The sequence below is a fragment of the Roseospira marina genome (assembly GCF_014197855.1).
Lineage (GTDB): Bacteria > Pseudomonadota > Alphaproteobacteria > Rhodospirillales > Rhodospirillaceae > Rhodospira > Rhodospira marina.
In genome coordinates this window covers 57,460-115,130 of the sequence record NZ_JACIGJ010000003.1, presented here as the reverse complement: position 1 = coordinate 115,130, position 57,671 = coordinate 57,460, and the positions used below count along the sequence as shown (strand labels likewise).

Below are 57,671 nucleotides of genomic sequence, written 5' to 3'. Positions count from 1 at the left end.
CTACCGTCGCGACCGGGAGCATATGCCGGCGCACGATTTCGAGGCGCAGGAGGCGCTCGACGAGGGCGTGGAAATCCACTGGCTGCGCGCGATCAAGAGCCTCGATGAAACCGCCATGACCGTCGAGATCATGGAACTCGACGACCGGGGCCGTCCCCGTCCCACTGGCGAGACGGAAACGATCCTGGCGGACGACTTGATCCTGGCGCTGGGCCAGGATACCGACACCAGCTTTCTGCGCTCCGTGCCGGGTCTGAGCTTCGACCGGGACGGAACGGTGCGGGTCGACGAGCGCATGATGACCGGCGCGCCCGGGGTGTTCGCCGGGGGCGACATGGTGCCGTCGGAGCGGTCGGTGACCATCGCCGTCGGCCACGGCAAGCAGGCGGCCCGCTGCATCGACACGTGGCTGCGCGGGGGCTTGTACCAGCCCAAGGCGCGCAACCCGGGGGTCAGCTTCGCGGACCTGAAGGTGCCGTATTACGTGGAGGCGGACCCACGGGCGCAGCCTCATGTGACGGTCGACGAGGCGACCTCGGGGTTTGATGAGGTGGTGGGCGGCCTGACCGGGCCGGAGGCGCACTACGAATCCCGTCGCTGCCTGTCGTGCGGCAACTGCTATGAGTGCGATGGCTGCCACGGGGCCTGCCCCGAGAACGCCATTCAGAAGCTCGGGCGCGGCAAGGGCTACCGGGTCGACCTGGAACGCTGCACCGGCTGCGGCGTGTGCCACGACCAATGCCCCTGCCACGCGATCGAAATGATCCCGGAACCGAATCACTGAGGGTCCGGGCCGCGCGTGTCGCGCGCCGGCCGTTCAGGCCGCGTGCGCCGGCCGGCGCGTCCCTGGTCATGGAGGACGGCTGACCATGCCCGATACCACTGCGCCTTCGCACCCGACGGCCCCACTGGCCAAGGGTCGCGCCGATGTTACGCGCGTCATGATCGACGGCAACGAAGCGTGCGCGCATATCGCCTACCGCGTCAACGAGGTGTGCGCGATCTATCCCATCACGCCCTCCTCGCCGATGGCGGAGTTCGCCGACCAATGGTCCAGCGAACGGCGCACGAACATCTGGGGCACCATCCCGGATGTCATGGAGATGCAGAGCGAGGGCGGAGCCGCCGGCGCGCTGCACGGCGCGCTTCAGGCCGGTTCGCTGGCGACGACCTTCACGGCGTCGCAGGGCCTGATGCTCATGCTGCCCAACATGTACAAGATCGCCGGCGAGTTGACCGCCTGCGTGGTGCATGTGGCGGCGCGCGCGCTGGCGACCAGCGCTCTGTCGATCTTCGGCGACCATCAGGATGTGATGGCCGCGCGCACCACGGGCTTCGCCATGCTGGCGTCGTCCTCGGTGCAGGAGGCGCACGACAACGCCCTGGTCTCCCAGATCGCCACCCTGGAAGGGCGGGTGCCGATCGTGCACTTCTTCGACGGGTTCCGGACGTCGCACGAGGTCAACAAGATCGACCTGATCCCGGACGACGTGATCCGCGACCTGATCGATGACGATCTTGTGCGGGCGCACCGGCTGCGGGCGCTGAGCCCGGAGCGACCGTTCGTGCGCGGCACCGCGATGAACCCGGATGTGTACTTCCAGGCGCGCGAGGCCGCGAATCCGTATTACGACCGCATGCCGGACGTGGTCGAGCGCGCCATGGAGCGTGTGTCCGCCGCGACCGGTCGGCCGCTGGCGCCGTTCACCTACCACGGCGCCCCCGATGCCGAGCGCGTCATCATCGTCATGGGCTCCGGGGTGGAGACCGCGGCCACCACGGCCGCGCATATGAACGAGAGCGGCGCGGGTGTGGGTGTGCTTCAGGTGCGGCTGTTCCGGCCGTGGTCCGAGTCCCGCTTTCTCGACGCGCTGCCGCCCACCACGCGCGCCATCGCCGTGCTGGACCGCACCAAGGAAAGCGGCGTCCTCGGCGAGCCCCTGTTCATGGACGTGCTGGCCACCTTGGCCGAGGCGGCCGCGTCGGGCACGCTGCCGATGGCGGCCATGCCGCGTGTCATCGGTGGACGCTATGGGTTGTCGTCCAAGGAGTTCACGCCGGGCATGGCCAAGGCGGTGTTCGACGAACTCGCCCGGCCGGAGCCGAAAAAGCGCTTCACCGTGGGCATCACCGACGACGTGACCCACCTGAGCCTGCCCTACGAAGCGGACTATTCGACCGAGTCTGACGATACCGTCCGCGCTATTTTCCACGGGCTCGGCTCAGATGGGACGGTCGGCGCCAACAAGAACAGCATCAAGATCATCGGGTCGGACCCCGACCGGTTCGCCCAGGCGTACTTCGTCTACGACTCCAAGAAGTCAGGCTCCCGCACGGTGTCCCACCTGCGCTTCGGCCCACGTCCGATCACGGCGCCGTATCTGGTGGAGCACGCCAACTTCATCGCCTGCCACCAATTCAACTTCGTGACCTCCATCGACATCGTGGACCGCGCCGCTCCGGGCGCCGACGTGCTGCTGAACAGCCCGTATTCGCCCGAGGAAACCTGGAGGCATCTGCCGGCGGAGATGCGCCGGACGATCCGCGAGAAGAACCTGAAGCTGCACACCATCGACGCCGTCAGCGTCGCCCGCGAGGCTGGTCTGGGGCGGCGGGTCAACACCATCATGCAGACCTGCTTCTTCGCGCTGTCCAACGTGCTGCCGCCGCATATCGCCATTGAGCGAATCAAGGCCGCCATCGCCAAGACCTACAAGCGTCAGGGCGAGGAGGTCATCCGCAAGAACCACGCCGGCGTCGACATGGCGATCGCCCATCTGAAGGAGGTGCCGATCCCGCCCTTGGCGGCCGATGTGGACGCGCCGCCCATGCGGGCCCTGATCCCGGACACCGCGCCGGACTTCCTGCGGTTCGTGACCGGTGTGATGCTGGCCGGGCGCGGTGACTCCCTGCCGGTCAGTGCGCTGCCGGCGGACGGCACCTTCCCCAGCGGCACCACGCAGTACGAAAAGCGCGATATCGCCACGCAGATCCCGAGGTGGGATCCGGATCTGTGCATCCAGTGCGGCAACTGTTCGATGGTGTGTCCGCACGCCGTGATCCGCACCAAGTTCTACAACGAGGGCCGGCTGGACGGCGCGCCCGCCGGCTTCCCGTCGGCGACGGTCGATGCCCGCGGCTTCCCCGATACGCGGTTCACGCTCCAGGTCATGGCGGCGGACTGCACCGGCTGCGCGCTGTGCGTCAGTGTCTGCCCGGTGCGCGACCCGTCCAGCGGCGACCGCCGCGCCATCAACATGGTCGACAAGCTCAGCATCGCGGATGAGGTCAGCCTGCATCAGGGCTTCTTCGAGGCGCTGCCGGTCAACGACCGCGCCCGGGTGGACTTTTCGACCGTGCGCGGCGCCCAGTTCCTCCGGCCGCTGTTCGAGTTCTCCGGGGCCTGCGCCGGTTGCGGCGAGACGCCCTACGTTCGGCTCTTGTCGCAGCTCTTCGGCGACCGGCTTCAGGTCGCCAACGCCACCGGTTGTTCGTCGATCTACGGCGGCAACCTGCCCACCACACCCTGGGCGGTGGACGACACCGGGCGCGGTCCGGCGTGGTCCAACAGCCTGTTCGAGGACAACGCGGAGTTTGGCCTGGGCTTCCGCCTGTCCGCCGACAACCACGTCCGGCTGGCCCGAGACCTGCTGGCGCGGCTGGCGCCCGTGGTCGGCCGGTCGCTCGCGGCATCGATCCTGGAGGCGCCGCAGCGCACGGAATCGGAGCTTGTCGCGCAGCGCGCCCGGGTGGAGACGCTGCGCGCGCTGCTGGAGTCGCTGGAGGACGACGACGCCCGCCATCTGCTGTCGGTGGTCGATCATCTGGTGCGTCGCTCGATCTGGATCGTGGGCGGCGACGGCTGGGCCTATGACATCGGGTCGGGCGGCCTCGATCATGTCCTGGGCAGTGGGCGCGACGTCAACATCCTGGTCATGGATACGGAGGTGTACTCCAACACCGGCGGCCAGATGTCCAAGGCGACTCCGGTCGGCGCGGTCGCCAAGTTCGCCGCCGCCGGCAAGCGCGTCGGCAAGAAGGACCTGGCGCTTCAGGCCATCAGCTACGGCAACGTCTATGTCGCCCGCGTGGCCATGGGCGCCAACCCGCAGCATGTGCTGAACGCCTTCCGCGAGGCGGAGCAGTACCCCGGCCCGTCGCTCATCCTGGCCTACAGCCACTGCATCGCCCACGGCATCGCCATGGACCGGGGCATGGAGCAGCAGGACCTGGCGGTCAAGAGCGGCTACTGGCCGTTGCTGCGCTACAACCCTGCCGTTCGCGAGGCGGAGGAGAATCCCTTCATCCTGGACAGCCCGCGCCCCCGCGTGCCGCTGTCCGCCTACACCCAGAACGAACTGCGCTATCGTGCCCTGGCGGTCAGCGATCCGGACACGGCGCGGCGCCTGATGGCGCAGGCGCAGGAGCAGGTTCTGGCCAAGTACCACCTGTACGAGGAGATGGCGCGCGAGGGACCGCGCGGGCAAATGTAAGCGGACGGAAAGGCGACACCCCGGTTTGCGGCCCCCGCGGGCGGCGAGCCGGGGCGGGGAGCGTGCGGACAAAATACCAAGACAAATTGACCCCGGCCGTTCGGTATGGCGATAAACGGGGCAGGGTAGGGACTCGGGTCTGAGGGAGAGACCATCCATGGATATGACGACGCGCTATCTGGGGCTAACGCTGGACCATCCCATCGTGGCCTCGGCCTCGCCGCTGTCCGGAACGTTGGACGGGATAAGGCGGCTGGAGGATGCGGGGGCGGCCGCGGTGATTCTGCCCTCGCTGTTCGAGGAGCGGATCCAGCGGGAACGGGAGGCCATGCACGGGCTCTCGGAGGTGGGCGCGGAGAGCCATGCGGAGGTCTCGGGCGGGTACTTCCCCGCCGCGTCGATGGATGATGTGGGTATCGGTGGGGACGAGACGCTCGATCTGATCCGCCGGGCGCGGGAGAGCTGCGCCATCCCGGTGATTCCCAGCCTGAACGGGGTCAGCCCCCGGGGCTGGACCCAGTATGCCCGCATGATGGAGGAGGCCGGCGCGCCGGCCCTCGAACTCAACGTCTATTACGTCGCCGCGGATCTGGACGAGTCCGGGGCGGCGGTCGAGGCGCGGGTGGAGAGCATTCTTCAGTCCGTCCGCCAGGAGGTCTCGATCCCGGTGGCCGTCAAGCTGGGGCCGTACTTCAGTGCGCCGGGGCACATGGCCCGCCGTCTGGTGGCAGCCGGGGCCAGCGGCCTCGTTCTGTTCAACCGCTTCTATCAGCCGGAAATCGATCTTCAGGCCATGCGGGCGCTGCCGACGCTGGATCTGTCGACCTCCGCCGAGGCGCGGCTGCCGTTGCGTTGGATCGGGATTCTGTACGGCCATCTCGACGGCGCCAGCATCGCTGCGACGACCGGCGTGCAGGGGGCTGAGGATGCGATGAAATTCATCCTCGTCGGCGCCGATGTCGTGATGACGGCGTCGGCCCTGCTGCGTTACGGGCCGGCGCATATGAAGACCCTGGTCTCCGGCCTGCGCGCGTTCCTGGAAGTCGGCGGCTACGACAGCATCGACCAGGCCCGGGGCGCGCTCAGCCATCGGGCCGTGGCCGATACGGCCGCGTATGAGCGGGCCAATTACCTCCAGGTGCTGGACTCGTTCCGGCCGTCCGATTACGCGCCCTGACAGCCCGGGCTTCGGACGCTCGCCATTGCCGATGACGCGCCGGGCTTTCGGGGCCGGCGCGTGTCATTGTGCGTCCCTCCCGCGAGGCTGACCGGTCGCGGCCCAATCTCCATTTTTTCCGAAGGCAGGACGCACGCGTCCGCTTGACAGTCCGCCCGGGCCGCCCTATCTCGTTGGCACTCGCCGAGCAAGACTGCTAACAGCGTCTCTAAGCCCTGCGAAATCAACATGTTGGCCGTCCTCCTCAAGGGCGGCCTTCGCACGAGTTCAACCGATCACTCACGACCGATTAACGGCGTCGATCGACGGAGGAAGAGAATGAAGCTGCGTCCGCTGCACGACCGCGTGCTGGTGAAGCGTGTCGAATCTGAAGAGAAGACCACTGGCGGCATCATCATCCCGGACACCGCCAAGGAAAAGCCGATGCAGGGCGAGGTTCTGGCCGTCGGCGCCGGCTCGCGCGGCGAGGACGGCAAGGTGACCGCGCTGGACGTCAAGGTGGGTGACCGCGTCCTGTTCGGCAAGTGGTCCGGCACCGAGGTCAAGATCGACGGCGATGAGCTGCTGATCATGAAGGAAGCCGACATCATGGGTGTTCTGGAGTAGGCCCTCTGCCTTCCAACGGACCCATAGACCGACTCCCCTAGACCGGATCAAGAGGATCTAAAGACATGACCGCCAAGGATGTTCGTTTCGGCATCGAAGCCCGCAATCGGATGATGAAGGGCGTCGATATCCTGGCCGACGCCGTGAAGGTGACCCTGGGCCCTAAGGGCCGCAACGTGGTGATCGAGAAGTCGTTCGGCGCGCCGCGCATCACCAAGGACGGCGTTTCCGTCGCCAAGGAAATCGAGCTGTCCGACAAGTTCGAGAACATGGGCGCCCAGATGGTCAAGGAAGTCGCTTCCAAGACCGCCGATCTGGCCGGTGACGGCACCACCACCGCGACCGTGCTGGCCCAGTCCATCGTGCGCGAGGGCGCCAAGTCCGTGGCCGCCGGCATGAACCCGATGGACCTGAAGCGCGGCATCGACGTGGCCGTGAACGCCGTCATTGAGGACGTCAAGAAGCGCTCCACCAAGCTGAAGGACAGCCAGGAAGTCGCGCAGGTCGGCACCATCTCCGCCAACGGCGAAGTCGAAATCGGCAAGATCATCGCCGAGGCGATGGAGAAGGTCGGCAACGAGGGCGTCATCACGGTTGAGGAGGCCAAGGGCCTGGAGACCGAGCTGGACGTCGTCGAGGGCATGCAGTTCGACCGTGGGTACCTCTCGCCGTACTTCGTGACCAACACGGAGAAGATGCTGTGCGAGCTGGAAAACCCCTACATCCTCATCAATGAGGGCAAGCTCTCCAGCCTGCAGCCGCTGCTGCCGGTCCTTGAGGCCGTCGTTCAGTCCAGCCGTCCGCTGCTGATCATCGCCGAGGACGTCGAGGGCGAGGCCCTGGCCACCCTCGTGGTCAACAAGCTGCGCGGCGGCCTGAAGGTCTCCGCCGTGAAGGCCCCGGGCTTCGGCGATCGCCGCAAGGCCATGCTGCAGGACATCGCCATCCTGACCGGCGGCCAGGTCGTCTCCGAAGAGGTCGGCATCAAGCTCGAGAACGTCACCATCGACATGCTCGGCACCGCCAAGACCGTCACCCTGACGAAGGAAGAGACCACCATCGTCGACGGTGCCGGTGAGAAGGCCGACATCGAAGCCCGCTGCAACGTCATCCGCAGCCAGATCGAAGAGACCACCAGCGACTACGACCGTGAGAAGCTCCAGGAGCGTCTCGCCAAGCTCGCCGGCGGTGTCGCGGTCATTAAGGTCGGTGGCGCCACTGAGGTCGAGGTGAAGGAGCGCAAGGATCGCGTCGATGACGCCCTGCACGCCACCCGCGCCGCGGTCGAGGAAGGCATCGTCCCGGGCGGCGGCGTGGCCCTGCTGTACGGCTCGCGTGCTCTGGAAGACCTGAAGGGCGCCAACTCCGACCAGCAGGCCGGCATCGACATTGTGCGCCGTGCCCTGCAGACCCCGGTCCGTCAGATCGCCGAGAACGCCGGTGCCGATGGCGCCGTCGTGGCCGGCAAGCTGATGGAGCAGACCGACCCGAACCTGGGCTTCGACGCGCAGAACGGCGTCTACACCGACATGCTGAAGGCCGGCATCATCGACCCGACCAAGGTCGTGCGCGCCGCCCTGCAGGATGCGGCGTCCATCGCGGGCCTGCTCGTCACCACCGAGTGCATGGTGGCCGATGCGCCCGAGAAGAAGGACGGTGGCGCCGGTGCCGGCGGCGGCATGGGTGACATGGGCGGCATGGGCGGCATGGGCGGCATGGGCTTCTAAGTCCACCCCGGCCATCGCGCCTCATACCGGCCGACGGGAAGGGCCGCGTCCGAAAGGGCGCGGCCTTTTTCGCATGCGGCCAGGGCCCCGCGCGGGTTGGTTTTTCGGTCGCCGGGCGCTGGATCGTTGTCAGGCCGCCGACTCTCGCGTCAGGCGGCCCGTATCGGGCGCGCGCGGGGTGCTGTGGCGGCCAAAGCGGGTATCCGACGGGTCGGGCGTGCTGGTTCTGCGCAAACGCATCGTGCATATATCGAAATGCATATATGTGACCGTGCCGGCCCAGATTTTCAGCGGATCTACAACATTATAGGGCGGGTCTATGCAGGGGCTCTGCAAGGGTGGATTCCACGCCCCTATCCTTCGACATAACGGGAGCTGTCTGCGACCCCACGTTTGTTGCGCGGCTGATCGGTCCGGAACGAATGTGGTTTTACGGCGTTGAGCGGGGTGATAACAGATAACGCTGCCGCCCCATGATGGTGGCCCGACGCTCTCCCCCAACTGGAAAAGCCATGGCCCATCGCGGCTGTGCATGCCTGCATGAGGGGCCGTCGCCTGTCCCCCACGGCTTTGGTGCATGGCTTAGATGTTGTCTTTCCGTGACGAAGAGCGCAGCATCACGACTCAACCCGAGGCAGTCGTCGACGGTCCATCCATGGCAAAAGCGCTATCATTCGATGATGAAGAGCTGTTTGCTTTCAGTGATGACGGCGAAGAGACTCCGACAGCATCCATGAGTGTCTGGAATGTGCTTGTCGTAGACGACGAGCCGGATGTTCATGAGGCAACAACACTCGCCTTACGCGATCTTACTATTGAAGGGCGGGCACTCCGTTTGCTGCACGCCTCAAGCGCGGACCAAGCCTTCGCCGTCCTGGCCAATGAGCACGATATCGCGGTTGTGCTCCTAGATGTCGTCATGGAAACCGACGATGCGGGTCTGCGTCTCGTGCGCCGGGTGCGCGAGGACCTGGGCAACCACGCGGTCCGGATCATCCTGCGGACGGGCCAGCCGGGGTATGCGCCCGAGCTCGAGACGATCCGCACCTACGACATCAACGATTACAAGGCCAAGTCCGAACTGACCCGGACCCGCCTGTTCACCACGCTGGCGGTGGCGATCCGGTCCTATCGGCAGGTTCATCAGCTTGAAATGAGCCGCAATGGCCTGGAACTCATCATTTCCGCCTGCACGGATCTGGGCAAGCTGCGGGCCTTGCGGTTGTACGCGGAAGGCGTTGTGACGCAACTCTGCGCGTTGCTTGGGCTCCCGCCGGAGGGGCTTGTGTGCGCGGGCAAAACCCTGGACGATGTCCAACCCCGTGTGATCGCTGCGGCCGGGCGGTACCGGTCGTTGATGCAGGAACCGGTGGATACTCTGACGGACGCGACGCTGCGTCGTGTGCTGGAGGACTGCCTGAGCCGTCGGGCGCATGTTCTGGGGCCGGGCCTCTGCCTCTACTTTGAGGTGAGCGAGACCACCGGCATCGCCGCGTATGTGGAGGTCGCCGAGGGCCTGGATCCCGTAAATCTCGAACTGCTCGAAGTGTTCTGTGCGAGTGTCACGGTGGGTTTTGAAAACGTCCTGCTGCAACAGCGGCTGTACGACAATGCCTACATGGATCAATTCCTGAATCTGCCCAATCGCAGGGGGTTCATGGAAGAGGTCAGCCGTGGGGATCGGCGCGAGGACATGACCGTCGCGCTCGTGGACCTGGACGATTTTGCGGAAATGAATACGGTGCTGGACCATCAGTTCGGCGACCGCGTTCTGGAGGCCGTGGCGGGGCGTCTGGCCGCCGCCCTCATGCCCGGAACGCTGCTGGCCCGCGTCGGCGGTGACACCTTCGGGATCTATGGTCCGTCCGATCAGGTCACACCGCTGTGCATCGAGCGGGTCTTCAGCGCGCCCTTTGATCTCGACGGCGAGGTGTTGCGGGTGTCGGCCACCGCCAGCCTGATCCAGGTCAACGCGCACGCCAACACCAGCGCGGATGTGCTCAAGAACGCCAGCATTGCGTTGAAGCAGGCCAAGATGCTGCAGCGGGGACGCGCGACCCTGTTCGACGAGGATCTCAGCGCCTCGGCCCGGGTGCGCATCAATCTGCTGACGCGGCTGCGCGCGGCGTTTTGCGCCGAGCAATTGTTTCTCGCCTATCAGCCGCAGGTGGACCTGGTGACCGGCCGGGTGCTGGGCGCGGAGGCGCTGTTGCGCTGGGAGACCGAGGACGGCACCATGGTGCCGCCGGACGAGTTCATCCCGCTGGCTGAGCAGTCGGGTCTGACGGTCCCGATTGGCGAGTGGGTCCTGCGGACGGCGTGCCGGCAGCTGAAACGCCTGACGGACCGAGGCCACACGGGCTTTCGGATGGCCATAAACGTGTCGCACACGCAGTTCCGTGAACCGGGGTTCGTGGCCGTCCTCGGGCAAGCGCTGCAGGACTGTCAGGTGAACCCGAAGCAACTGGAGCTGGAACTGACCGAGTCGGTCGCCATCGGCCACATCGACTCCACGGTCGAGAAAATCCAGGCGATCCGGGCCATGGGCATCACCGTGGCCATGGACGACTTCGGGACCGGGTACTCCTCGCTCAGTGTTCTGAAGCAGCTCAACGTCGATCGGCTCAAGATCGACCGGAGCTTTGTCCAGGAAGTCCAAGAGAATGCCGACACCAGCGGTATTGCGGAACTGGTCATCGCGCTTGGCCGGCAGCTGGGCCTTGTCACCATCGCCGAAGGCGTGGAGGACGAGGGGCAGCGGCGCCAACTCCTGGAAATGGGCTGCCAGGAGGGGCAAGGCTATCTGTTCGGCCACCCGATGCCGGGTCCGGCATTTGAAGCGTGGATGGCCACGGTCGCCTGATGGTCGCCTGATGGTCGCCTGACGATCGTCTCCCATCCGCGGTGTCCCCTTCGGGATCCGCCCGCGGCGGGGGCCGTCTGGCGGTGTCCGGAGGATTGTGGGCAGGAGAGGAGCGCCCCGTGGACATGGCACCACCGACAGGGGACGAGGATACCCTCCTGTACTGGATCCATGCCGATGGGCGGATCCTCGACGTCAGCCGTGCCGCATGCGATGCCCTGGCGTTCACCCGCGATGAGCTCCGCCGGATGGCCGTATGGGACATTGATCCGGCCGTAGACCCGGTGACGTGGGCCGAACGCTGGGCAGTCGTCGAGCGCGCGGGGGCTCTCCGGTTTCAAGCGGCGCTGCGAACGCGCGACGGCCGGCCGTTCGATGTGGATATGTTTGTCCAGTACCTCACGTTCGGCGACCAAGCCTTCCTGTGCGCCGTGGTGTCTCCTCGGTCCGGGGCCCTTCGGACATCGGGTGTTCTGGGGGACGCCGAACCCGATGTGTCTCTTCCGACGGGCGCCTCGGGCTACGCCCTGTTCGAACTGGACCTGACGACAGGAGAGTTCGTCAGCAACAGTGCGCACATGGCGCTCCTTGGCCGTGGGTTTTCGGATCGGGTGATCGCGGCCGAGGCCGCTTACTCCTGGCTCCATCCGGACGACCGCGACCGGGTCGCGGCGGCGTTCGAGGCCTGCCGTCGTGGTGTGCAGGCCGAGGTCAATGTCGAGATGCGCGTGCAGCATGGGGCCGGCCACTGGATTTGGCTCCGGTCCTTGGCGCGCGTCATGGACTGGGACGAGGGCGGGCGCCCGATCCGCATGCTCGGTATGCAGGTCGATATCACGGACAGAAAGCGTGCCGAGGAGGCGCTGCGGCTGACGCAGTTGTCTGTTGATCGTGCGTCCGTCAGCGTCTTTTGGTTCAACCCGTCGGGCCGCGTGGCCTTCGTGAACGAGCGGGCGTGCGAGACCCTTGGCTACAGCCGTGAAGAGCTGATTGGGGCGCCGGTCTCGCTGTTCGATCCAGAGGCCTCGGATGACGACGTGCGTGGGGTGTGGGACCGCGCCGCCGAGACGGATCAAACGGTGTTCGAACGGACACATCGGCGCAAGGATGGTTCCACCTTTCCCGTGGAGGTCACGGTCACGCGCGCGGCGGTCGGCGAGGCCGTGTACTATTTCGCCTTCGTGCGGGACATCTCCGGCCGGAAAATCACGGCGGACGCGGTGCGCGCCTCCAAGGCGTTCGTCGACAGCATCATCACGCAAAGCCCGTTGCCCATGCTGATCCTCAACGGCAACGGGGCCGTGGTCCGCAGCAATCCGGCGGCCCTCAGCCTGTTCCGGGTGCATGCGGGGCAGGTCTCTCTGCTCGACCACAACGTGTTCACCGATTCCCGGTTCCAGGACGCGGCGCCGGTCGCCGAGGTTCAGCGCGTGCTGTCGGATGGCGAGAGCGTTCGATTTACGTGCCGGTTTGACTCGGGGGGCGCGGATGCGGGCACCGCGGTGCAACTCGACACGACGGTCTTCCCGATCCGCAACGTGGTGGGCGAGATCACGCACGTCGGGATCACCTGCCTGGATGTCACCGACCTGAAGGCCGCCGAGCGCAAGCTTCGGCGTCATTTGGAATCGGAGCAGCTTCTCGCCGACATTTCCGCCCTGATGATCAAGCCGGGGTGGGACGACCTTGAAGCCCGGATGGACTGGACCCTGGAGCGCGTTGGTCAACTCGCCCAGGCGGATCGCGCGGTCCTGTTCGCGGTCAGCCCCGACGGTCGCCTCGCCAGCAATACGCACGAATGGTGTGCACCGGGCGTGTCATCGAAGAAAGAGGCCTCGCAAAACATCGCCGTCGCGGACTATGCACCGTTTTATGCGCGCATGGCGACGGGCGCTCCGGTCGTAATACAGGCGGGGACGCCCGACGTCGGCCTTCGTTTCCGTCCCACGGACGGCGATCCCGCCACGCATTCGCTGATCTGCGTGCCGGTGACCGGTGGGGAGCGGCTTCTGGGGGTTCTGGCCCTGGACGCCCAGGAGGGGCATCGCGTGTGGTCGGAGGTCGACGTCCGGTTCCTGCGCCTGGTGGCGGAGATCATCGCGCACGCCCTGCAACATCTCGCCGCCTATCGAGACCTGCGGGCGCACTCCCAGGCCCTGGAGCACGTGGACCGGATTTCGCGGGTCCTCAACCGATCCGAACGCGACGCGGCGTTCCTGAAGAAGTTGGCCGCCGAGGTTCAGGATATTTTCCAGGCTGACCGGGCCTATTTCATGCATCCCTGCGATCCTTCGGCGACCACCGTCTGCGTGACCGCCGAGGTGCCGCGCGCCGGCTTGGCACCCTTGGGCGAAGAAGGGCGTGAGTTTGCCATCGATGACGAACTCAGTCGCGTGTTCCAGGCGGCCTTGACCTGCGGTGGTCCCGCCGTGACCGGCTACGACCCGACGACCCGTGCCTTCCGGGAGACGGGTGTGCGCAGCCGGATGGTGACCGCCCTTCGGCCACAGTCCAGCGTGCCGTGGCTCATCGGTCTGCATCAGGTCTCGCACGAACGCGCGTGGACTGAAGCGGAGCAACGCCTGTTCCAGAGCATTTCCGAGCGGATCGAGGAGGCGCTGTCCGGCTTCCTGCTTCTTCAGCGGTTGAGAGCCAGCGAGAGCCGCTATCGCGCGGTCTTCGACAACGCGCTGGACGCCATCATCATGCACGACGCCGAGGGGCGGATCCTGGCGGTCAACGCGGCCATGACGACGATGTACGGTTTGGAGGCGGGCGAGGCCGAGGGGCGTTCCGCCCTGGACTTGTGTGACGCCGGGTTTTCACTGGACGAGGCCCGCTCGATCTGGGCGCGGGTCATGGCCGGGGAGACGATCCGGTTCGAATGGATGGGGCGGCGGCCGAAGGACGGCGCCGTGTTTCCGGCGGAGGTCATGCTTCGGTGCATGACGTTCGGGAATCGGTCCATTGTCCTGGCCAACGTCCGCGACATCACCGAGCGCAAGCGTGCGGAGACCACGCTGCGCCAGAGTGAGGAGCGATTCGCCAAGGCGTTCCAGTCTAACCCGGCCGCCATGCTGATCTCGACCATCGACGAAGGCCGCATTCTCGACGCCAACGATCGGTGGCTGACCCTGTTCCGGACATCGCACGCCGCGCTGGTCGGTCGCACCACCGTGGAGGTGGGCCTCTGGCGGCACGCCGCGGATCGCGACGCGCTGCTGGAGTCGATCCGGGAGACCGGGACGTTGAGCGAGGTCCCGGTCGTTTTCTACGCCGCCGACGGAACCCCGATCGATGTGCTGTGGTCCGCCGAGGTCATCGGTCTGAAGGACGAACAGGTCCTCCTGACCCTGGTCATCGACCTGACGGAACAGATGCGGGCGGAGCGTGCGCGGCGGGAAAGCGAGGTCCGGTTGCTGGCGGCCGTCGAGAGCATTCCGTTCGACTTCTTCATCCTGGATGCGGACGGCGACTATGTTTTGCAGAACTCCGCGTCCAAGGCGGAGTGGGGCGATGTTTCGGAAAGAAATCCGTCTGATGTTACAGTGCACAGTCAATATACGGATCGTTGGGGAGCCAAAAGAGACGCGGTCCTCTCGGGCCAGATCATCGATGAAGAGCTTCGCTTTGTAACAAAAATTGGCGATCGGTATTTTCGAAACGTTCTCGCGCCGGTGCGTGATGGCGACGACGTCCGTGGCATGGTCGAACTGAACATGGACGTGACGGAGCGCAAACGGTCGGAACGCGAACTTCAAACCTATCGTGCGCACCTGGAGGATCTGGTCTCGGCCCGGACCCGGGCCCTTCAGCAGGCCATGACCAAGCTGCTCCAGGCCGAGAAGCTGGCGGCCCTCGGCAATCTGGTCGCCGGACTGGCGCATGAGATGAACACGCCATTGGGCAACGCGCGCCTGGTCGCCAGTACCCTTGACGAGCAGTTCAAGGCCATGGAGACGGCCCTGGCGGGTGGCGCCTTGCGGCGCGCGGATCTCGCCGACTTCCTGCGGCATGGCCAGGAAGCCGTGGACTTGCTGGAGCGCAACACCGTCCGAGCCGCTGATCTCATCGGTCAGGTCAAGGAGGTGGCGACCGATCAGACGAGCATGCGCCGCCGCGTGTTCCGGGTCTTGAGCATCACCGAGGACGTCGTCTCCACCATGCGGCCGACGCTGAAACGCACGGAGCACCGCGTGGACCTGGATATCCCGCCGGGTTTGGAGATGGACAGCTATCCCGGCCCGCTGGAGCAGATTCTCACCAACCTGATCGGCAACTCGGTGACCCATGGGTTTGCGGATATGGAGGCCGGGTGCATCCGGGTCACCGCCGGAGCGGAGGGCTCCGATGCCCTCCGGATCGTCTATTCCGACACCGGGGCCGGCATTCCGGCCGAGATTCTGCAACGGGTCTTCGACCCGTTCTTCACAACCCGGTTGGGGCAGGGCGGCAGCGGGCTGGGGCTGTATATCGTCTACAATTTGGTTACAGCGGTTCTGGGGGGAACCATCGAGGTGGACTCTCCGTCGGCCGACGGAGACGGCGGCACGGTCTTCACGATGGTCCTGCCTCGGAGCGCGCCGGAGCGTGCGCGCCCGGACGTCTACCTTGATGCCGATGCGACCATCGGCGCGGACACCCACGGGGCCTAATCGCTGCGCCCGGCGGAGTCCGGACACACATCGAGCCGACCTATGGCGCGGCCGGGGCGAGGCCCATGGACGCGCGGTAGTGGGCGCGCTGGGCGGCCCGTCCGTGCCGGTCCGTTATGGCCTCCCACCGGGCGGCCGCAGCGTCCAGACCCTCTTGCACCGGGACCTCGCCGGCCAGAATGCGGGTCAGTTCCGTCTCGAAACTGTCCATGTACGCCTGGAAGCCGGGCAGGCGCAGGTCGAGGGCGGCGTGCGGCGAGTCCAGGCTGGACCGAATGACCCGTATGTAGTCGGCCGCGGCCCGGGGCGGCAGCACCCGCATCCAGGCGTCGACTTCCACGAAATGGCTGTATCGGTACGGGTTGACGCCGGTTCGCCCGTCCAGCACATCCGCCATACTGTTGCGGACGTTGGAGAACCACAGAATATAGTCCCACGCGGCGTCGGGATTCGGCGCGTTGCGGGGAACCGCCGCGACCCAGCCGCCGAAGGCCAGGAACGGGACGCGGCGCCCGTTGGGAATCGGCTGCCACGCGTCGGTGTCCGCGTTCCAGACCTCGTCGGATCCCGGGAGCACGAAATAACCCACACAGCCCGCCACGCGGGAGTGCTTGGGGTTTTCGGCCATGGTTCCGGTGTCGCCCCAGTCCAGCGCCATGGCGGTGTGGCCGTCGAGGAAGGCCCGCCGGCTTTCGGTGATGCCGTTGCGCAGGGCGTCCGGCGGTGAGAAAGCCGCAATGTCCCGATACTCCCGCACGGCCCGAACCCAGCCGGGGGTGTTGATCCGAGGGGTCATGGTGTCGGGGTCGAAAAACTGGGCTCCGGCCACCCCGGGCGGGTTGGTGTAGGCGGCGGCGCGCGCGAACACGGTCCACACCTCCTGGCCCCCCCTGGCAAAGGGCTCCGAGGTGCCGTACACCGGCTGCCCGTCGGGTCCGGTTCGGCCGGTGAAGAAGGCCGCGATGGTCCGGTATTGCGCCCAGGTGGTCGGTGGCATCAGTGGGCGGCCATACCGTCGCGCGAACGCGCGGCGGTTGATCGGGTCCTCGAACAGGTCGCGACGGTAATAGCCGCTGAACACGTCGCCATCGACCGTCACCGATACCCAGCGGCCGTCCCACCGCATCAAGCGGTCCCGGAACACGGGATGGATGTCGTCGAACGATTCGTCCTCCGCGATCCGGGCCGGCATCTCGCGCAGGTAGGGGGCGAAATCGGCAGCCCATCCGGGCGCATGAAAGATGACATCGAACGGGGCGTCTGTGCCCGTCAATCCGGCCATGAGCCGATCATAGAGGTGCTCGAAGGGAATCCGCACGACCTCCACCCGGCCGCCATGTGCGTGCGTCCAGGTGCGGCCGTGGGTTTCCGCCGGAAGGCTGATCGCGGGGGCCGCCTGGACACCCACTCGCAGGACCGTGCCCTGAACGTTCTCCGCCGGCTTCGTTCCGGCCATGCGGTCGGTGCTTGCGGCGTCCCGGGCCAGCAGGCTTGCGGCGATCAGGACAGCGAACCCCAGCGCCGCCGCGCGGCCGTGTCGCTGTCCGGTGGTCATGGCAAACCCTTCCCACGCATTTAAAGATTCGGAGGTTTCTGCTGCACAATGGCTTTTCGGGGATATACACTCCATGTTAGCCTTGAGCAATAAATCCGAGTACATGATCACGCGAATATCCTGTCTCCCAATGCACACATATAAGTAAAGCCTTAGCTACAACTCTTGATCTATCTCGTTATAATTGTTCTGAATTTTGGTTGATAGACGGCCGGGTATGAAGACGCTTTTGACCTTTGCCCTTTCTGTTGTCATTGCGTTCGCTGTGCGTCCAGCGGGGGGGGGGGCCGAGATAGGGGGGCGGAAGGGGCCGGTGGATCGGCTTTTCGCGTGGAACCATAGGTAGTAATTGGTGGATTCCCTTCAGTAAGGATGTGCGGGCGGAGGCGGCCCGGCACGAGGATCCTACCCTGATGATGGCGAACGCGAACGATGACGTGGCCCAGCAGGTCGCGGACATGCGGACGTTCATCGAACAGGACATGGATGCCATTTTGATCTCGCCCAAGGAACCGGCCGGGCTGACACCGGTCGCCGTCCAGGCGGCGGAGACCGGCATGCCGGTGTTCGTGCTCGACCGCAACGTCGAAACCGACCGGATGACGCACTTCATGGGCGGGGACAACCTGGCCATCGGTCGCGCCGCTGGCTCCTACGCCATGGATCTGTTGGGCGCCCGGGGGATGTCTCGGTGAGGGTCAGGGGTAAGCCCATCATCGGTCTTCGGCTTATGGCGCACCGGTTCCGGAAGGCCAGACGGCGGCGGCTGACTCGCTGGTCCGCGGCCGGGCAGCGGTCCGGCACATGGGCCGCGCTGGCCATCGGCGGCTCGGCCCTCCTGTCGGTTGGCGCCACCGTGATCGCCGTGGCGACCTTTGAGAACCTGGGCGCGGCGATCACTATCACCACCGAGGAAACGGTGCCGGCGTTCGGCGCGACTTTGCGCCTTCAGCAAACAAGCGCCGCCCTGGCGGCCACCGCGCCGCTCTTGGTCGCCTCGCGGTCGCGCGACGAGTTGCGGACCGAGGCGCGGCGCCTGAACGCGGTACTGAAGGAGGGGGCCGGCGACCTCAACGCCCTGCGACGGATTGGGCGGGCTGCGGCGGCGGACCGGGTGGAAGGGTTGGGCGAAGAGTTGGCCCACTCTCTGGAGAACCTGGAGGCGGCGACGGCGCGCTCGATCGAACTGGCGGACGACCGGGCGGCCGCTTTGGACGCGATCGCGGCGGCGCAGGAGTCCCTGCTGCGGATGGTCGGGCCGATGATCTACGGCGCGCGCGCCGAGTTAGGCCTGATGGCGCAGCGGGCGGTGCGGAGCAACCGGCGCAACCTGCGCTGGGTTCTGAACGGCCACGCGCGCTCGGTGGGTGTCGTCCGGGACGTTCTGCAGGCGGACCTCGCCATGGCGTGGCCTGGGTTCGCCTCCAAGGACGCCGACCGCGCGGGCGCTGCCGCGACCGACCTCAAAGGCGGGTTCGAGACGATGCCTCCGGCGGTTGCGATGCGGGCGGCGCTGGATGCGGCGGCGGATCACTTCGGTGACGACGGACTGCGGCCGCCGTTGGGCCCGTCGGGCGCGCGGGAGGATCTGTTGGCCTGGGTGGACGCCCGACTGGCGCGGGAGGCGGACAGCCTGGGGGCGCTTCCCAAGCAACTGGCCGCCGATCTGGAAACCACCATTTCCGACCTCATGGCCGGTGCGGTGGCCGACGTGACGTACATCGTGGACATCAAGGCCGAGGGCAACCTGATCATCGGCCTTCTGAACGCGGCAACCAACGCCGAGAGTGAGGCTGCGATCCATTCCCTCCGGGCGCGGGTCGCCCAATCGCTGTCGGTCTTCCAGGATGCGGTCGAGGTGTTCCGGCGCAGTGGCCTGGCGCAGCGCAATCCCGTGCTGCTGGAGGGTGTGCTGCGCAGTCGTGAGACACTGTCGCGTCTGGCTCAGGGGCGCAACAGTATCTTCGCGCTGCGTCTGCAGGAGTTAGAGGCGCTCGCGGACAGAGAGCGTAAGCTGGCAATGACCCAGGCCTTGTCGCGCGATCTGGGCGATGTTGTGCACGGCCTCGTCGTGTCGATGGAGGCCGAGGTCAATCAGCGCCGCCACGGGCTTGGCCAGTCGGTGCTGTCGAGCAAGGCGCTGCTGCTGGTGCTGTGCGCCGGCACGCTGTTGTTGGCGTCCGTCATTGCCGTGGTGACCCAGCGGGCGCTGGCCCGGAACGAACGGGCGCAGCGCGAGGCCCGGGACGCGGCCGAAGTGGCGAATCAGGCCAAATCTGGCTTCCTGGCCACCATGAGCCACGAAATCCGCACGCCGATGAACGCGGTCATCGGCTTTGCCCATCTCGCCCTGAAGACCGACCTGAACCCGCGCCAGCGAGACTATCTGGAGAATATCCGCAACGCCTCGCAAAACCTCCTGGCGATTCTTAACGACATCCTCGACTTTTCCAAGGTCGAGGCCGGCAAGATGACCCTCGAAGAGGTGCCGTTCAACCTGACCGAGGTCTTGGACGCGATGGTGACGGTCATGCGACCGCGCCTGCGCAGCAAGAACCTGGGGTTCGACCTTGTGGTCGGCGCGGATGTGCCGGCCGTTCTTATGGGCGACCCGGTGCGCCTCAATCAGGTGCTGATCAACCTGGTCGGCAACGCGGTCAAGTTCACCGAGAGCGGCGGCGTGACCGTGACGGTCGAGAGCGAGGCCGGCGCGGACACCGGCGCGCACACCGACACGGATACGCCGACCTCCACACCCACGCCGACACTGATCCTGGCCATTCGGGATACGGGCATCGGTATGAGCGCGGATGAGCAGGCGCGGCTTTTCGAGGCATTCAGCCAGGGAGACAGCTCGACCACCCGTCGGTTCGGCGGCACGGGCCTCGGGCTCACCATCGCGCGGCGTCTGGTGACCCTCATGGGCGGGACCATCGTGCTGGACAGCACGCTCGACCAGGGCAGCACGTTCACGGTTCGTTTGCCGCTGGTCCTGCCGCCCGAGAACGCGCGGCCGCGACCGCTGCCGGACATGCTCATGGGGGCTCCCGTGGTGCTGGCGTGCGACGGTGCGGATCGGCGTGGGGCGTTGACCCTGATGGCGCAGCGGCTGGGGCTCCAGGTCCGCGTCGCCGCGGTCTCGGCGGAGGCCATCGCGGAGGCCTGCCAGGATGATAACGGTGAGCGGGGGGCGCCGTGCGTCGTGATCGTGGACGGCGACGCGACGGACGCGCGGGGACGGCGCGTTACGCAGAGTCTGTTTGCCAGCCCGAGCCTGCCGCCGCTGATCGTCGCGGGTGGGGACACCGTGCCCTGGACCCTTGAGGGGGTGGTGCACCTGGAGACGCCGTTCACGGAGTGGCGGTTGCGCGACGGGATTCTGCGTCTGACCGGGCATCGGCGGGATGATCCCCGGGACCCCGGGTCCGAAGTGGCCGCCACGCTGGCCGGCACCCGGATTCTTCTGGTTGAGGACAACCCGATCAACCGTCAGGTGGCGCGCGATCTGCTGATGGCGGCCGATGTCATCGTGACCGTCGCGGAAAGCGGCTATCGTGCGCTGGACCTGCTGGCCCGGCAGACGTTCGATCTGGTTCTCATGGATGTTCAGATGCCGGGGCTGGACGGCCACGAAACGACCCGTCGCTTGCGGGAACGGGATGATCTCGCCGATCTTCCCGTGATCGCCATGACCGCCCATGCGATGGCGGCCGATCGGGAGCGCAGTCTCGCCAGCGGCATGAACGACCACCTGACGAAGCCCATCGATCCGTCGGCCCTGTTCTCGACGCTTGCACACTGGCTCCGGCGGGACCCCGCCTTGGCCAGGGGCCCCGGGTCGGACCCACAGCGCGCGGTCGCCTTGCCGGACAACCTGGGGCCGGCGCTGCTGGCGGTCCTGGACCCGCATCTCGCGCTGCGCTCCACCTCGGGCAACATCGGTTTTCTGCGCCAGCTTCTCAGAGACTTTGGTCAGCGGTACGCCACTCTGGCGCCGGCGTTGCGGGCAGCCCAGGAGTCCGGGCGGTTGGACGCAATGCGACGCATGGTGCACGCGCTGAAGGGCGCGGCGGCGACGCTGGGGGCCATCGAGGTGTCCGACCGCGCCGCGTCCGTGGATGCGCTGCTGGCGTCGGCACGGATGCCGCCGGACGGCCTTCTGACCGCGCTGGAGAATGCCCTGACCGCGCTTCTGGACGGGATCGCCGCTCTGCCCGAGGACGCGCCATGGGCGGAAGGGGCGCCCGCGGACGCCGCTGTGCGGCAGGATCTGGGGGCGCTTGTCGCCGCGCTGCGCGCGGCCCTGACGGTGGGGGATCCAGACGCCCTCCCGCTGGCCAACGCCCTGTTGCAGCGGGCACCAGAGGCCCTGCGTCCCCACGCCCGCAGCGTTCAGGCGGCGGCGGACGGGTTCGATTTCGACGATGCCCTGTTGGCTCTGACGGCCGTTGAGGTGGCTCTCGGCGTTGGCATGAGCCGTCTGTAACACCCGCCAAGGAAAGACCAGGCCACCGTTGCCGGCGGTTTCACTGCGGATGGGCGTCCGGGATCGTGCCCTGCAGGAAAATCGCGATGGCCATCGACAGCCGTTGGTCGGTGTGTTCCGTGTCTGGATATGTCGCGTCGGGATTCAGCAGGCGGTCGAGCGGGCTCTGGTAGACCATGTCCACCAGGATCGTGGCGGCGGTGTCCGCATCGCCGATCATAATATCGCCGGCCTGGGCGGCCAAGCGCAGTTCGTCGGCGACGATCCCCCGCACCGCCAGGAAACCCTCGCGGCAGAACGCCCGGGCCAGATCGGGGTGGCCGGGGGCTTCGGCGATCATGGCGCGCAGAACGGCGAGCCGTCGGTCGGACAGGCAATGCCGGGCCTCGTGCCAGAGCAGGACGCGCAGGCGCTCGGCCAGGGGCAGGGTGCGCGCTTCCGCCGGCAGGGGGCGGACAAAAGAGGCCCGCACCCGGCGGACCCAGGCCTCAAACAGCGCATCGCGCCCAACATATAGAGTATACAAGGTGCGTTTCGACATCCCGGCGGCACGCGCGATTCGGGACATCGTGGTCATGCGCAGGCCGTCCTCCGACACGACTTGCTCCAGCGCGTCGAAGATCCGGGCCTCGCGCGTCTCGGGATCCAGTGGAGGCCGGCCTCGTCGGCCAGACGGCGCTGTGGTGGCCCCCTCGCCATTGGTCATATCCGTTCGCTCCACCATCCGGCTTGAAACCGCGAAGCGTAAGGCGTATTTACGAAACCATCAAGTTTCCAAATTGGGCGGTTTGCCGAGACACGGCCCGCATCCGGAGAATCTCATGACACAGTTCAGACACAGCCCGATCGCTGTGGCGATCCTGCTCTTGTTTGTCACCGTCACGGGTGCGCGCGCTCAGGCCCCGCAAGGGGAACAGCCGCCGCAGGCGGTGACCGTGGTCACGCTCAAAGCTCAAGACGTCACACTGACCGCCGATCTGCCGGGGCGTGTGGTCGCGTCGCGCACGGCGGAGGTGCGACCGCAGGTCGACGGCATTATCATGGAACGCCTGTTCGAGGAAGGCTCGGAGGTCACGGTCGGGCAGCCCCTGTATCTGATCGATCCGGCCACCTATGAAGCCCGGGTGGCGGCCGCTACGGCCCAGGTGACGCAGGCGCAGGCCACGCTGAAGGCGGCCGAGCGCGATGCCAACCGGCAGGCCGATCTGGTCAAACAGCGTGTTGCCAGCGTGCGGACCTACGACGAGGCCGTCGCCGCCCGCGACGAAGCCGAAGCCGCCGTTCAGGTCGCACAGGCCGACCTGAAATCGGCCGAAATCCAGTTGGAACGCACCACGATAAAGGCGCCGATCGACGGTGTGATCGGCCGCTCCCTGACCACCCAGGGCGCACTGGTCACCAACGGTCAGGCGCAGGCGCTCGCCATCATCCGCGCCATCGACCAGGTGCAGGTCGATGTGACCCAGTCGGCGGCGGAAATCCTCGCCTGGCGGCGCGGTCTGATGTCGGCCCGCCTGAAGGAAAAGCCGCACGCGGTGTCCCTGATCCTCGCCGACGGCTCCCGCTACGAGGCCACCGGCTCACTGGAAGCGGCCGAGCCTTACGTCAACGAGCAGACCGGGGTCGTTACGCTGCGGTTGGAGTTTCCCAACCCGGACCACCTTCTTCTGCCGGGCATGTATGTGCGCGTTCTGATGCCGCAGGGGATCGTGGAGGACGTGGTTCTGGCCCCGCAGCGGGGCGTCTCGTATGACCGCCGCGGCCGGCCGGTCGCCATGGTCGTCAACGCGGACAATGTGGTGGAAGAGCGCGTTCTGGACATCGTGGAAGACCGGGGCTCCGACTGGATTGTGGGCGGCGGCCTGAACGACGGCGACCGCATCATCGTGGCCGGCCTGCAGAAAGTAAGCCCCGGCGCGACGGTGGCGCCGGAAGAGCAAGCCGCCGAATCCTCGGATGCGTCCGCGGCGGAACAACCATCCGACGGGTCCTCGGATGAATCAGCGGCTGACGATTCGTCCGCCCCAGCCCAGCCCTGATCGGGAGTCGGACGTATGGCTCGCTTTTTTATCGATCGTCCGGTCTTTGCCTGGGTGATCGCCATCATGATCATGGGCATCGGCGTTCTGTCGGTCCTGTCGCTGGCGATCTCGCAGTACCCACAGATCGCACCGCCCGCGGTGAGCATTTCCGCCACCTATCCTGGGGCGTCGGCCGAAACCATCGAAAACACGGTCACGCAGGTGATCGAGCAGCAGATGACCGGTCTGGACGGCCTGCGCTACATGGAAGCCGAGTCCAATGCGTCGGGCTCCGCCTCCATCACGCTGACGTTCGAGACGGGCACTGACCCCGATATCGCCCAGGTGCAGGTGCAGAACAAACTCTCCCAGGCGCAGCCCCTGTTGCCGGTTGAGGTGCAGCGCCAGGGTGTGACCGTCCGGAAATCGGCGGCCAGCTTCCTGATGGTGATCGCCCTGATTTCGGAGCGGACGGGCGAGAACGCCCTGGAGCAGGTCGATCTGGCGGACTATCTGGCGTCGAACGTGACGGACGAGATCAGCCGCGTGGAAGGCATTGGCGAGGTGCAGCTGTTCGGCTCGTCCTACGCCATGCGCATTTGGCTTGACCCGTCCAAGCTGGCGGCGTTCGAACTGGCGACGTCGGATGTGGTTGCGGCCGTGTCGGCCCAGAATGCGCAGATCTCGGCCGGCCAGTTCGGCTCGCGGCCGACGGTGGACGGGCAGCAGCTCAACGCCACCATCAACGCGCAGTCCCTGTTGCGGACCCCCACCGACTTCGAACAGATCGTCGTCCGGGCTGAAACGGACGGCGGGCTCGTTTTACTAAAGGATGTCGCTCGGGTTGAGATCGGCGCGGAGAGCTACCGGACCTTCGCCCGTTACAATGGCCAGCCCGCGGCCGCTATGGCGTTGCGGCTGGCCAGCGGTGCCAACGCGCTCGATACGGCCGAGCGCGCGTTGGCGCGCATGGACGAGCTGTCGGAGTTCTTCCCGGAAGGCGTGTCCTACGTTCTTCCCTACGACACCACGCCCTTCGTCGAGATCTCGATCGAGGAGGTGGTGCACACCCTGTTCGAGGCGATTGTCCTCGTGTTCTTCGTGATGCTCCTCTTCCTGGGGAACATCCGGGCCACACTGATTCCGACCCTGGCCGTGCCCGTGGTGCTTCTGGGCACCTTTGGCGTGCTCGCCGCGGCCGGCTTCACCATCAACACCCTGACCATGCTGGCGATGGTGCTGGCCATCGGCCTGCTCGTGGACGACGCCATCGTCGTGGTGGAGAACGTCGAGCGCATCATGGAGGAGGAGGGGCTGAGCCCGCGCGAGGCCGCCCGCAAGTCCATGGGGCAGATCTCGGGCGCGCTGGTGGGCATCGCCTTGGTGCTGTCCGCGGTGTTCGTGCCGATGGCCTTCTTCGGCGGCTCCACGGGCGTGATTTACCGCCAGTTCTCGATCACCATCGTCTCGGCCATGGCCCTGTCCGTGGTGGTCGCCCTGACCCTCTCGCCGGCTTTGTGCGCGACCCTGCTGCGGCCGCCCAAGGAAGAGAAGAAGCAGCGTGGCCCGCTGGCTTGGTTCAACAGCGCCTTCAACCGGTTGACCGGCGGCTACGGCTGGACGGTGTCCGGCGTGGTCCGCCGCCCGCTGCGTGTCGGTCTGATCTATCTGGTGCTGGTCGGCGCCATGGGGTTCCTGTTCACCAAGACCCCCACCGGGTTCCTGCCGGATGAGGATCAGGGCATCCTGTTCGTCCTGGTTCAGGGTCCCCCCGGGGCGACGGCCGAACGGACGTCGGAGGTGCTTGAGGACATCGAAGACTATTTCCTGAACGAGGAGTCCGACGCCGTCAAATCCCTGATCACGGTGGGCGGCTTCAGCTTCGCCGGTCAGGGTCAGAACATGGGCATCGCCTTCGTTCGGCTGAAGGACTGGGAGGTCCGCGACGATCCATCGCTCAGCGTCCAGGCGTTGGCCGGCCGTGCTTATGGGGCCTTCAGCCAGATCCAGGACGCCATGGTGTTCCCGATCGTGCCGCCGTCGGTGATCGAACTGGGCAACGTCTCTGGCTTCGACTTTTACCTTCAGGCGCGGGGCGGTCAGACGCACGACGAACTGGTGGCGGCGCGCAACCAGTTGATGGGCCTGGCGTCGCAGAACGCCATGATCGCCTCCATCCGACCCAACGGGGTGGAGGACGCGCCGCAGTTCAACCTGGAGATAGACTGGCGGAAGGCGGGGGCCATGGGCGTCACCGCCGAGGACGTGGCCGATCTGCTGTCCACGGCCTGGGCCGGAAACTATGTCAACGACTTCCTGAACCGCGGCCGAATCAAGCGCGTTTACGTGCAGGGCGAGGCCGAGGCGCGCCGCGTCCCCGGGGACATCGAACGGTGGCGGGTGCGCAATGCCAGCGGGGGCTTGGTGCCGTTCTCCAACTTCGCCGAAGGCTCATGGGAGTACGGCCCGCAAGGGCTCTACCGCTACAACGGTGTGCCGGCCATGCAGCTTCAGGGCAGCCCGGTTCCGGGGGTGACCACCGGCGAGGCCATGGCGGAGATGGAACGGCTCGCCGAAAAGCTCCCGCCCGGGTTCGATCTGTCCTGGACCGGTCTGTCCCTCGAAGAACAGCAAACCGGCGGCAAGGCGCCGTTGCTCTACGGCCTATCGCTTTCCGCCGTGTTCCTGTCGCTGGCCGCGCTGTACGAAAGCTGGGCCATTCCGGCAGCGGTCATGTTGGCGATGCCGATCGGCGTGCTGGGCGCCCTGGTCGCGGCGCACGTCGGCGGCTTCGCGAACGACGTGTTCTTCCAGGTCGGGCTGCTGACCACCATCGGTTTGACCGGCAAGAACGCCATTCTGATCGTTGAGTTTGCGCGCCACCGACAGGATGATCTGGGTGAGCCGTTGCTGCCGGCGGTGATCGAAGCGGCGCGGCAGCGTTTCCGCCCGATCATCATGACCTCCATGGCCTTCGGTCTGGGTGTCACGCCGCTGGTGTTGAGTTCGGGCGCCGGTGCCTCGGGGCGGAATGCCATCGGCTCCGGCGTGCTGGGCGGAACCCTGGCGGCCACCATCCTGGGCGTGCTGCTTGTGCCGCTGTTCTACGTGGTCATCCGGCGGCTGTCGCGGCGGGGGGAACAGAAAGAGGCTGCTCCTGCATCGTCCGAGTCGCCACCATCCTGAGGACGCGCATCGTTACGGTTGTTGCGAGCGGGGGCCTTCGTCGAAAGACGGGCCCCCGTTTCGCGTTGCGGTCCGCCTCGTTGCTCATTTCGTAACGTCCCCATAAATCTTGTCGTTCGCATTGACTTTGAGAATGAGTTTCATGTAATTTCCGCTCTCTGCCCGTTTCTCCGCACAAAACGTGGGGCCAAGTGCCCGGATGCTGGAATGACGGTTCGAGGTCCAACTGAGGCAAGAGGCGCGATCCATGCGCATGCTCACCGTTATCTTCTTGTGTGTTCTCGGCTTGGCTGGGCCTGTGGTTGCGGCGGATGCGCCCGATTACCGCAGTCTCGTCGACCGCATCGACGTCCTGCTGGAAGAGGCCCGGGACGCCTACGCCAGCGGGGACGTGGAGGCCGCCAAGACGGCCGTGCAGCGATCCTATTTCGAGCTGTTCGAGAACCTGGAAGGACCGATCCGGGTCAACGTCTCAGCCCAGCGCAGCTATGAGCTTGAGGCGGAGTTCGGCGATATCCGCCAGCTCATCATCGACGGCGCGCCGGTGGAGCAGGTGACGCGCCGGATCGATGACCACGTGGCCGCGTTGGACGCGCTGGTGCCGACGCTGGAGGAGGGTTTCGTTCTGCGGGCCGAACCCACCGTCGGCGATACGGACGAGACCGCGTCGACGCCCGCGCCCGAGGCTCCGGCTCTGCCGCAGACAGTCGAGCCCTATTGGGAGCAGGCGGTCGCCAGCATCCGCGCGGACCTCAACGCCGCCGCCGATGCCCTGGACGCCGGCGATCCGGAGGAAGCAAAGCGCCTGATCCAGCAGGCGCAGTTCGAGGGCTACAAGAACAGCCTGCTGGAAACCGCCATCCGCCGCCACGTCTCGCAGCGCCAGGACATCGCCTACAACGCGGAGTTTACCCGCATCCTCGGGCTGGTCGAGGACGGCCGCGAGGCGCGTCTGATCCGGGGGTCCGCCCGGGTGATGGCCGAGGAGATGACGTCGCAGCTTCCGGGCTTGCCGCTGGTCGGTGCCGCCAAGGAACGGGCCGAGGCGATGCCGGAGCCGCAGATCGATTGGGCGGCCGTGGCCGATCAGGTGAACGCGGCCGTGGACGAGGCCATCACCCGGGCGGGGGCCGGGGAGGTCAACAGCGCCATCAGCCTGCTTCAGGACACCTACTTCGACGTGTTCGAGGCCAGCGGCATGGAAGGCCGCATCGGCGCACGCGACCCGGCGTTCAAGGCCACGTTGGAGGGGCATTTCAGCAAGCTGATGGCCCTGGCGCGCGCCGGGGCCTCGACCGACGCCATGGCCGCGGAGGCCGAGGCCATGCGTGCCGATCTCGACGACGCCGTGACCCTGCTGGACCCCACGGGCAGCGGCAGCGGTTGGCTGGCGCTGTTCGGCTACGCGCTGCTCATCATCCTGCGCGAGGGCTTCGAGGCGATCCTGATCGTCACCGCGATCATGGCCTATCTGGTCAAGACCGGGCACCGCGACAAACAGGGTGTGATCGTCAACAGCGTGGTCGTGGCCCTGCTGGCCAGCGTGGTGACGGCCGTGTTGCTGAAGCTGGTGTTCCAGGCCTCCGCCGCCAGCCAGGAGGTGCTGGAAGGCGCCACCATGCTGCTGGCCGCCATCATCCTGTTCACCATGAGCTACTGGCTGGTGTCCAAAGCCGAGGCCGCGAAGTGGTCCGCCTACATCAAGGACAAGGTCCAGGGCTCGCTGTCCTCCGGCTCCATGAAGGCGCTGTGGTTCACCAGCTTCCTGGCGGTGTACCGGGAAGGTGCGGAGACCGTGCTGTTCTTCCAGGCCCTGACCACCGACGCCGACGCCACCGGGCTGGCCGGCGTGGCGGGCGGGTTCCTGGTCGGCTGCGTGGCGCTGGGCTTCGTCTATTGGGCCATGCGGGCCGGCGCGCTGCGTCTTCCCATCCGGCCCTTCTTCCGGGTCACCGGCGCGCTGCTGTACGCCATGGCCTTCGTCTTTGCCGGCAAGGGCATCATGGAACTGGTCGAGGGCAAGGTGCTGTCCCCGACCCTGATCTCCTGGGTGCCGGAAGTGCCCGCCCTTGGCGTCTATCCGTACTGGGAAAGCCTGCTGCCGCAGGTCGCCCTGGTGGTCGCGGCCCTGGTGGCGCTGGTGGTCGTCTCCCGCCAGCGTCCCGCCAAGGCAGCGACCGTCTCCGGCGCGTCCGCACCGGAGTCCGGCCGGGGCTAGGCGGGTGACCGCCGCCCGGCCCCGACCGGCCCGAACCGCCGGCCGCGCCGACACCAACCACCGACCCCGAATCCGTCTAAGGAGAGAGAGACCGATGAAGCGACTGACCCTTATGGCCTCCGCTTTGGCGTTGACCGCCAGCAGCGCCTTCGCCGCTGAGGAGTTCAAGGAATTCCCGATCGGCGAGGCTCAGACCATCAACACCCTTGAGGTGGCGGCTGTCTACCTGAAACCGATCGATATGGAGCCGCGCGGCATTGATCTGCCGGCGTCCCAGGCCGACATCCACCTGGAGGCCGATATCCACGCCGCGCAGGGCAACCCCAACGGCTTCGGCGCCGGCGAGTGGGTGCCGTACCTGACCGTGTCCTACCGTCTGGAAAACCTGGACACCGGCAAGACCCAGAGCGGCAACCTGATGCCGATGGTCGCCGTCGACGGACCGCACTACGGCGCCAACATCAAGATGCCGGGCGCGGGCAACTATGCGCTCAGCTACCACATCGAGTCGCCGGCCCGTCAGGGCTTCGGTCGCCACACCGACGAGGCGAGTGGCGTGGGCCAGTGGTTCCAGGCCTTCGACGTGGACTACGACTTCCAGTACGTGCCGCTCGACTGATCGTCGACGCACGACATTCCGGCCGGGCGGTCTCCGCGTTGCGTGACGCGGGGACCGTTCGGGCGTTCCGCAGGCCTCGCTTCAAGGACCGGGTCGCATGACCTTTTTCATCACCACCCTCGCGCACGCTCTTGTGCCCTTGGCACTGGTCGTGGCGCTGTTACCGGCGGCGGCATCGAGCGCGCCAACTGGCGGGATCTCCGGCGGGCGCGCCGTCGCCCGACATGGCGGCACGCTGTTGATGGTGGGGGTTGGGTTGATCCTCGGGGCGCTGGCCGCGCTCGTTGCTGCGCTTCAGGCCAGCGAGACCGAAATCAGCACGCTTCTGCACAGTGTGGCGTTCGGGGTGGGCGCGTTGACCTTGCTCGCCTTGGCCCTGAGCGCCGGAACGCGGCGGCTGGGCGCGCCGCTTCTGACCGGGGTCGGCCTGTTGCTCGTCGGGGTGCTGGCGGCGCGCGGCGTGTTCGAGGCCTGGGCCTGGAGCATGGACCGCAGCCTGACCGCGACCGACGTCATCAACACCGAACTGATCGTCAATTGCGCCGGTCTGATCGTCGGTGCCGCCCTGGTCGCGCTGCTCGCGGCGGTCACCTGGCGCGTCGCGCTGACCGCCGGACGTCTGGCCGCCGGGCTGGCCCTGGCCGTGGTGCTGGTCGCCGAGGTGCTGACCGGGTCGGCCTCCGCCCTGCTAGGGCTGCTGCGCCTGGACATGGTGACCGTCACCTCCGGGCGCATTTCGTATGTCGCCAAGGTGACGATGCTCGACCCCTGGGTCGTCTATATGGATCTCGCGCTCGTCGGCGCGCTGGTGCTGGTAGCGTTCCTGCGCCGCCCGCGTGTGCCGGCCGTGCCGGCCGCTGCGTCCTCGGCGGAGCGCGTGGCGCATCGCCGCCATCGCGCCCGGGCCGTCGGGCACCGCCAGTGGCGTACCGCCGTGGCCGCCGTCGGGGCGCTGCTGTTGGTGACCATCAGCTATCAGGACCTCTATGCCTCGCTGCCGCCTTCGCTGTCCCCGGCGGAGCCCGTCGAGATGGACGCGGCGGGCGAGCTGCGGATCCCCATCGACGCCGTGAAGGACGGGACGCTGCACCGCTACGCCTACATCGCGTCGGACGGGCACCGGGTCCGCTTCTTCCTCATCAACCGCTATGACCCGGAGCACGCCTACATCGGCGTGGTCTACGACGCCTGCATGATCTGCGGCGACGACGGCTACATCCAGAAGGGCGATGAGATCATCTGCATCGCCTGCAACGTCCGCATCTTCCGCCCGACCATCGGCAAGGCCGGCGGCTGCAACCCGATCCCGCTTGACCATACGGTGGAGGACGACACCATCGTCATCACCCGCGCGGCGCTGGAGAAGGGAGCCCGCTACTTCTCCGAGGTGGTCGAGGTCGAGGCGACGGACCCCGTGACGGGCGAGACCGTCATCAACCTGAAGGCGCCGTACCAGTACGACTACGGCGGCCGCACCTACTTCTTCGGCAGCGAAGACTCCTACGAGACCTTCCGGGCCGATCCGGAGGCGTACACCGGGGAGGACGAAGCCCGGTACCTGCGCATCCAGGGCCATCAGAGCACGGAGGGCTGATTCATGCTGCTGCGCATGCTGTGGCAATCGTTGTTCGAGGGCCGGCGCCGCAAGGCCCTGGCCGCACTGACCGTGGCGCTGTCGGCCACGCTGGTCACCACGCTGTTCGCGCTGTCGGTGGATGTCGGCGACAAGATGGCGCGGGAGATGAAGTCCTACGGCTCCAACATCCGCGTGACGCCCAAGAGCGAGACCATGAGCCTTGTGGTCGGTGGCGTGGACTACAACCCGCTGAAGGACAAGGAAACGCTGGCCGAGTCCGACCTCTGGAAAATCAAGGACATCTTTTGGCGCAACAACATCGTCGGGCTGGCGCCGCGCCTGACCGCGCCGGTGACCGTTCAGGTCGGCGGGCGCGACGGGGCGGGCAAGGCGTCGGTGATCGGCACCTACTTCGATCAGCGCGTGCCCCTGCCGGATGATGCCCAGTACCGGACCGGCGTGCGGACCATCAACCCGTTCTGGGAGGTCGCGGGCGCGTGGCCGACGGAACCGGACCCCGACGATACGGCCGCACAGGTCGAGACCGTTCTGGTCGGGGCCGCCCTGGCCGAGCGCCTGGGTGTGGCCGCCGGGGACCGCCTGACCCTGGCGCCGCGCGGCGAGGGGGTGACGGCCGATCCGCGCTCTGTCACCGTCTCCGGCGTGTTGCGCACCGGTGGGCCGGAGGACAACGCCATCGTGGCCCCGCTGGCACTGGCCCAGGCGCTGACCGGTCTGGCCGGGCGGGTGCAGGCGGTGGATGTCAGCGCCCTGACCATCCCGGAGAACGAACTGTCCAGCAAGGCACGCCGCGACACCGGCGATCTGACCGCCGAGCAATACGATTCCTGGTACTGCTCCGCCTACGTCAGTTCCATCGCGCACCAGATCGAGGAGGCGATCGTGAACGCCGCCGCCCGACCGGTATGGCAGGTGGCGGCGGGCGAGGGCGCCGTGATCGGCCGTATTCAGACGCTGCTTCTGGTGGTGAGCCTCGCCGCCGTGGCGGCCGCCGCCATGGGCGTCTCCGCGCTGATGAACACGACGATCCTGGAACGCGCCCGCGAGATCGGTCTCATGAAGGCGCTGGGGGCCGCCGGCTGGGAGATCCACGCCCTGTTCCTCGGTGAGGCCGGGTTGGTTGGTCTGATCGGTGGCGCATTCGGGGTTCTGTGTGGCTGGGGCGTGGCCCAGGCGGTCGGTTGGGGTGTGTTCGGCAGCGGCGTGGACATGCCGCTGATTACCATTCCCATCGTGTTGGTGATCTCCGTCCTGACCGTGCTGGTGGGCTCCATCCTGCCGGCGCGCACCATCACCCGCCTGCATCCGGTGGAGGTGCTCCATGGCCGCGCCTGAGTCTGTCGTGTCGTCTCGGCCATCGCGGTTCTCGGCCGCCCGCCTGCGCATGGCGGCCCGTCTGATCCTGCGCGCGCTGACCGCGCAGGGCAGCCGGATCGGCGTGGCCGTGGGCGCGATCCTGGTGGGCGCTGCGGTCATTTCGGCGCTGACGTCGCTGTACCTCGACATCTCCCGCAAGATGAGCGAGGAGCTGCGCGCCTACGGTCCCAACATGATCCTGACCCCGCACGCCAGCGAGGACGAGGATGTGGCCGTGCGCGGGGTGGATATCGCCACCGTGCAAGCGGCGCTGGACGTTCTGCCCGCCGACCGGCGGCTGGGCAGCACGCCCTTCCTGTATGGCATGGTGCGCCTTCCGCAGGGCACGGCGGTGCTGGTCGGCGCCAACATGCAGGGCCTGCGCGCCATCTCGCCCTATTGGCAGGTCGAGGGGGGCTGGGTCACCGCCGACTTCGACGAGCGCAACGCCATGGTGGGCCGTCGCCTCGCGGACTCCCTGGGGTTGGAGTTGGGCGACACCGTGCCCTTGCGCGCGGACGCCGGCACCGCGCCGGCCGAGGTCACGATCAAGGGCATCGTCGAGACCGGGGAGGCGGAGGACGACCAGATCTTCGTCAATCTGTCGCTGGCCCAGCGGCTGCTCAACCGGCCGGGGCAGGCGGATCTGGCCATGGCCAGCCTCGTGGCGCAGGGGCCGGAGGCGGATGCCCTGGCCGCCGAGGTCATGAAGCAGGTCCCGGCGCTGGATGTCCGGCCCATCCGCAAGGTCTCGCAGAACGATGGCGAGGTGCTGGACCGCATCGACGGCCTGATGGCCCTGGTGGCCGGCATCATCCTGGTCATCACCACGCTGTGCGTGAACGCGACCCTGACGGCAATGGTTGCCGAACGCACGCCCCAGATCGGCCTGCAAAAGGCCATCGGCGCCAGCAACCGCAGCATCGTCGGCCAGGTGCTGACGGAGACCGCCGTGATTGCCCTGATCGCCGGGACCCTGGGTCTTGCTCTGGGCTTCGTGCTGGCCCAGGGGCTGGGGCAGGCGGTGTTCCACGCCTGGGTCGGCTTCCGGCCCGTGGTCGTGCCGCTGACGTTGGGCCTGTGTCTGGGCGCCGCCCTGCTGGCCGCCATTCTGCCCGTGCGCGGCGCCGTGCGCGTCGTCCCCGCCCAAGTGCTGAGAGGAGACTGATCCCATGGCGCCCATGGACCAACTCGCCGTGGCCCGCACCCGCGACGCGGCTGACGCGACGCCGGACGCGCGCCGCGAGGTGATCGGGGCCGAGGGCCTCGGCCGCCGCTTCGGCACCGTCGAGGCGCTGGTGGACGTGACCTTCACGGTGCGCCAGGGTGACTTCCTGGCCATCATGGGGCCGTCCGGCTCCGGCAAGACGACGCTGCTCAACATCCTGTCGCTGCTGGACGCGCCGACGTCGGGGTCCTGCCGCCTGGACGGCATCGAGACCGCGACCCTGTCCGAGGCCGACCGCGTCGTCATCCGCCGCGAGAAGGTGGGGCTGGTGTTCCAGACCTTCCACCTGATCCCCTATCTGTCGGCGGTCGAGAACGTGATGCTGGCGCAGCATTACCACTCCATCGCCGACCGGGACGAGGCCTTCGCGGCGCTGGAGCGCGTGGGCATGGGTCACCGCGCCGACCATCTGCCGTCCCAGCTTTCGGGCGGGGAGCAGCAGCGGGTCTGCATCGCCCGCGCGCTCATCAACGCGCCGGCGCTGATCCTGGCCGATGAGCCCACCGGCAACCTGGACGCGGACAACGAGGCGCGCGTCATGGACCTGTTGGACAGCCTGCGTCACGAGGGCCGGACCATTGTTCTGGTCACCCACAATCCGGAGCTTGGCGCCCGCGCCGACTCCATCCTGCGGCTCCAGCACGGGAGGGCGGTGTGATGGGTATACGAACGTCCGCGTCTTTCGGAGGATTTGGCGGCGCCCTGCTGGCCGGGATGCTCGCCGTCACGGCCCTGGGCGGCTGCGAGGACCGCAAGGAGGCCGCGAACCAGGAGGCGACCGGCTCGGCCGCGCCCGAACTCGTGGCGACCACTCTGGCCGGCGACGTGGTCCGGCTGGAGGACCTGCGGGGCAAGGTGGTTCTGGTGAACTTCTGGCTGGCGGAGTGCGGCCCGTGCCTGGCCGAACTGCCGGACTTCGACCGCTACTATCAGGCCCACAAGCATGAGGGGCTGGAGATCCTGGCCATCAACATGGGCCAGTCGGAGGACGCGGTGCGCAAGGCGATCCGGCGCATCGACGTCACGTTCCCGATGCTGGCCGATCCGCTGAAGATCACCACCACCCGCTACAACGTGCTGGCGGCGCCGACCTCGTTCTTGGTGGACGCCGAGGGCCGCCTGGTGGAGCGGATCAACGGCCCGATGAACCACCAGGATCTGACGAACCGGCTGGCACCGCTTCTCAACGACGCGCCGGCGGACGGCGAGGCGGCGCCCGCTCAGGGCGACGGGAACGCCGCGACGTAGGCGGCGAGGGCCTCCACCTCGCGATCGGTCAGGCCGGCCTTGATGCGGTCCTGCATGCTGCGGGGATCGGCACGGCGGGCGATCAGCGTCTCCCGCACCGTCTCCGCGTCCAGGGTGCGCAGGGGGCGGGACTGGCCCAGGGCCTTGTCCTCACCCTGACGGCCATGGCAGTCGGCGCAGGTGTCGCGGTAGAGGCGCGCGCCCTCTGTGGCGTCCTGGGCCTGGGCGGGTGCGGTCAGTGCGAGAACGACAATCGCCGCCGCTAGGAGGGCGACATGCCGATGGGCGAACGAAGTGATTTGTGTCTGCGTCATAATAAGGGAAAAATCAGCGGAATATGAGGTTCGAGTCAAGGGTAATATGACCACTGTAAGGTTGCGTGCTCTGTTTTGTTATTGTGGTTGAGAGTATTCGTTTTTCATTGTGATGAGTGGACCCTGTGGGTGCGGAGACTTATGGGTACGGAGGTTAGGGCATGAGTCGTTTTCGTCGCCTGTGCGTGGCGCCCGTTCTGGGCGCGGTTCTGCTGGCGCTCTCCGCCTGCGATGATGGCGCGGGGGATGGCGGGCTGGTGACCGGGGCGACCGAAGGCAAGCGACCGCCCTCCGTTGCGCTGGAGGCGGTGCAGGATCCGGAGGGCGCGGCAACGGCCGGCCTGGAGGCCTATCGCGGCAAGATCCTGGTGCTGGGGTTCTGGCTCGGCGGTTGCGCGCCCTGCCTGACGGAAATGCCGGAGCTGGTGGAACTGCACAAGGCCTACGCGGACCAGGGCGTGGAGGTGCTGCTCGTCAACGTCGGCGGCAGCCCGCCCACCGTGCGCCGGGCGATCTCGGATTTCGGCATGCGGTTCGGCATGACGTTGGATACGCTGGCGCTGACCGCGACGCGGTTCAAGGTGGGCGTGTTCCCGACCACCTTCGTGATCGACCGGGAGGGAGTGATCCGCGCCCGTCTGGCCGGCAACCGCAAGCCCGGCACCATCAAGACGGCCGTGGACGGCCTGCTGTCCTGAGCGCGGTGATCCCTGCGTTCCCCTACAGCTTCCCCTTCAGTTCGGATTTTTTGTAGTTACTAAAATGGCCTTCCTTGGCGGCGGCGGATCGGGCGCGCTGCGTGGCGGCCTTCACCCCACCGCCGATGGTCGGCGCCGAGAGCAACCGCTTCACCTCCGCCGCGCCGCAGGCGGGGCAGGCCGGCGCGTCGGTGTTGCTGCTGCTCACCAGGGTTTCGAACGCCTCGCCGCAGCGGGCACACTCATAGGCATAAATCGGCATCGCGTCGTGTCCCGGACTGGAAAACCCCTAACGGCTGCAGGGTAGCGCGACCGGGCGGCCGGGAACAAGGTATCCGCGCCGGCCGTCACGGCGCTTCGACCGGAAGGAACAGGTCAGGCAGCAGGGGCTTCGACGGATCGACGGCGTAGGGCGTCAGGTCCGTGACGCCCGCCTCCGCCAGCACGTCCTCGTCGAGGAAGAACCGCCCGGTGCAGTCCCGGGCCGGACGGGTCAGGATCGCATGGGCGGCGTCGGCGACGATCTCCGGCGTGCGGCAGTGCTCCGGTTTCACGGCGTCGCCTAGCATGGCCAAGGCGGCGGTGTGAATGACCGTGCGCGGCCAGAGGGCGTTGGCGGCGATGCCGGCCTCCCGGAATTCCTCCGCCCAGCCCAGCACGCACAGGCTCATGCCCATTTTGGCGATGGTGTAGGCCACATGCGGGCCGTACCACGCCGGGTCCAGCGACGGCGGCGGTGACAGCGTCAGGATATGGGGGTTCGTGGCCGTCCGCAGCCAGGGCAGGCAGGCGCGGGTGACGGTGTAGGTGCCGCGCGTGTTCACCTGCATCATCAGGTCCACCCGCTTCATGGGCGTCTCGGCGGTGCCGGTGAGACTGATGGCGCTGGCGTTGTTCACCACGATGTCGATGCCGCCGAAGGTCTCTGCCGCCTGTTGTGCCGCGTCATCGACCGCCGCGTCGTCGCGAATGTCCACGGCCAGGGGCAGGGCGCGGCCCCCGGCGGCCTCAATCGCCGCCGCCGCCGTGTGGATGGTGCCCGGCAGCTTCGGATGCGCGTCCGTCGTCTTGGCCGCCACCACGATGTTGGCGCCGTCCCGCGCGGCGCGCAGGGCGATGGCCAGCCCGATGCCCCGGCTGGCACCGGTGATGAACAGGGTCTTGCCGCGCAGATCGGCCATGGGGTTCGGTCTCCGTTCGAAAAAGCGTCAGGGCGCCGTGAGGATCAGGCTGTCGTCCATGCCCTTCCAGGACTCGACCCAAGCGGGCAGGGCCGGGGCGGCGCCGACATAGCCGGCCGCCCGCGCCACCGTCGCTGGCGCCACGGTTCCCTCCGCCGCGACGAAGGCGCCGCGCACCACCGCCTGACAGACCAGCCGATCGCCGGACTCCAGCCGGTGCTCGATGTAGATCCAGCGGTCGTCCCAGGACAGCATGCGGCTGGTCAGGCGCACCGGCTGGAACGCCCGCAACGGCCGGCGGAACCGCACCACGGTGCCGCCGATCACCGGCGCCCATGTGTCCCGCAGCACCGCCCGCCACAGGCCGGAGCGCAGGATCAGATCCATGCGCCCCAGGTCCATCAACGCCAGATACCGGGCGTTGGTCATGTGCAGGTTGAAGTCCAGGTCCGTGGGCCAGACCCGGAACTCGAGGGTGGAGGCGTCCGTCAGCCCCAGCCGACGCCGTCCCATACTGGTCAGGAGAACCCGGAGCAGGCGAAACCAGAGGTTCATGACGGCCTCCCCGTTCGGTGGATCAGAACGCCGCGTCGTCGAACGCCATCATGGACTCCCCGCCGGCCATGACCTGCGAGAACAGGGCACCCGATTGCGGCAGCATGCGCTCCATGAAGAACCGCGCGGTGGCGACCTTGGCGGCGTAGAAGCCGTCGGGATCGTCGGTGCCCACGTGGGGCAGGGCAACCTCGGCCATGCGCGTCCACAGGTAGGCCAGCGCGGTCAGGCCGAACAGGCGCAGGTAATCGCTGGCCGCCGCCCCGGCCTCGTCCGGGTTGGCCATGCCGGTGCGCGCGACCTGCGCCGTGGCCTGCTGCAGGCGGGTGAACGCCTTCGCCAGCGGCATCACGAAGGGCGCCAGGGCGTCGACCTCCATTTTAGCCTCGATGTACGCCGACACCGGATGGAAGAAGAACCGCAGGGAGCGGCCGGCGTTGGCGGGCAGCTTGCGCCCGACCAGATCAAGCGCCTGGATGCCGTTGGTGCCCTCGTAGATCTGTGCGATGCGGGCGTCCCGCACGTACTGCTCCATGCCGTGTTCGCGGATGTAGCCATGACCGCCGAACACCTGCACACCGTGGTTGGTGGTCTCGAACCCCATGTCGGTCAGCAGCGCCTTGACGATGGGGGTCATCAGGGCGACGAAGTCCTCCGCCTCCTGCCGTTGGACCGGGTCCGGGTGGCGCGTCTGCTCGTCCAGCGCCCGGGCGACCCAGGCCGCCAGCGCGCGGCAGCCCTCCACGGTGGCGCGCTGGGTCAGCAGCATGCGCCGCACGTCCGGATGCACCAGGATGGGATCGGCGGCCTTGTCGGGCGCCTTCGCGCCTGTAAGGGCACGGCCCTGGACCCGCTCGCGGGCGTATTCGACCGCGCCCTGATAGGACGCCTCGGCCAGTCCCAGGCCCTGAACGCCCACGGCCAGGCGGGCGGCGTTCATCATGGTGAACATGGCGCGCATGCCCTTGTGGGGCGCGCCCACCAGCCAGCCGGTGGCGTCGTCGAAGTTGAGCACGCAGGTCGAGGACGCCTTGATGCCCATTTTGTGCTCGATGCTGGCGCACTGCACGCCGTTGCGCGCGCCGACGCCGCCATTGTCGTCCGGCACATACTTCGGCACCACGAACAGGCTGATGCCCTTGATGCCCTTCGGCGCGTCCGGCAGGCGGGCCAGCACCAGATGGACGATATTTTCCGTCAGGTCGTGCTCACCGGCGGAGATGAAGATCTTGGTGCCGGTCAGGCGATAGCTGCCGTCGTCCTGCGGGTCCGCCTTGGTGCGGAGTAAGCCCAGGTCGGTGCCGCATTGGGGCTCGGTCAGGCACATGGTGCCGGACCAGGTGCCGTCGACCAGCTTGGGCAGGAACGTGTCCTTCAGCTCATGGGTCCCGTGGTGGCGCAGGGCGGCATAGGCGCCGTGCGACAGCCCCGGATACATGCCGAAGGACAGGTTGGCCGAACAGATCATCTCGCTGATGAGCGTATCGACCATGTGCGGGGCCCCTTGGCCGCCGTAGTCGGGATCGCAGGACAGGGCGGTCCAGCCGCCCTCCCGGAACAGCGCATAGGCTTCCGGGAAGCCGGTGGGGGTCCGGACCACGCCGTTCTCCAGGGTACAGCCCTCCTCATCGCCGGAGCGGTTGAGGGGGTGCAGCACCTCGGCGGCGATCTTGCCGGCCTCTTCCAGGATCGGGTCGATCAGGTCGCGGGTGAACTCCTCGTACCCGGGCAGATCGGTCAGGCGGTCGCCCTCCATCAGCTCGTAGAGGACGAAGCGCATGTCGCGCAGGGGCGCGGTGTAGCTGGCCATCGTCGGGATTCCTGTCGTGATGGAGGGGATCAGTTGCGCAGCGGCTTGCCGGTCATCAGCATGCTCTCGACCCGCGCCAGGGTGCCGGGGGTGCGCACCAGGCGCATGAAGTGCGTGCGTTCCAGCTCCAGCAGCGTGTCCTCGCCCACCGGCGCCAGGACATCGGCATCGTCCCCGCCGGAGAGCACCGCCGCCAGCGCGCCCGCCACGATTTCATCGTAGGGCGTGGCCTTGCCCGTCTTGCGGAAGCCCTGCACGGCCATGCCCATGGCGGTGCGGCCGGACGGTCCCGGCAGGACGATCTCACGCGGCCCCGGCGGGGTGTACCCCTCCACCATCGCCAGCGCCCGGGCCTTGGCGTCGGCCAGCAGGCGGGCCCGGTTCATGGTGATGCCGTCGTGCGGGCGCAGGAACAGCCGCTCCTTGGCCTCGGCCGCCGACTTGGCGACGGTGGCGGTGCTGATGGTCTCGAACACTGTGGCCGCCGCCGGCATCGGTCCCTTGGGAAGGCGACCCAGGGTGGACCAGCGGTGCAGCATCTCGGTGCAGCCGCCCCAGGCCGGCACCAGCCCGACGCCGCATTCGACGAGCCCGATGTAGGTTTCGGCGTGGGCCTGCACGGCGTCGCAATGCAAGACGATCTCGCAGCCGCCGCCCAGCGCCATGCCGGAGGGGGCCGCCACCACCGGGAAGGGCGCGGTGCGCAGGGCGCGATAGGTCTCCTGCCCCTGCTCGACCAGGCTTTCGATCTCGCTCCAGGCGGCGATGTTGGCCGCGAACAGGGCGAGGCCCAGGTTGGCGCCGACGGAGAAGTTGGTGCCCTCGTTGTGGATCACCAGCGCCTTGAAGTCTCTCTTCACCCGGCGGATGGCTTTGCCCAACAGATCCATGATGTCCGGATCCATGGAATTCATCTTGCTGGTGAATTCGAAGCAGGCCACGCCATCGCCGATGTCCCACAGCGCGGCGGAGCCGTTGCGCAGCACCGGTTTGGCGGCACGCTTGACGTCCTCCAGCAGCAGGACGCCCTCGGGCCGCTCCACCGGGTGATAGGCGCCGTCGAGGCCGAGGTATTCCAGCTGGCCCGCGTCGACGCGGTAGAACGTGCGCCCGGCCGCGGTCTTCAGGATCTCCGGCACCGGGTGGCCGTCCGCCGCCAGTCGCTCCGCCAGCCAGTCGGCGCCGATGCGGTCGATCAGCTCGAACGGCCCTTGCTTCCAGGCGTAGCCCAGGCGCATGGCCTCATCGATGGCGACGATGTCGTCGGCCACGACCCCGACTAGGGAGGCCGCATAGGCTAGCGTCGGTCCCATGACCGCCCAGGCGTAGGCGCCGTGCGGGCTGTCGTGGCTGAGCAGGGCGCGCAGGTCCTTGCCGCTCTCCTTCACCGCCGGCACGTCGGCCTTGCGCGCGGGGCGGAAGAGACCGGATGTCAGATCGATGGCTTCCTTGACCTTGCTGCCGCCGGCGCGGTTGAGGCGGTAGAACCCGCCCTTACCCTTGCGGCCGGTGTAGCCGTCGGCGATCAGGTCGCCGATCAGCGGCACCGGGCGGTTGATGGTGTGGAACGGATCGCCCTTCGGAAGGGAGTCCGCCAGACTGGCGTTCACATGCGGGATCAGGTCCAGGCCCACCAGATCGAGCAGGCCGAACACGCCGGTCTTGGGGACGCCCATGGGACGGCCGATGATAGCGTCGACGTCCTCGATATCCAGGCCGCGCTCGAACGCTTCCACCACCGCCGACTGGCTCCAGAACACGCCCAGCCGGTTGGCGATGAAGCTCGGCGTGTCCTTGCAGTGCACGACGCTCTTGCCGAGGTGATGGTCGGCGAAGTGCTCCACGGACGCCGCCGCCTCCGACCGGGTTTTCGGTCCGGTCACCAGTTCCAGCAGCCGCATGTAGCGCGGCGGGTTGAAGAAGTGGGCGATCAGGAAGTCGCGGGCGAAGCGCTCCGGCAAGCCCTCGATCAGCGTCGCCAACGGTAGGGTGGAGGTGTTGGAGGACACCACGCTGCCGTCCTTGCGCACCGCCTCGACCTTTTCATACAGCGCGCGCTTGATGTCCGGGCGCTCGATCACCGCCTCGATGATCCAGTCGGCCTCGGCCAGTGCGCTTAGGTCGTCCTCCAGATTGCCGCAGGTGATGTTTTTGGCGGCGGCCTTGCCCATGAAGGGGGCGGGGTCGGCCTTCAGCATGCGGGCCACCGCGCCTTCGGCAAGCGCGTTCCGGCTGGAGGCCCCCTTCGGCACGATGTCGAGCAGCAGCACCCGCGCCCCGGCGTTGGCGGCGTGGGCGGCGATGCCGGCTCCCATCACCCCCGCGCCGAGGACGGCGACGGTCTTGATGTCGGTCATCACACGGCCTCCAGGATGGTGGCGATGCCCTGGCCGCCGCCGATGCACTGGGTGGCGAGCGCGTAGCGGCCGCCCTCGCGCTTCAGCAGGCTCGCGGCCTTGCCGACGATGCGCGCGCCCGTGGCGCCCAGCGGGTGGCCGAGCGCGATGGCGCCGCCGTCCAGGTTCACCTTGGCCTCGTCCAGGCCCAGGTCGCGCAGGCAGGCGAGGGACTGGCTGGCGAAGGCCTCGTTCAGCTCCACCACGTCCAGATCGCCTGCGTTGAGTCCGGCGCGTTCCAGCGCCTTGCGGGTGGCGCCGACCGGACCGATGCCCATGATCGTCGGGTCGCAGCCACAGACGGACACCGATTTGACCGCCGCCAGCACATCCAGGCCCTTGGCCTCGGCATAGTCGGCGGAGCACACCAACACGGCGGCCGCGCCATCCGTCAGCGGGGAAGAGGTGCCGGCCGTTACCACGCCCTCGGCATCGAAGGAGGGCTTCAGGCTGGCCAACCCCTCCGCCGTGGTGTCGGGGCGCGGGCAGCCGTCGGTCTCGACCGTGCCCTTGCGGCCGGTGATGGGGACGATCTCATCCGCGAACTTGCCCGCCGCCTGGGCCGCCGCCGCCTTCTCCTGGGAGCGCAGGGCGAACGCCTCCTGTTCGTCGCGCGGAATGGACCAGCGCGACGCTACGTTCTCGGCGGTCTCGCCCATGCCCATGTAGGCGCCGGGGTTCGCTTGGGCGAAGTCCGGGTGGGGCAGGGGGTTGAAGCCCATCATGGGCACGCGGCTCATGTTCTCCACACCGGCGCAGACGAAGGCCTCGCCCGCGCCCATCGCGATGGCGCCGGCCGCGACGTGGACCGAGGTCATGGAGGAGCCGCAGAACCGGTTGATCGTGGCCGCGCCCACCGACTGGGGCAGCCCGCTCATCAGGCCTACGAGGCGGGCGAGGTTCAGGCCCTGCTCGCCTTCGGGGAAGGCGCAGCCGAGCAGCAGATCCTCGATATCCTCGGGGGCCACGCGGGACCGCTCCACCAGGGCGCGGACCACCTGCGCGGCCAGATCGTCGGCGCGCACGGAGGCCAGCGCGCCCTTCTTCGCCAGGGTGAACGGCGAACGCGCATACCCGGCGACAACCACCTTCTTCATCGACGTGTCTCCAGCGAGGGGGTGTTGGAGGAGAATGCCGGCGAAGAGGGCGGATGCGGGGTCGGGCGGAGCGCCCTCTCTACGCCATGGGCACGTCCACGCCTTTCTGCTCCAACATGCTGACGCTCATGCGTTCGATGTCGCGCAGTTCCTTCAGCGTGGTCTGAACGGTGTCGAGCTGCTCCTCGAGCTGCCCGATGCGGTCGCGCACCTTGGTCACCAGCACGCGCACCTGCTCGACCTGCGAGGTATCCACCACGTACAGATCGAGGTATTCCTTGATGTCCTTGAGCGAAAAGCCCAGTCGCTTGCCCCGCAGGATCAGGATCAGCCGGGCCCGGTCCCGGTGGGAGTACACCCGCGTCGTGCCGACCCGTTGCGGCGCCAGAAGGCCCTGGTCCTCGTAGTGGCGGATGGTCCGGGGCGTGATGTCCAGGTCCCGGGCGAGGTCCGTGATTGAATACAGCGTGTCCATGCCAGCCTGTTGCGCGATGGGGAGCAAAGTGACGTCTGCGGAAGCTAGCTTCCGCTAACGTCACCGTCCAGACGCAATATAACGTGGCCAGCGTGGGGGGGATCGTGACCATGATGACCTCTCAGGCGCTCCGGCTTTCGACGGCGGCGGCGAGGCGGGCCTCTTCCTCCACCAGCTCCTTTTTCGACAGTTTGCCGACCATGGTCTTGGGCAGGCTGTCGCGGATCTCTATGGCCTTGGGCATCTCGATCCGGGAGAGGTGCTCGGTCAGGAACTCGCGCAGGGCGGCCGGGTCCACGTCACCGGCGCCGTCGCGCAGCGTGACGAAGGCCTTGGGCGCCTGCCCCCGGTAATCGTCCGGCACACCGATCACGACCGCCTCGGAGATATCGGGGTGCTGGTAGAGCGCCTCTTCGATGACGCGGGGATAGACGTTGTAGCCGCCGCACAGGATCACGTCCTTGATGCGATCCACGAGGAAGTAATACCCGTCCCCGTCGTAGTAGCCGATGTCGCCGGTGCGCAGGGCGCCGTCCACGAACACGCGGGCCGTGTCCTCCGGGCGGTTCCAGTAGCCGGTCATCACCTGCGGTCCGCGCACGCAGACCTCGCCCTTCTCGCCGACGCCCAAGAGGCGCTCGGGGTGGTCCGGGTCGCGGATCTCGACCGTCGTGCCCGGCACGGGGATGCCGATGGAGCCGGAGCGCGGCTCCCGGTCGAGCGGGTTGCAGGTGGCCACGGGCGCGGTCTCGGACAGGCCGTAGCCCTCGACCAGACGGCAGCCCGTCAGGCTTTCGAACCGCGCCCGAACCTCGCCGGGCAGCGGCGCGCCGCCGGAGATGCACACCTTCAGCGAGGACAGATCAGCGCCGCCCCCGGCCAGGGCGCCGTTGATGGCGGTGTAGATCGTCGGCACCCCGGGAAACAGGGTGGCACCCTTGCGGGCGATGGTCTTTATGACCTGCTTCAACTCGAAGCGCGGCAGCAGGATCAATTCGGCGCCCAGGCGGATACCAAGGTTCATGGCCACCGTCATGCCGAAGACGTGGAACAGCGGCAGGACCGTCAGGATCCGCTCGCGGCCCGGCTGGGCGTTCGGCATCCAGGAGAACAACTGCTCCGTGTTGGCCACCAGGGCGGCGTGGGTCAGCATGGCACCCTTGGGCGTACCGGTGGTGCCGCCGGTGTACTGGAGCACCGCCAGATCCTGCGCCGGGTCGAGGGGCACCGCCCGTACCCGGCCGTCGTTGGCGATCAGCCGCTCGAATGGAACATGGCGCAGGTCGTCAGGAACGCTGGCCATCTCTGAGCGCTTCAGCACGGAGAACAGAAGGCCCTTCATGCTCGGCAGTAGGTTGCTCATGGAGCAGACCACCAGCCGCTCCAGGCATGTGTCGTCCAACAGCGCCGCGACCTTGGGATAGATCTGGCGCAGATCCAGGGTCACCATAAGCGTGGTGCCGGAGTCCTCGATCTGGGTCTTGAGTTCGCGCGGCGCGTACAGCGGGTTGAAGTTCACCACGATGCCACCCGCCTTCAGCACGGCGTAATAGCAGATGACGTGCACGGGGGTGTTGGGCAGGCATAGACCGACGCGCGTGCCCTTGCGAACCCCAAGATCCTGGAAGCCGCGCGCGGCGCGATCGACCAGCGGACCGAGATCCGCGTAGGTGAGGCGCTTGCCCAGAAAGTCGATGGCCGGGCTGTCCGGGACGGCGGCGACCGTCTCGTCCAGAAGGGTGTTCAACGTCCGGTCCGGCGCAAGCGACGGGACCGGAGACGGTGCGTGCGACAGCGTGACCATAAGGGGCCTCGTCCTCCCGTGGGTGCCGTCATTCGGGTGCGGCGCCCTTCTGAGTCCCATAGATGACGGAAGTTGACGTACGCGTCAACAGGAAGACGCTCGCGTTAATATCAATACGAGAGGCCGTCCTGGTGCGACCGGCGGCGCGTTGCGGCTCAGGACAGGGTGGACACCAGTTTCATCGCCACGCCCTTGGAGCCCAGGACCTTGATCTTGCCCAGGCTGTAGCCAACCATCGGATCCAGTTTCCCGTCCAACAGCCGGAACAGATTGTCCTTTGTTATCTTGATGGTACACGCCGTTTCCCGGTCGTCGTCGGGGAGCAGCTCGGCGGTGGTGGCCCGGCCGTCGACGATCCAGGTGTCGTCGTCGGATACGGCGAAGCGAACGATGTAGCCGAGCCGGTTCAGGCGCGGCAGGGCGTCCCGAAGGCGCTCTTCCACGGTGTCCATGTGTTCCCCTTTGTACAAAGCAGCGGTTTGTGTTTCTCGTTGACGTTAACGGAATGGATCGATCGTGAACGGAAGCGTGACGCAACCCGAGGGACCTGGCAAGGTGGAATGCGCGCGAAGGGGAGGCGCGCGCCCGGGTGCCCATATCGGTACCTCGGCTTGGGCGCCTCGGTCGCTGGGATGGGGGCCGCCAGACTCACCGAACGGGGCCGGCGCCCCCGCGTCCCCGCGCCCGCGGAGAGGGGCGGGGCGGGGGGCGAGGGCAACCGGCCGTATATGCGGATCAGGCGACCTCTAGCGTGATCTCGACGCCCGCCAACGCCCGTGACACCGGGCAGAAGGCCTTGGCCACTTCGGCCTGCTCGCGAAACCCGTCAGCGTCGAGCCCTGGCACCGACCCGCTGACCGTCAGATGGACCTTGGTGATGGTCGGCTTGCCATCCACCTCCGTCAGGGTGACCCGCGCCTCGGCGTCGATGTGCTCCGGATTGTGGCCAGCCTCCCCCAGCAGGGCGGAGAATGCCATGGCGTAACACCCCGCGTGCGCGGCTGCGATCAGCTCCTCGGGTGTCGTGCCCGTTCCGTTCTCGAACCGGCTGGGAAAGGAGTAAGAACCGGAGATCAGGCCGGAGCCCGTCTCCAGGGTCCCCGCGCCGTCTTTCAACGCGCCCGTCCAGCGGGCTTTGGCACTGCGTGTCGGCATGATCGGCCTCCTGTGTGGGGTTGGTGGAAGCCGGGCCGATCACTCCGAACGACGGCCCGGTCGGCCCGGCTCCGCCCATACGTGGGCATGGCCCGGCCGTGTGTCAGGGGCGGCGCGCGGTATGGGGGCGGGCCGGCGTCGAACCACCGAAGGGGTGGAGTGGAGACGGACAACCTGTTAACGTTTGTGTCCCGAAACGGCGTCGCGCGGCGGACGGAGGCGTGGGCATGACCCAAACCGGCCGGGATATCGAGGCCCTGCTCACCACGGGTTGGACGCATTGGACCGTCTCGTCGGCCGAGGAACGGGTCATCATCGCCAAGCTGCGGGCCGATTCGATGCCAGACGCGACGCTGCGGTATCTGCACACACGCGGGCGAATCCCGGATCTGCTGAGCCGCGTGGACGCCAGACGGGTGGAACTGATGCAGGCGATCGGGGGGCTCGCCAGCCCGGCCACGGCGGCGACCCTGCGGCCGCTGGTGCTACGCATGGCGCGGCGGGACTATCATCCCTCCTATATCGCGATGATGGGCGGGGGACCGGAATACATCTTCGACCTCAGCCACGATCTGCAAACGCGAATCCGTCCCCTGGGCGTGACGAGCGCCGCCGCGCCGCTGACCGCCGCCGTGCGGCGGGCGCGGGGCAGCGGTCCCCGGGGTCCGTTTTCGGGCGTCGGGGCGACGGGGCGGCACGCCCCAAGCCTCGATATTCCCCTGGGCGATCAGTGGGATCTGGCCTGGGGCGACGCCGCGGCGCATCAGAGCTACGGCAACCCGTTGGGCAACCTTTCGGCCTACCTGCGCGGGCTCACGCCAACCCAGCGGACCAATCAGGCCCGGCTGCTGGTGCGTCGGCCGATCGTTTCCATTCTGCCGTCGTCCTACCGTACCCGTCCGCCGTCCCGGGCGTCCGTGTTCCGGGCTGCCGCCAACACGCACCGACTGGAGCCGGAACTGGTCGCCGCGTTCGTGCTGGCGGAGCAGCGCGACCAATCGCAGAACGAGGACGCGGCCGAATTTCACGGCGCGGTGTCGGTGATGGCGGGGAATACGTCCATCGGCCTTGGGCAGGTGGTGGTCTCGACGGCCATGAACGCCGATCTGTTCGCGGATCTGCTGTCGGCCAGCGTCCGGCGCGGGCTGAGCCATCGTCAGGTCGCCTGGCTGCTGACCTCGGACGAGTTCAATATCTTCGCCGCCGCCCGCTACATCCGGCGGACGGCCGACCGCGCGCCGACAAACCCGGCGCGGCTGCCGCGCACCATGACGCAGTTTCCCGGCACCGACCTGTCCAAGTTTAGCCAGCACTCACGGAATTGGCCGGCCGACAACATCAAGGTGCTCGGCTGCGAGTATACGTCGACGCCCTGGGACGACGATCTGCGGGGCGGCGGCTGGGGGTGGTTCGTGCACCAGTGCTATACTGACATCCAAACGAGTGGAGTGACCTTCTGATGAAGAGGGGGCGGATGCCGAATGGGCCGGGGCGCGACCGGTTCTGGTCGATGCGGAGGGGGCTGCCCGTGGTGCTGGCGGCGGGGCTTCTCGGATGCGGTGACGCGGCGATCACACCGCCCGATGGGCCGACGGTCCCCCACAGCACAGGGTGGTCGCTCGTGGTGCCGCAGGGCGCCGCTGTGACCGAGACGGCGGATGGCTTCGTGGTTCGGCCCCATGGCTCCGAGATGCGGCGCTCCGACGACGCCATGCGGATCGCCCGCCGCGCCGAAACGGCGCCGCCACCCGGCGACTGGACCGAACGGGAGGTGGCCGGAGTCATGGCACGCTTTCAGGTCGAGACCTTCAGCGGTGGCTCGGGCGGCACGGAGTACCACGTGACGATGCGCCGCCCGTTCTGCGGCGACACCCTCCGCCTGGAGCAGACGGTGCAGCGGGAGGGCGGCGGCACGCCCGACTTCGCAGAGGCCTGGGGCGTGCTGGTGGCGGCGCGCTGTGGGGAGGCGGGCGCGGACCCCTGATCCCCCCGCCGGGCCGATCCTATCCGATCAGGATGGCGCGGCGGCGGACGGGCGTGCTGCGCCCTGCGCCTGGGCGATCAGGCGCGCGGCGAGACCCCGCCGGTCCGGTTTACCGCTGGCCAACAACGGGAACTGGTCCTGCCGGAACAGGCGGGCCGGCCACATGGTCTTGGGCAGGCGGGCGCGGGCATAGCGGATCAGGTCGCGGTCCTCCAGCGGCCCGGTGGTCGTGTACGCCAGCGAAATCAGGTTCCCGAACATCGGATCGGGGGTGCCGAACACCAGGCACTGATCGATCGCGGGATGCTCCGAGATCACGCGTTCGATCTCGGCCGGGAACACGATCAGACCGCCGCTTTCAAAGCTCTCGGTCAAGCGGCCGAGGTATATCAGGTTGCCGTGGGCATCCAGTCGGCCCAGGTCGCCGGAGCGGAAGTAGCCGTCCTCCGTCACCGCCGCCGCCCAGCGATCGGGATCGTTCCAGTATCCGTCGCACAGGCAGTCGCTCAGCACCTCGATTTCGCCGGTGCCGGCCTCGGGCCCGGCCTGGCCGATCCGCACCGTCGTGCCGGGAATCGGCTGGCCCAGATGCGCGGTATCGTCGCCCGGCTGGTAGTGAACCGCCGTGGCGCAGGCCGTCTCCGTCATGCCGAAGATTTCCCAGAACTGGAACCCGGCGCGGTCCAACACCGCGCTCTTGAACGCGGGCTCGGCCGGGGCGGAACTCGTCACGAGGCAGCGGAACGAGGACAGAATGGTTGGATCATCAAACAGGTTCTTCTGAAGGATCTTCAGGTGGGTCGCCACCGGGACGGCGAAGGTGACCTGATAGCGCTGCACCGCCTCGATCCAGAGATCCGGCCGGAACGGGTAGGCCTTGATCAGGGTGGCCCCGGTCATGAGCGCCAGGAAGAAGTGGCGCTGTCCAAGGCTATGATTCAGGGGCGTGGGGCTCAGGATCCGGTCCGCCGGCCCGACATCGAACAGGCCGATGCTCTGTTCGGTCCGGTGCCGTTTCGTGGCCTGGGAAAACGCGATGGCTTTCGGCCACCCCGTGGAGCCCGACGTATGCGTGACCAGAAACGGCAGCGGTGTGGGGGGCATGGGGACATCGCCGGGGCCGGCCTGCCACACCAGATCGGTGGCGGCCAGGGCGCCGTCGGCGGGCAGGTCCAGCGTTTGAAGCGCGTCCAGCCCGCTGGTACTGGCTACGAGGGTGTCGCCGGGGAGCCGCGCCAGGAAGGCGTGCAGCCGCTCCGGCGGCTCCCGATCACTGAACGGGATGAAACACCGCTCCGCCGCCGCGCACGCCAGAACCAGGGCCAGGGCGGCCAACGGGGGCTCCCCGATCACGGCGACGGTTGGTTCCGGGCGGTCCTTCAGAGCGGCCGCCAGACGGTCCGCCCGCGCCCAAAGGTCCGCGTACCGGATCGCATCCCCCGTGACGGCGTCCACGATGGCGGGTTTATCGCCCTCGCGTTCGGCGACGGCCGTGAAGCGGTCCCACACCGCGCGCGTCTGGGTCATGCCTGAGCGGTCCCATCGCGAGACCCGTCTTGAGGCTCGGCGGGCAGCGCGGCGCGCACCCGGGCCAGGGTCACGCCGCCCTCCACCAGGGCCGGCAGATCCAGCCGCTGGCCGGTTTCTAGCTCGATCTCCAGCAGGAACTGCATCAGCTCCATGCTGTCCAAGACGCCGGAGCGATACAGGCAGACGTCGTCCGCGGCCGGTGGTGTTTTGTCCAGCGCCGCGAACGCTGCGGCTATCGCGTCATCAGGGCTGGTCATGCGTCGCACTCCGTCTGTGTCTGGGGGCTCGTGGGGTCGCACGAAGGATACGCGCCGGGTGAGGCGGTCATGGCTCCTCCCACGCGCCGGTGTCGTGGGATCGGGCGGCGGCGGCCAGGAAGGCGAGACCCTCGAACGCATCGGTGATGGGCCGGATCCAGCGGTTCCCTGGGCCTGAACCTCCGGCGGAAGCGGCGATGTCCTCGGCAAGGTCGGAATAAAACGCCCCAAACGCCTCAACGAAGCCCGTCGGGTGGCCCGCCTTGAACCGGTCGCGCCGTGCGGCCTCGGGCCGTATGGCGCCCCGGTTGATGATCGTCCGGTTGCTGTCGGTATCCACGCGGATCAGATGGTCCGGGTCCATCTGATGCCAGATCAGGGCGCCGTCGCGACCATAGACCTCCAGGCCCAGGCCATTTTTAACGCCGAGGTGGGCTTTCGACATCCAATAGCTCACCCGGATGTCGTCGGCGCGCTCTTCCCAGATTTCGACATTGTCGATCACGCCGAGGCTGTTGACCATGCGGTGCATGCGGCCGCGCACCCGGGAGGGGGACGGTCCCACGGCCATGCGGACCAAGTGATGCATATGTGTGCCGAGGTCGAGCATCAGCATGGGAATCTCGGGGTCCGTCTGGCGCCACAGTTGCGGCTTGCCGGTGATGTGCTCCCGCGCGAAGCCGTCGCTGGGCATGTGAACCCGCACATGGTGGATGCGCCCGATGTCACCGTCTTCCAGACGCAGGACCATCTCTCGAAACAGGGGATAGCCCGAGTAATTGTGGACGAAGCGGGCGTGCAGAGGGGCACCGAGGTTAAGGGCGTCGCGAACGGCGGCCGCGTCCCCGAGGCTGCACGCCACCGGCTTTTCAGTCAGGAACGACAGGCCATGGCCGATGATGTGCTGGATGTGGCGGACATGGTCGGTGGAGGGCGTCAACACCACGACCATGTCCATTTCGGCGGCGTGGCGGTTCAGCCAGGTTTCCAGGCTTTCGCCGTGTCCCTCCCACGGCAGGCCGTAGTGTTCGTGGCTGAGGCGGTTCTCGTCCTCCAGATGCGAAAACAGGCAGGGGCCGATCCGGTAGGCACCATCCATCCGAATCGCGGCCACGTGGGCCCCGCCGACGGCCGAGTTATGGCCGCCGCCGATGATGCCCACGCGCAGGGGGGGGGCCGAGCTTTTGGGGGGGCTCATAGGCGCGCCTTTCGTTGCAGGATTTCGAACTCTTCCGTGGTGCCCGGAAACAGGTGGGGCACGGCGGCCCGGGTCGCGTCGTCGGCCTCGACGAAGTCATAACGGCGGTTCAAGGCCCGAACGGCCCGGTTCGACCGGTGGATCGTGGCCACCCAGATGTGGTCCGGATACCGCTCCGCGCAGTGCGCCAGTTGCCAGTCCAGCAGCCGGATGGCGGCCGTGAAGATCGGGGTGTCCCCGGCGGGGAACCACCCGCCGATCAGGTAGTTCCGGCCGTCCACAGAACGCGCCCGGTGCCAGAAATAGGCTTCGGCGCGGTCCCCGTCCGTGACGACAAAGCGGTCCGTCGTGCCGGCCGCCCACCACGCCATGTGCTCCGACCACGCGATGATGTGGTCGGGATCGGTGGAGAGCGCCCGGACTTTGGGTGCGTTTCGCGCTGCCAGAAATCCCGCAGCATCGTCTGGGCCGCACGGACGGATGGAGGGGGTGCCGGTTGTCCTGTTCACGGTATCATCAGGCATTGGTGCCTCCCCGCCATTGACCGTGGCCTTCATACGCCTGCCGTGGCGCGGAACAGCAGGCGCGCGAACGCCAGGTCGTCCGGTTCGTCGATGTCGATCGCTTCCCATCGCGGCAATTCGACGCCAAGGGTGCGCGCCGTAAACGAGGGTTTTCCGGTCTCCCAGGCGCCGCGACGGCCGAACGAGAACTGACCCGCGTCATGATACAGCGGCGTCAGGTCCTGGGAGCGCGTGTTGAAGGTCGTGGGATCCATCATAGCCACCCGGCCGTCCCCGTCGCGGACCAAGGCCCGTTGCGGCGGGCTGTCGAAGCGGCGCAGGCCGATGACGTAGTCCAGCGTCGGATCCGCGAGCAACGCAGCATGCGCCGCCGCGAGGCGTTCCGGCTTCAGCAAGACGGCCGTGGCCAGGACGAGGCAGACCAACGCCGCTTCCCCTTCCGTTTCAATCGCATGCTGAACCACCGGCATCAGTGGGGTGTGATCGTCGGCCAGAGTCGCCGGACGCGCGACCACCTCGGCGCCCGCGGCCCGCGCGGTGTCGGCAACCTCGGCATCGTCGGTCGAGACACGGATGGCGTGGAAGACGCCGCTGTCCCGGACGGTGTCGATCACCCGGGTCAGTGCCGGCCGGCCCTCAAAAAGGGCAAGGTTCTTTCGCGGAATGCGTCGGCTGCCGCCGCGCGCCGGAATCACCGCGACGGCGCGCGGTTCCGGAACGGACTGTGGGGACGGTGCGGACATGGAACCTTTGACGGTCGCGGGACAAACGTCCGTGGTGGTGGGATCGGGCCGAACGCGAGGCAAGATCAGCCAGCATCACGGGCGTAGAGTCCCGCAGAACCTGTTAACACAACGCAAAAAACCCGGCCGAAGCCGGTTTTTTTGGCGCAAGGTCTTTGTCTGGTACTGGCGGAAGGGGTGGGATTCGAACCCACGGTACGGTTGCCCGTACACCGGTTTTCGAGACCGGCCCATTCAACCACTCTGGCACCCTTCCGCAGGGACACGGGTGCGGCCACACGGTGCCGCCCCTGATCGAACAGGACGGCGGTTCTAGCCTCTTTCCCGGGGGATTGTAAAGCCCGCGCGATCGATTTCCGTGCGACCAAGGCTCTCATAGCGCAAGGCCGCCCAGAATGGCCCCGCCCAGCACCACCAGCCACGGCGGCGCGTTCCAGATCTGAAGCGCCAGGAACGCCGCCAAACCCAGCGCGGCATGCTCCGGTGCGCCGACGGCGCCGGTCAGGACGGGGTCGTAGAACGCGGCCACCAGCAGGCCGACGACGGCGGCGTTGATGCCGGTCAGGGCGGCGCGGGCGCTCGCACTGGATCGCAGGCGGTCCCAGAAGGGCAGGGTGCCGAACAGCAGCAGGGCCGCCGGGACGAAGATCGCCACCGTGGCCAGCAGGCCGAGTGCCAGTCCGTTGACGATGGTCGCGCCTCCCACCGCGCCCGCCGCCGTGCCCGCCGCCGTGCCAGCCGCCGTGCCCAGGTAGGCCGACAGGGTGAACAGCGGCCCCGGCACCGCCTGTGCCAGACCATACCCGGCCAGAAAACTCTCCCGGTCGACGAGGCCGCTGGCGACGACCTCGGCTTGCAGCAGCGGCAGGACGACGTGGCCGCCCCCGAAGACCAGCGCGCCGGCGCGCACCATGCCGTCGGCAAGATGGATCGCGGGCGCGTCGGCCAGGGCGGCCAGGGCCGGCAAGGCAACCAGCAGCACCCCCAGCGCCCCCAGGCAGATCGCGCCGGTGGTGCGGCCGATCCCGATGCGGAGGCCGCCAGCGGCGTCCGGGGGAGGCGCACGGCACAGGATCAAGCCGGCAAGAGCGCCCAGTCCGATCGGCACCAGGGGGCCCACCGTCGCCGGAAGTCCGGTCGCCGGCCAGAGCAGCACGACGGCTGCCGAGACCAGAGCCACCGTCGCGCGCGGCCGATCCGGCGCCAGCGTGCGGGCCATGCCCCAAACCGCTTGGGCGACGACGGCGGCCGCCACGATCTTCAGCCCGTGCAGCCATCCGGCGTCCCCCGCCGGGTCCAGGGCGGCCACGCCCAGCGCGGCCAGCGCCAGCGCGAGGGCGGACGGCAGCGTGAACCCCGCCCAGGCGGCCAGCGCTCCCAGTGGTCCGGCCCTGTGCAGGCCGAGGCCCAGGCCCACTTGGCTGCTCGCGGGACCGGGCAGGACTTGGCACAGCGCCACAAGGTCGGCATAGGCGGCGTCCGACAGCCAGTGACGGCGCTCCACAAGCTCGGCGCGGAAATAACCCAGGTGGGCCACCGGGCCGCCGAAGCTCGTCAGGCCCAGGCGCAGGAACACCAGGAAGACACCTCCGGGGCCGGCGGGACCCGGATGGGGGGGCGTGCGCGGGGCGTTGCGGGGATTTGGGGCGCTGGAGTCGGGCATGCGGGGGCTCGGACGCTTGACACTGGGGCTCGGGTTCTGGCCGCGGGCCGTCACGGAAACCCGCCGGGCCGGACCGCCGTTCTTGATACGCCCTTGGCGGGGTGGTGCCCCCACCCGCCTGCGAAATATCATGGAACCGTCACGTGTTCGGGGGCGCGGCGGTCTCCGACTCGTCCGGGTGGGGCCTTGCTCCCTGCGCGGAAACGCGGTACCAAAACATCCGTTTTTCTGGGCCACGCGCCGGGCGCGAACACCTCCCGAAGTATTGACGACTGGTTGCGCGGACTCCCGTCACGATTCACCGGATGAGAGGATGGTCATGGCACGCAAGAAGATCGCTTTGGTCGGCGCTGGCAACATCGGCGGCACCCTGGCGCATCTCATCGGCCTGAAGGAACTGGGCGATGTGGTGCTGTTCGATATTGCCGAGGGCGTGCCGCAGGGCAAGGCCCTGGATATTGCCGAATCCACGCCCGTCGAGGGGTGCGACGCAGCCTACGCCGGCGCCAACGATTACAGCGCGATCGCGGGCGCCGATGTGGTGATCGTCACGGCCGGTGTGCCGCGCAAGCCCGGCATGTCCCGGGACGACCTGATCGGGATCAACTGCAAGGTCATGGCTGCCGTCGGCCAGGGCATCAAGGAAAACTGCCCGGATGCGTTCGTCATCTGCATCACCAACCCGCTCGATGCGATGGTGTGGGTGCTGCGCGAGCTGTCGGGCCTGCCGCACAACAAGGTGGTCGGCATGGCCGGCGTGCTGGACAGCGCGCGCTTCCGCTACTTCCTGTCCGAGGAGTTCAAGGTCTCGGTGCAGGATGTGACCGCGTTCGTGCTCGGCGGCCACGGCGATACCATGGTGCCGCTGACCCGCTACTCGACCGTTGCCGGCATTCCGTTGCCGGATCTGGTCTCCATGGGCTGGACCAGCCAGGAGCGCCTGGACCAGATTGTGCAGCGCACCCGCGACGGCGGCGCCGAGATCGTCGGCCTGCTGAAGACCGGCTCGGCGTTCTATGCGCCGGCGGCGGCGGCGGTGGCGATGGCCGAGGCCTACCTGAAGGATCAGAAGCGCGTGATGCCCTGCGCCGCCTGGTGTGATGGCGTGTTCGGTTTGGACGGCCTGTATGTGGGTGTGCCGGTCGTCCTGGGTGCGGATGGCGTTGAAAAAATCGTCGAAATCGAAATGAACGCCGACGAAAAGGCGATGTTCGACAAGTCGGTCGAGTCCGTGCGCGGTCTCGTGGCCGCCTCGCGAGAGCTGATGCCGAAGTAAAACGGACATACAGTCCAAAGGAACGGGGAACAATCACCCATGAACATTCATGAGTATCAGGCCAAGCAAGTGCTGGCAAAATTCGGCGTGCCGGTGCTGAAGGGCGGCGTGGCCTACACACCGGAAGAAGCCGAACAGGTCGCGCGCGAGCTGGATGGCCCGGTTTACGTCGTGAAGAGCCAGATTCACGCCGGTGGTCGCGGCAAGGGGACGTTCAAGGAGGCCGAGGCCGGCGACAAGGGCGGCGTGCGCGTCGTCAAGTCGGTGGACGACGTGCGCGAGAACGCGCGCCAGATGCTGGGCCACACGCTGGTCACGCATCAGTCCGGCCCCGAGGGCAAGCAGGTCAAGCGGGTCTATGTTGAGTCCGGCTGCGACATCAAGCGCGAGCTGTACCTGTCCATGCTGGTGGACCGCGCCACCAGCAGCGTGACCATCATGGCCTCGACCGAGGGCGGCGTGGAGATCGAGGAGGTCGCCGCGAAGACCCCCGAGAAGATCGTCCTCCAGGCCATCGACCCGGCCACCGGCATCATGCCGTTCCATTGCCGCAAGATCGCGTTCGGCCTGGGCCTCGAAGGCGCCCAGATCAAAAGTGCGACCAAGCTGCTGATGGCCCTGTACCAGGCGTTCCTGGCCACGGACGCCTCGATGCTGGAGATCAACCCGCTGGTCGTCACCGGCGCGGGCGAGGTGATCCCGCTCGACGCCAAGATGAACTTCGACTCCAACGCCCTGTATCGCCGCCCCGAGATCTCGGAGATGCGGGACGAGGACGAGGAGGACCCGGCTGAGCTGGAGGCAACCAAGCACGACCTCAACTACATCAAGCTCGACGGCTCCATCGGCTGCATGGTGAACGGCGCCGGTCTGGCGATGGCCACCATGGACATCATCAAGCTGTACGGGGCCGAGCCGGCGAACTTCCTGGACGTCGGCGGCGGCGCCACCAAGGAGCGCGTCACGACGGCGTTCAAGATCATCCTGTCGGATTCGAACGTCGAGGGCATCCTGATCAACATCTTCGGTGGCATCATGCGCTGTGACGTCATCGCCGAGGGCGTGATCGCGGCCGCCAAGGAGGTCAGCCTGAACGTGCCGCTCGTCGTGCGCCTGGAGGGCACAAACGTCGAATTGGGCAAGAAGATCATGGCGGAATCGGGTCTGCCGATCATTGCCGCCGACAACCTCGCAGACGCCGCCGACAAGGTGGTCAAGGCCGTGAAGGAGGCGCAGTAATGGCTGTTCTCGTCAACAAGAACACCAAGGTCATCTGCCAGGGCTTCACGGGTAGCCAGGGGACCTTTCATTCCGAGCAGGCCGTGGCGTACGGCACCCAGATGGTCGGTGGCGTGACCCCTGGAAAGGGCGGCACCAAGCACCTCGACCTGCCGGTGTTCGACACCGTCGCGGAAGCCAAGGACAAGACCGACTGCAACGCGACCGTGATCTACGTGCCGCCGCCGTTCGCGGCCGACGCGATCCTGGAGGCGGTGGACGCCGAGCTTGATCTGGTCGTGTGCATCACCGAGGGCATCCCGGTGCTGGACATGGTCAAGGTGAAGCGCGCGCTGGCCACCTCCAAGACCCGTCTGGTCGGGCCGAACTGCCCGGGCGTCATCACCCCGGACGAGTGCAAGATCGGCATCATGCCGGGCCACATCCACAAGCGCGGCAAGATCGGCGTGGTGTCCCGCTCCGGCACCCTGACCTACGAGGCGGTGGCGCAGACCACGGCCACCGGTCTGGGCCAGACCACCTGCATCGGCATCGGCGGCGACCCGGTCAACGGCACCAACTTCATCGACTGCCTGGAGATGTTCCTGGCCGACGACGAGACCGAGGGCATGATCATGATCGGCGAGATCGGCGGCTCGGCCGAGGAAGAGGCCGCCGAGTTCATCGCCAAGTCCAAGGTGAAGAAGCCGATGGTGGGCTTCATCGCCGGCCGTACGGCCCCTCCGGGCAAGCGCATG

At 67.6% G+C, this 57,671-nt stretch carries 43 protein-coding genes and 1 tRNA gene (2 of these 44 only partly in view); 24 read left to right on the top strand and 20 right to left on the bottom strand.

All coding sequences use genetic code 11. From position 1 onward, the window contains the following. The 7 genes from GGD82_RS04980 to GGD82_RS04950 form a co-directional block, all read left to right on the top strand. Positions 1–784: the 3' portion of an NAD(P)-binding protein gene (locus tag GGD82_RS04980; RefSeq protein WP_211364739.1), read on the top strand. 860 nt of this gene lie to the left of the window's left edge; only the last 784 of its 1,644 coding nucleotides appear in the window; its start codon lies beyond the left edge, outside the window; it ends in the stop codon at positions 782–784. 85 nt (positions 785–869) lie between these two features. Continuing rightward, on the top strand, positions 870–4,493 hold the full coding sequence (gene nifJ, locus GGD82_RS04975; RefSeq protein ID WP_150061943.1) for a pyruvate:ferredoxin (flavodoxin) oxidoreductase: 3,624 nt from the start codon (positions 870–872) through the stop codon (positions 4,491–4,493). A gap of 157 nt (positions 4,494–4,650) precedes the next feature. Beyond that, positions 4,651–5,670, top strand: a complete 1,020-nt coding sequence (locus GGD82_RS04970; protein ID WP_150061944.1) for a dihydroorotate dehydrogenase-like protein — start codon at positions 4,651–4,653, stop codon at positions 5,668–5,670. A 318-nt stretch (positions 5,671–5,988) separates the two neighbouring features. Continuing rightward, a complete protein-coding gene (gene groES, locus GGD82_RS04965; protein WP_150061945.1) occupies positions 5,989–6,276 on the top strand; it encodes a co-chaperone GroES in 288 nt (95 codons plus the stop codon). Positions 6,277–6,341: 65 nt separating this feature from the next. After that, a complete protein-coding gene (gene groL, locus GGD82_RS04960) occupies positions 6,342–8,003 on the top strand; it encodes a chaperonin GroEL (RefSeq protein WP_150061946.1) in 1,662 nt (553 codons plus the stop codon). Between the two features lie 586 nt (positions 8,004–8,589). Next, positions 8,590–10,866, top strand: coding sequence for an EAL domain-containing response regulator (locus GGD82_RS04955; RefSeq protein ID WP_311731926.1), 2,277 nt, complete (start codon positions 8,590–8,592; stop codon positions 10,864–10,866). A gap of 125 nt (positions 10,867–10,991) precedes the next feature. Next, entirely contained in the window at positions 10,992–15,521 is a 4,530-nt protein-coding gene (locus tag GGD82_RS04950) for a PAS domain S-box protein (RefSeq protein WP_150061948.1), read from the top strand. Between the two features lie 40 nt (positions 15,522–15,561). Here the strand turns inward: GGD82_RS04950 and GGD82_RS04945 are convergent, their stop codons facing one another. Beyond that, the gene (locus tag GGD82_RS04945) at positions 15,562–17,076 is read right to left on the bottom strand and encodes an extracellular solute-binding protein (RefSeq protein ID WP_170284244.1); all 1,515 of its coding nucleotides are present in this window, start codon (positions 17,074–17,076) and stop codon (positions 15,562–15,564) included. Positions 17,077–17,393: 317 nt separating this feature from the next. Here GGD82_RS04945 and GGD82_RS04940 point away from each other — a divergent pair, with 317 nt between their 5' ends. Together GGD82_RS04940 and GGD82_RS21365 are read left to right on the top strand one after the other, a co-directional pair. Then, on the top strand, positions 17,394–17,771 hold the full coding sequence (locus GGD82_RS04940) for a substrate-binding domain-containing protein (protein ID WP_150061950.1): 378 nt from the start codon (positions 17,394–17,396) through the stop codon (positions 17,769–17,771). After that, complete coding sequence (locus tag GGD82_RS21365) at positions 17,768–21,562, top strand: hybrid sensor histidine kinase/response regulator (protein WP_150061951.1); 3,795 nt, start codon at positions 17,768–17,770, stop codon at positions 21,560–21,562. Before GGD82_RS04940 ends, GGD82_RS21365 begins: the two co-directional genes overlap by 4 nt. A 40-nt stretch (positions 21,563–21,602) precedes the next feature. On the opposite strand, the gene GGD82_RS04930 is transcribed toward GGD82_RS21365, so the two are convergent. Beyond that, complete coding sequence (locus tag GGD82_RS04930; protein ID WP_170284246.1) at positions 21,603–22,268, bottom strand: TetR/AcrR family transcriptional regulator; 666 nt, start codon at positions 22,266–22,268, stop codon at positions 21,603–21,605. A gap of 115 nt (positions 22,269–22,383) precedes the next feature. Here GGD82_RS04930 and GGD82_RS04925 point away from each other — a divergent pair, with 115 nt between their 5' ends. The 9 genes from GGD82_RS04925 to GGD82_RS04885 all read left to right on the top strand — a co-directional run bounded on the left by GGD82_RS04925 (position 22,384) and on the right by GGD82_RS04885 (position 35,035). Then, positions 22,384–23,601, top strand: a complete 1,218-nt coding sequence (locus GGD82_RS04925; protein ID WP_150061953.1) for an efflux RND transporter periplasmic adaptor subunit — start codon at positions 22,384–22,386, stop codon at positions 23,599–23,601. 15 nt (positions 23,602–23,616) lie between these two features. Next, on the top strand, positions 23,617–26,769 hold the full coding sequence (locus GGD82_RS04920; RefSeq protein ID WP_150061954.1) for an efflux RND transporter permease subunit: 3,153 nt from the start codon (positions 23,617–23,619) through the stop codon (positions 26,767–26,769). A gap of 247 nt (positions 26,770–27,016) precedes the next feature. Beyond that, on the top strand, positions 27,017–28,987 hold the full coding sequence (locus GGD82_RS04915; RefSeq protein WP_150061955.1) for an FTR1 family iron permease: 1,971 nt from the start codon (positions 27,017–27,019) through the stop codon (positions 28,985–28,987). A 94-nt stretch (positions 28,988–29,081) separates the two neighbouring features. Beyond that, complete coding sequence (locus tag GGD82_RS04910; protein ID WP_150061956.1) at positions 29,082–29,606, top strand: iron transporter; 525 nt, start codon at positions 29,082–29,084, stop codon at positions 29,604–29,606. Between the two features lie 97 nt (positions 29,607–29,703). Further along, positions 29,704–31,200, top strand: coding sequence for a Fe-S-containing protein (locus GGD82_RS04905; protein ID WP_150061957.1), 1,497 nt, complete (start codon positions 29,704–29,706; stop codon positions 31,198–31,200). Positions 31,201–31,203: 3 nt separating this feature from the next. After that, on the top strand, positions 31,204–32,538 hold the full coding sequence (locus GGD82_RS04900) for an ABC transporter permease (protein ID WP_150061958.1): 1,335 nt from the start codon (positions 31,204–31,206) through the stop codon (positions 32,536–32,538). Then, complete coding sequence (locus GGD82_RS04895; RefSeq protein ID WP_246163804.1) at positions 32,525–33,727, top strand: ABC transporter permease; 1,203 nt, start codon at positions 32,525–32,527, stop codon at positions 33,725–33,727. The genes GGD82_RS04900 and GGD82_RS04895 overlap by 14 nt, the downstream gene beginning before the upstream one ends. A 4-nt stretch (positions 33,728–33,731) precedes the next feature. After that, on the top strand, positions 33,732–34,445 hold the full coding sequence (locus GGD82_RS04890; protein WP_211364741.1) for an ABC transporter ATP-binding protein: 714 nt from the start codon (positions 33,732–33,734) through the stop codon (positions 34,443–34,445). Beyond that, positions 34,445–35,035, top strand: a complete 591-nt coding sequence (locus GGD82_RS04885; RefSeq protein ID WP_246163806.1) for a TlpA family protein disulfide reductase — start codon at positions 34,445–34,447, stop codon at positions 35,033–35,035. The genes GGD82_RS04890 and GGD82_RS04885 overlap by 1 nt, the downstream gene beginning before the upstream one ends. Here GGD82_RS04885 and GGD82_RS04880 read toward each other — a convergent pair. Then, a complete protein-coding gene (locus tag GGD82_RS04880; protein ID WP_150061959.1) occupies positions 35,008–35,349 on the bottom strand; it encodes a c-type cytochrome in 342 nt (113 codons plus the stop codon). The genes GGD82_RS04885 and GGD82_RS04880 overlap by 28 nt on opposite strands. A 161-nt stretch (positions 35,350–35,510) precedes the next feature. Here GGD82_RS04880 and GGD82_RS04875 point away from each other — a divergent pair, with 161 nt between their 5' ends. Next, positions 35,511–36,047 carry a TlpA family protein disulfide reductase gene (locus tag GGD82_RS04875; RefSeq protein WP_150061960.1) on the top strand — a complete coding sequence of 179 codons (537 nt, stop codon included), beginning with the start codon at positions 35,511–35,513 and terminating at the stop codon, positions 36,045–36,047. A 22-nt stretch (positions 36,048–36,069) separates the two neighbouring features. Here the strand turns inward: GGD82_RS04875 and GGD82_RS04870 are convergent, their stop codons facing one another. The 10 genes from GGD82_RS04870 to GGD82_RS04825 all read right to left on the bottom strand — a co-directional run bounded on the left by GGD82_RS04870 (position 36,070) and on the right by GGD82_RS04825 (position 46,520). Then, on the bottom strand, positions 36,070–36,309 hold the full coding sequence (locus GGD82_RS04870) for an FmdB family zinc ribbon protein (protein ID WP_150061961.1): 240 nt from the start codon (positions 36,307–36,309) through the stop codon (positions 36,070–36,072). An 85-nt stretch (positions 36,310–36,394) separates the two neighbouring features. After that, positions 36,395–37,228, bottom strand: coding sequence for an SDR family oxidoreductase (locus tag GGD82_RS04865; protein WP_150061962.1), 834 nt, complete (start codon positions 37,226–37,228; stop codon positions 36,395–36,397). A gap of 27 nt (positions 37,229–37,255) precedes the next feature. Further along, positions 37,256–37,783 carry a thioesterase family protein gene (locus tag GGD82_RS04860; RefSeq protein ID WP_150061963.1) on the bottom strand — a complete coding sequence of 176 codons (528 nt, stop codon included), beginning with the start codon at positions 37,781–37,783 and terminating at the stop codon, positions 37,256–37,258. A 22-nt stretch (positions 37,784–37,805) separates the two neighbouring features. Then, positions 37,806–39,593: an acyl-CoA dehydrogenase C-terminal domain-containing protein gene (locus GGD82_RS04855; RefSeq protein WP_150061964.1), complete on the bottom strand. Its 1,788-nt coding sequence runs from the start codon at positions 39,591–39,593 to the stop codon at positions 37,806–37,808. 29 nt (positions 39,594–39,622) lie between these two features. Next, entirely contained in the window at positions 39,623–41,950 is a 2,328-nt protein-coding gene (locus GGD82_RS04850) for a 3-hydroxyacyl-CoA dehydrogenase/enoyl-CoA hydratase family protein (RefSeq protein ID WP_150061965.1), read from the bottom strand. Continuing rightward, positions 41,950–43,086: a thiolase family protein gene (locus GGD82_RS04845; protein ID WP_150061966.1), complete on the bottom strand. Its 1,137-nt coding sequence runs from the start codon at positions 43,084–43,086 to the stop codon at positions 41,950–41,952. Before GGD82_RS04845 ends, GGD82_RS04850 begins: the two co-directional genes overlap by 1 nt. Before the next feature lie 79 nt (positions 43,087–43,165). Further along, positions 43,166–43,561 (bottom strand): MerR family transcriptional regulator, encoded by a 396-nt coding sequence (locus GGD82_RS04840; RefSeq protein ID WP_150061967.1) that lies wholly within the window; start codon positions 43,559–43,561, stop codon positions 43,166–43,168. 121 nt (positions 43,562–43,682) lie between these two features. Next, positions 43,683–45,365 carry a long-chain-fatty-acid--CoA ligase gene (locus GGD82_RS04835; RefSeq protein WP_150061968.1) on the bottom strand — a complete coding sequence of 561 codons (1,683 nt, stop codon included), beginning with the start codon at positions 45,363–45,365 and terminating at the stop codon, positions 43,683–43,685. 155 nt (positions 45,366–45,520) lie between these two features. Next, entirely contained in the window at positions 45,521–45,817 is a 297-nt protein-coding gene (locus GGD82_RS04830; RefSeq protein WP_150061969.1) for an SCP2 sterol-binding domain-containing protein, read from the bottom strand. Positions 45,818–46,100: 283 nt separating this feature from the next. After that, positions 46,101–46,520: an OsmC family protein gene (locus GGD82_RS04825; RefSeq protein ID WP_150061970.1), complete on the bottom strand. Its 420-nt coding sequence runs from the start codon at positions 46,518–46,520 to the stop codon at positions 46,101–46,103. A 227-nt stretch (positions 46,521–46,747) separates the two neighbouring features. Here GGD82_RS04825 and GGD82_RS04820 point away from each other — a divergent pair, with 227 nt between their 5' ends. Both GGD82_RS04820 and GGD82_RS04815 read left to right on the top strand, forming a co-directional pair. Beyond that, complete coding sequence (locus tag GGD82_RS04820; protein WP_150061971.1) at positions 46,748–47,980, top strand: hypothetical protein; 1,233 nt, start codon at positions 46,748–46,750, stop codon at positions 47,978–47,980. A gap of 14 nt (positions 47,981–47,994) precedes the next feature. Next, positions 47,995–48,504 carry a Tsi3 family protein gene (locus GGD82_RS04815; RefSeq protein ID WP_150061972.1) on the top strand — a complete coding sequence of 170 codons (510 nt, stop codon included), beginning with the start codon at positions 47,995–47,997 and terminating at the stop codon, positions 48,502–48,504. 27 nt (positions 48,505–48,531) lie between these two features. Here the strand turns inward: GGD82_RS04815 and GGD82_RS04810 are convergent, their stop codons facing one another. The 7 genes from GGD82_RS04810 to chrA all read right to left on the bottom strand — a co-directional run bounded on the left by GGD82_RS04810 (position 48,532) and on the right by chrA (position 54,419). Continuing rightward, positions 48,532–50,031 carry a class I adenylate-forming enzyme family protein gene (locus GGD82_RS04810; RefSeq protein WP_150061973.1) on the bottom strand — a complete coding sequence of 500 codons (1,500 nt, stop codon included), beginning with the start codon at positions 50,029–50,031 and terminating at the stop codon, positions 48,532–48,534. After that, entirely contained in the window at positions 50,028–50,291 is a 264-nt protein-coding gene (locus tag GGD82_RS04805; RefSeq protein WP_150061974.1) for a hypothetical protein, read from the bottom strand. The genes GGD82_RS04810 and GGD82_RS04805 overlap by 4 nt, the downstream gene beginning before the upstream one ends. A 67-nt stretch (positions 50,292–50,358) precedes the next feature. Continuing rightward, complete coding sequence (locus GGD82_RS04800; RefSeq protein WP_150061975.1) at positions 50,359–51,489, bottom strand: Gfo/Idh/MocA family protein; 1,131 nt, start codon at positions 51,487–51,489, stop codon at positions 50,359–50,361. Beyond that, a complete protein-coding gene (locus tag GGD82_RS04795) occupies positions 51,486–52,013 on the bottom strand; it encodes a hypothetical protein (RefSeq protein ID WP_150061976.1) in 528 nt (175 codons plus the stop codon). Before GGD82_RS04795 ends, GGD82_RS04800 begins: the two co-directional genes overlap by 4 nt. Positions 52,014–52,042: 29 nt before the next feature. Then, entirely contained in the window at positions 52,043–52,756 is a 714-nt protein-coding gene (gene pseF / locus GGD82_RS04790; RefSeq protein ID WP_150061977.1) for a pseudaminic acid cytidylyltransferase, read from the bottom strand. A 166-nt stretch (positions 52,757–52,922) separates the two neighbouring features. Further along, a tRNA-Ser gene (locus GGD82_RS04785) sits at positions 52,923–53,012 on the bottom strand. Between the two features lie 117 nt (positions 53,013–53,129). Then, a complete protein-coding gene (gene chrA / locus GGD82_RS04780) occupies positions 53,130–54,419 on the bottom strand; it encodes a chromate efflux transporter (protein ID WP_150061978.1) in 1,290 nt (429 codons plus the stop codon). Positions 54,420–54,738: 319 nt separating this feature from the next. Between chrA and mdh the strand changes: the two genes are divergently transcribed. The 3 genes in view from mdh to sucD are tightly spaced (at most 39 nt apart) and all read left to right on the top strand, a layout consistent with a single transcriptional unit that may run on beyond the window. Continuing rightward, positions 54,739–55,695: a malate dehydrogenase gene (gene mdh, locus GGD82_RS04775; protein ID WP_150061979.1), complete on the top strand. Its 957-nt coding sequence runs from the start codon at positions 54,739–54,741 to the stop codon at positions 55,693–55,695. 39 nt (positions 55,696–55,734) lie between these two features. Continuing rightward, positions 55,735–56,934, top strand: coding sequence for an ADP-forming succinate--CoA ligase subunit beta (sucC, locus tag GGD82_RS04770; RefSeq protein ID WP_150061980.1), 1,200 nt, complete (start codon positions 55,735–55,737; stop codon positions 56,932–56,934). Further along, a protein-coding gene (gene sucD / locus GGD82_RS04765; protein WP_150061981.1) for a succinate--CoA ligase subunit alpha crosses the window boundary here: on the top strand, positions 56,934–57,671 show its 5' portion. 138 nt of this gene lie beyond the right edge of the window; only the first 738 of its 876 coding nucleotides appear in the window; it begins with the start codon at positions 56,934–56,936; its stop codon lies beyond the right edge, outside the window. The genes sucC and sucD overlap by 1 nt, the downstream gene beginning before the upstream one ends.

What these genes read in the sequence shown, in the direction of transcription:
- nifJ (WP_150061943.1), top strand. Translation starts at nt 870, where the DNA reads ATGCCCGATACCACTGCGCCTTCGCACCCGACGGCCCCACTGGCCAAG.
- GGD82_RS04970 (WP_150061944.1), top strand. Translation starts at nt 4,651, where the DNA reads ATGGATATGACGACGCGCTATCTGGGGCTAACGCTGGACCATCCCATC.
- groES (WP_150061945.1), top strand. Translation starts at nt 5,989, where the DNA reads ATGAAGCTGCGTCCGCTGCACGACCGCGTGCTGGTGAAGCGTGTCGAA.
- groL (WP_150061946.1), top strand. Translation starts at nt 6,342, where the DNA reads ATGACCGCCAAGGATGTTCGTTTCGGCATCGAAGCCCGCAATCGGATG.
- GGD82_RS04955 (WP_311731926.1), top strand. Translation starts at nt 8,590, where the DNA reads ATGTTGTCTTTCCGTGACGAAGAGCGCAGCATCACGACTCAACCCGAG.
- GGD82_RS04950 (WP_150061948.1), top strand. Translation starts at nt 10,992, where the DNA reads ATGGCACCACCGACAGGGGACGAGGATACCCTCCTGTACTGGATCCAT.
- GGD82_RS04945 (WP_170284244.1), bottom strand. Translation starts at nt 17,076, where the DNA reads ATGACCACCGGACAGCGACACGGCCGCGCGGCGGCGCTGGGGTTCGCT.
- GGD82_RS04930 (WP_170284246.1), bottom strand. Translation starts at nt 22,268, where the DNA reads ATGACCAATGGCGAGGGGGCCACCACAGCGCCGTCTGGCCGACGAGGC.
- GGD82_RS04925 (WP_150061953.1), top strand. Translation starts at nt 22,384, where the DNA reads ATGACACAGTTCAGACACAGCCCGATCGCTGTGGCGATCCTGCTCTTG.
- GGD82_RS04920 (WP_150061954.1), top strand. Translation starts at nt 23,617, where the DNA reads ATGGCTCGCTTTTTTATCGATCGTCCGGTCTTTGCCTGGGTGATCGCC.
- GGD82_RS04915 (WP_150061955.1), top strand. Translation starts at nt 27,017, where the DNA reads ATGCGCATGCTCACCGTTATCTTCTTGTGTGTTCTCGGCTTGGCTGGG.
- GGD82_RS04910 (WP_150061956.1), top strand. Translation starts at nt 29,082, where the DNA reads ATGAAGCGACTGACCCTTATGGCCTCCGCTTTGGCGTTGACCGCCAGC.
- GGD82_RS04905 (WP_150061957.1), top strand. Translation starts at nt 29,704, where the DNA reads ATGACCTTTTTCATCACCACCCTCGCGCACGCTCTTGTGCCCTTGGCA.
- GGD82_RS04900 (WP_150061958.1), top strand. Translation starts at nt 31,204, where the DNA reads ATGCTGCTGCGCATGCTGTGGCAATCGTTGTTCGAGGGCCGGCGCCGC.
- GGD82_RS04895 (WP_246163804.1), top strand. Translation starts at nt 32,525, where the DNA reads ATGGCCGCGCCTGAGTCTGTCGTGTCGTCTCGGCCATCGCGGTTCTCG.
- GGD82_RS04890 (WP_211364741.1), top strand. Translation starts at nt 33,732, where the DNA reads ATGGCGCCCATGGACCAACTCGCCGTGGCCCGCACCCGCGACGCGGCT.
- GGD82_RS04885 (WP_246163806.1), top strand. Translation starts at nt 34,445, where the DNA reads ATGGGTATACGAACGTCCGCGTCTTTCGGAGGATTTGGCGGCGCCCTG.
- GGD82_RS04880 (WP_150061959.1), bottom strand. Translation starts at nt 35,349, where the DNA reads ATGACGCAGACACAAATCACTTCGTTCGCCCATCGGCATGTCGCCCTC.
- GGD82_RS04875 (WP_150061960.1), top strand. Translation starts at nt 35,511, where the DNA reads ATGAGTCGTTTTCGTCGCCTGTGCGTGGCGCCCGTTCTGGGCGCGGTT.
- GGD82_RS04870 (WP_150061961.1), bottom strand. Translation starts at nt 36,309, where the DNA reads ATGCCGATTTATGCCTATGAGTGTGCCCGCTGCGGCGAGGCGTTCGAA.
- GGD82_RS04865 (WP_150061962.1), bottom strand. Translation starts at nt 37,228, where the DNA reads ATGGCCGATCTGCGCGGCAAGACCCTGTTCATCACCGGTGCCAGCCGG.
- GGD82_RS04860 (WP_150061963.1), bottom strand. Translation starts at nt 37,783, where the DNA reads ATGAACCTCTGGTTTCGCCTGCTCCGGGTTCTCCTGACCAGTATGGGA.
- GGD82_RS04855 (WP_150061964.1), bottom strand. Translation starts at nt 39,593, where the DNA reads ATGGCCAGCTACACCGCGCCCCTGCGCGACATGCGCTTCGTCCTCTAC.
- GGD82_RS04850 (WP_150061965.1), bottom strand. Translation starts at nt 41,950, where the DNA reads ATGACCGACATCAAGACCGTCGCCGTCCTCGGCGCGGGGGTGATGGGA.
- GGD82_RS04845 (WP_150061966.1), bottom strand. Translation starts at nt 43,086, where the DNA reads ATGAAGAAGGTGGTTGTCGCCGGGTATGCGCGTTCGCCGTTCACCCTG.
- GGD82_RS04840 (WP_150061967.1), bottom strand. Translation starts at nt 43,561, where the DNA reads ATGGACACGCTGTATTCAATCACGGACCTCGCCCGGGACCTGGACATC.
- GGD82_RS04835 (WP_150061968.1), bottom strand. Translation starts at nt 45,365, where the DNA reads ATGGTCACGCTGTCGCACGCACCGTCTCCGGTCCCGTCGCTTGCGCCG.
- GGD82_RS04830 (WP_150061969.1), bottom strand. Translation starts at nt 45,817, where the DNA reads ATGGACACCGTGGAAGAGCGCCTTCGGGACGCCCTGCCGCGCCTGAAC.
- GGD82_RS04825 (WP_150061970.1), bottom strand. Translation starts at nt 46,520, where the DNA reads ATGCCGACACGCAGTGCCAAAGCCCGCTGGACGGGCGCGTTGAAAGAC.
- GGD82_RS04820 (WP_150061971.1), top strand. Translation starts at nt 46,748, where the DNA reads ATGACCCAAACCGGCCGGGATATCGAGGCCCTGCTCACCACGGGTTGG.
- GGD82_RS04815 (WP_150061972.1), top strand. Translation starts at nt 47,995, where the DNA reads ATGCCGAATGGGCCGGGGCGCGACCGGTTCTGGTCGATGCGGAGGGGG.
- GGD82_RS04810 (WP_150061973.1), bottom strand. Translation starts at nt 50,031, where the DNA reads ATGACCCAGACGCGCGCGGTGTGGGACCGCTTCACGGCCGTCGCCGAA.
- GGD82_RS04805 (WP_150061974.1), bottom strand. Translation starts at nt 50,291, where the DNA reads ATGACCAGCCCTGATGACGCGATAGCCGCAGCGTTCGCGGCGCTGGAC.
- GGD82_RS04800 (WP_150061975.1), bottom strand. Translation starts at nt 51,489, where the DNA reads ATGAGCCCCCCCAAAAGCTCGGCCCCCCCCCTGCGCGTGGGCATCATC.
- GGD82_RS04795 (WP_150061976.1), bottom strand. Translation starts at nt 52,013, where the DNA reads ATGCCTGATGATACCGTGAACAGGACAACCGGCACCCCCTCCATCCGT.
- pseF (WP_150061977.1), bottom strand. Translation starts at nt 52,756, where the DNA reads ATGTCCGCACCGTCCCCACAGTCCGTTCCGGAACCGCGCGCCGTCGCG.
- chrA (WP_150061978.1), bottom strand. Translation starts at nt 54,419, where the DNA reads ATGCCCGACTCCAGCGCCCCAAATCCCCGCAACGCCCCGCGCACGCCC.
- mdh (WP_150061979.1), top strand. Translation starts at nt 54,739, where the DNA reads ATGGCACGCAAGAAGATCGCTTTGGTCGGCGCTGGCAACATCGGCGGC.
- sucC (WP_150061980.1), top strand. Translation starts at nt 55,735, where the DNA reads ATGAACATTCATGAGTATCAGGCCAAGCAAGTGCTGGCAAAATTCGGC.